The organism is Rhodococcus sp. P4_B6 (assembly GCF_056402215.1).
The window spans coordinates 1-57671 of sequence record NZ_JBFUHV010000011.1; the positions used below are offsets into that span (position 1 = coordinate 1).

47 protein-coding genes and 8 pseudogenes (1 of these 55 running past the window's edge) are annotated in these 57671 nt (G+C 64.6%); 21 read left to right on the forward strand and 34 right to left on the reverse strand.

Annotation, left to right across the window (positions count from 1 at the left end):
• Nucleotides 1–217: 217 nt before the first annotated feature.
• From AC1DWT_RS07490 to AC1DWT_RS07500, 3 genes are all read right to left on the reverse strand, one after another.
• Nucleotides 218–1345: an amidohydrolase family protein gene (locus AC1DWT_RS07490; protein ID WP_477920095.1), complete on the reverse strand. Its 1128-nt coding sequence runs from the start codon at nucleotides 1343–1345 to the stop codon at nucleotides 218–220.
• A 90-nt stretch (nucleotides 1346–1435) separates the two neighbouring features.
• Nucleotides 1436–2974 (reverse strand): APC family permease, encoded by a 1539-nt coding sequence (locus AC1DWT_RS07495; protein WP_477920096.1) that lies wholly within the window; start codon nucleotides 2972–2974, stop codon nucleotides 1436–1438.
• 64 nt (nucleotides 2975–3038) lie between these two features.
• On the reverse strand, nucleotides 3039–4151 hold the full coding sequence (locus AC1DWT_RS07500) for a type I glutamate--ammonia ligase (protein ID WP_477920097.1): 1113 nt from the start codon (nucleotides 4149–4151) through the stop codon (nucleotides 3039–3041).
• A gap of 417 nt (nucleotides 4152–4568) precedes the next feature.
• On the opposite strand from AC1DWT_RS07500, the gene AC1DWT_RS07505 reads away from it, so the two are divergent.
• A complete protein-coding gene (locus AC1DWT_RS07505) occupies nucleotides 4569–5549 on the forward strand; it encodes a MurR/RpiR family transcriptional regulator (protein WP_477920098.1) in 981 nt (326 codons plus the stop codon).
• A gap of 395 nt (nucleotides 5550–5944) precedes the next feature.
• Nucleotides 5945–6678, forward strand: a pseudogene (locus tag AC1DWT_RS07510) (transposase family protein); the annotation flags it as partial.
• Between the two features lie 383 nt (nucleotides 6679–7061).
• On the opposite strand, the gene AC1DWT_RS07515 reads toward AC1DWT_RS07510, so the two are convergent.
• The 7 genes and pseudogenes from AC1DWT_RS07515 to AC1DWT_RS07545 form a co-directional block, all read right to left on the reverse strand.
• On the reverse strand, nucleotides 7062–8954 hold the full coding sequence (locus AC1DWT_RS07515) for a gamma-glutamyltransferase family protein (RefSeq protein WP_477920099.1): 1893 nt from the start codon (nucleotides 8952–8954) through the stop codon (nucleotides 7062–7064).
• Between the two features lie 637 nt (nucleotides 8955–9591).
• Nucleotides 9592–9831, reverse strand: coding sequence for an alanine racemase C-terminal domain-containing protein (locus AC1DWT_RS07520; RefSeq protein ID WP_477920100.1), 240 nt, complete (start codon nucleotides 9829–9831; stop codon nucleotides 9592–9594).
• 65 nt (nucleotides 9832–9896) lie between these two features.
• Nucleotides 9897–10274 (reverse strand): hypothetical protein, encoded by a 378-nt coding sequence (locus tag AC1DWT_RS07525; protein WP_477920101.1) that lies wholly within the window; start codon nucleotides 10272–10274, stop codon nucleotides 9897–9899.
• A gap of 1273 nt (nucleotides 10275–11547) precedes the next feature.
• A complete protein-coding gene (locus AC1DWT_RS07530) occupies nucleotides 11548–12093 on the reverse strand; it encodes a DUF6262 family protein (RefSeq protein ID WP_477920102.1) in 546 nt (181 codons plus the stop codon).
• Complete coding sequence (locus AC1DWT_RS07535) at nucleotides 12090–14582, reverse strand: tyrosine-type recombinase/integrase (protein ID WP_477920103.1); 2493 nt, start codon at nucleotides 14580–14582, stop codon at nucleotides 12090–12092. The genes AC1DWT_RS07530 and AC1DWT_RS07535 overlap by 4 nt, the downstream gene beginning before the upstream one ends.
• Entirely contained in the window at nucleotides 14579–15751 is a 1173-nt protein-coding gene (locus AC1DWT_RS07540; RefSeq protein WP_477920104.1) for a tyrosine-type recombinase/integrase, read from the reverse strand. The genes AC1DWT_RS07535 and AC1DWT_RS07540 overlap by 4 nt, the downstream gene beginning before the upstream one ends.
• Before the next feature lie 133 nt (nucleotides 15752–15884).
• Nucleotides 15885–16100, reverse strand: a pseudogene (locus tag AC1DWT_RS07545) (integrase core domain-containing protein); the annotation flags it as partial.
• 65 nt (nucleotides 16101–16165) lie between these two features.
• On the opposite strand from AC1DWT_RS07545, the pseudogene AC1DWT_RS07550 reads away from it, so the two are divergent.
• Nucleotides 16166–17579, forward strand: a pseudogene (locus AC1DWT_RS07550) (IS30 family transposase).
• Here AC1DWT_RS07550 and AC1DWT_RS07555 read toward each other — a convergent pair.
• The 5 genes and pseudogenes from AC1DWT_RS07555 to AC1DWT_RS07575 all read right to left on the reverse strand — a co-directional run.
• Nucleotides 17476–18201: pseudogene (locus tag AC1DWT_RS07555) on the reverse strand (IS3 family transposase); the annotation flags it as partial. The pseudogenes AC1DWT_RS07550 and AC1DWT_RS07555 overlap by 104 nt on opposite strands.
• Before the next feature lie 17 nt (nucleotides 18202–18218).
• Nucleotides 18219–19268, reverse strand: a complete 1050-nt coding sequence (locus AC1DWT_RS07560; protein ID WP_477920105.1) for an IS110 family RNA-guided transposase — start codon at nucleotides 19266–19268, stop codon at nucleotides 18219–18221.
• Between the two features lie 214 nt (nucleotides 19269–19482).
• Nucleotides 19483–19790 (reverse strand): annotated as a pseudogene (locus AC1DWT_RS07565) (transposase); the annotation flags it as partial.
• 220 nt (nucleotides 19791–20010) lie between these two features.
• On the reverse strand, nucleotides 20011–21111 hold the full coding sequence (gene ald / locus AC1DWT_RS07570) for an alanine dehydrogenase (protein WP_477920106.1): 1101 nt from the start codon (nucleotides 21109–21111) through the stop codon (nucleotides 20011–20013).
• Between the two features lie 151 nt (nucleotides 21112–21262).
• Nucleotides 21263–22738: an NAD-dependent succinate-semialdehyde dehydrogenase gene (locus tag AC1DWT_RS07575; protein WP_477920107.1), complete on the reverse strand. Its 1476-nt coding sequence runs from the start codon at nucleotides 22736–22738 to the stop codon at nucleotides 21263–21265.
• 417 nt (nucleotides 22739–23155) lie between these two features.
• Between AC1DWT_RS07575 and AC1DWT_RS07580 the strand changes: the two genes are divergently transcribed.
• The 5 genes from AC1DWT_RS07580 (at nucleotide 23156) to AC1DWT_RS07600 (ending at nucleotide 29838) form a co-directional block, all read left to right on the forward strand.
• Entirely contained in the window at nucleotides 23156–24436 is a 1281-nt protein-coding gene (locus AC1DWT_RS07580) for an aminotransferase family protein (protein WP_477920109.1), read from the forward strand.
• Nucleotides 24429–25184, forward strand: coding sequence for an SDR family NAD(P)-dependent oxidoreductase (locus AC1DWT_RS07585; protein ID WP_477920197.1), 756 nt, complete (start codon nucleotides 24429–24431; stop codon nucleotides 25182–25184). Before AC1DWT_RS07580 ends, AC1DWT_RS07585 begins: the two co-directional genes overlap by 8 nt.
• A gap of 40 nt (nucleotides 25185–25224) precedes the next feature.
• Nucleotides 25225–26439: an aminotransferase-like domain-containing protein gene (locus AC1DWT_RS07590; RefSeq protein WP_477920110.1), complete on the forward strand. Its 1215-nt coding sequence runs from the start codon at nucleotides 25225–25227 to the stop codon at nucleotides 26437–26439.
• 581 nt (nucleotides 26440–27020) lie between these two features.
• Nucleotides 27021–28229 (forward strand): alanine racemase, encoded by a 1209-nt coding sequence (alr, locus tag AC1DWT_RS07595; RefSeq protein ID WP_477920111.1) that lies wholly within the window; start codon nucleotides 27021–27023, stop codon nucleotides 28227–28229.
• 148 nt (nucleotides 28230–28377) lie between these two features.
• Nucleotides 28378–29838, forward strand: a complete 1461-nt coding sequence (locus AC1DWT_RS07600) for an APC family permease (protein WP_477920112.1) — start codon at nucleotides 28378–28380, stop codon at nucleotides 29836–29838.
• Between the two features lie 164 nt (nucleotides 29839–30002).
• Here AC1DWT_RS07600 and AC1DWT_RS07605 read toward each other — a convergent pair whose 3' ends face one another.
• Nucleotides 30003–33458, reverse strand: a complete 3456-nt coding sequence (locus AC1DWT_RS07605) for a protein kinase domain-containing protein (protein WP_477920113.1) — start codon at nucleotides 33456–33458, stop codon at nucleotides 30003–30005.
• Nucleotides 33459–33893: 435 nt separating this feature from the next.
• Between AC1DWT_RS07605 and AC1DWT_RS07610 the strand changes: the two genes are divergently transcribed.
• Complete coding sequence (locus AC1DWT_RS07610) at nucleotides 33894–35357, forward strand: NAD(P)/FAD-dependent oxidoreductase (protein ID WP_477920114.1); 1464 nt, start codon at nucleotides 33894–33896, stop codon at nucleotides 35355–35357.
• Between the two features lie 397 nt (nucleotides 35358–35754).
• On the opposite strand, the gene AC1DWT_RS07615 is transcribed toward AC1DWT_RS07610, so the two are convergent.
• From AC1DWT_RS07615 to AC1DWT_RS07645, 7 genes are all read right to left on the reverse strand, one after another.
• Entirely contained in the window at nucleotides 35755–36171 is a 417-nt protein-coding gene (locus tag AC1DWT_RS07615) for a hypothetical protein (RefSeq protein ID WP_477920116.1), read from the reverse strand.
• A 243-nt stretch (nucleotides 36172–36414) separates the two neighbouring features.
• Nucleotides 36415–36759, reverse strand: coding sequence for a hypothetical protein (locus AC1DWT_RS07620; protein ID WP_477920118.1), 345 nt, complete (start codon nucleotides 36757–36759; stop codon nucleotides 36415–36417).
• Nucleotides 36760–36790: 31 nt separating this feature from the next.
• Nucleotides 36791–38092, reverse strand: coding sequence for an AAA family ATPase (locus AC1DWT_RS07625; RefSeq protein WP_477920199.1), 1302 nt, complete (start codon nucleotides 38090–38092; stop codon nucleotides 36791–36793).
• Between the two features lie 69 nt (nucleotides 38093–38161).
• The gene (locus tag AC1DWT_RS07630) at nucleotides 38162–39352 is read right to left on the reverse strand and encodes a hypothetical protein (RefSeq protein WP_477920119.1); all 1191 of its coding nucleotides are present in this window, start codon (nucleotides 39350–39352) and stop codon (nucleotides 38162–38164) included.
• Nucleotides 39349–39543, reverse strand: coding sequence for a hypothetical protein (locus AC1DWT_RS07635; RefSeq protein WP_477920121.1), 195 nt, complete (start codon nucleotides 39541–39543; stop codon nucleotides 39349–39351). Before AC1DWT_RS07635 ends, AC1DWT_RS07630 begins: the two co-directional genes overlap by 4 nt.
• On the reverse strand, nucleotides 39540–40793 hold the full coding sequence (locus AC1DWT_RS07640) for a vWA domain-containing protein (protein WP_477920122.1): 1254 nt from the start codon (nucleotides 40791–40793) through the stop codon (nucleotides 39540–39542). Before AC1DWT_RS07640 ends, AC1DWT_RS07635 begins: the two co-directional genes overlap by 4 nt.
• Nucleotides 40794–40913: 120 nt before the next feature.
• On the reverse strand, nucleotides 40914–41414 hold the full coding sequence (locus AC1DWT_RS07645) for a hypothetical protein (protein ID WP_477920123.1): 501 nt from the start codon (nucleotides 41412–41414) through the stop codon (nucleotides 40914–40916).
• A gap of 167 nt (nucleotides 41415–41581) precedes the next feature.
• On the opposite strand from AC1DWT_RS07645, the gene AC1DWT_RS07650 reads away from it, so the two are divergent.
• Together AC1DWT_RS07650 and AC1DWT_RS07655 are read left to right on the forward strand one after the other, a co-directional pair.
• On the forward strand, nucleotides 41582–41770 hold the full coding sequence (locus AC1DWT_RS07650) for a hypothetical protein (RefSeq protein ID WP_477920124.1): 189 nt from the start codon (nucleotides 41582–41584) through the stop codon (nucleotides 41768–41770).
• A 774-nt stretch (nucleotides 41771–42544) separates the two neighbouring features.
• Nucleotides 42545–42769 (forward strand): DUF3263 domain-containing protein, encoded by a 225-nt coding sequence (locus AC1DWT_RS07655; RefSeq protein WP_072951848.1) that lies wholly within the window; start codon nucleotides 42545–42547, stop codon nucleotides 42767–42769.
• An 827-nt stretch (nucleotides 42770–43596) separates the two neighbouring features.
• On the opposite strand, the gene AC1DWT_RS07660 is transcribed toward AC1DWT_RS07655, so the two are convergent.
• Nucleotides 43597–43782 carry a hypothetical protein gene (locus tag AC1DWT_RS07660; RefSeq protein ID WP_477920125.1) on the reverse strand — a complete coding sequence of 62 codons (186 nt, stop codon included), beginning with the start codon at nucleotides 43780–43782 and terminating at the stop codon, nucleotides 43597–43599.
• A gap of 62 nt (nucleotides 43783–43844) precedes the next feature.
• On the opposite strand from AC1DWT_RS07660, the gene AC1DWT_RS07665 reads away from it, so the two are divergent.
• The 3 genes from AC1DWT_RS07665 (at nucleotide 43845) to AC1DWT_RS07675 (ending at nucleotide 46063) form a co-directional block, all read left to right on the forward strand.
• Nucleotides 43845–44126: a hypothetical protein gene (locus AC1DWT_RS07665; protein ID WP_477920126.1), complete on the forward strand. Its 282-nt coding sequence runs from the start codon at nucleotides 43845–43847 to the stop codon at nucleotides 44124–44126.
• Complete coding sequence (locus tag AC1DWT_RS07670) at nucleotides 44114–45274, forward strand: globin domain-containing protein (RefSeq protein ID WP_477920127.1); 1161 nt, start codon at nucleotides 44114–44116, stop codon at nucleotides 45272–45274. Before AC1DWT_RS07665 ends, AC1DWT_RS07670 begins: the two co-directional genes overlap by 13 nt.
• 87 nt (nucleotides 45275–45361) lie before the next feature.
• The gene (locus AC1DWT_RS07675) at nucleotides 45362–46063 is read left to right on the forward strand and encodes a pyridoxamine 5'-phosphate oxidase family protein (RefSeq protein ID WP_477920128.1); all 702 of its coding nucleotides are present in this window, start codon (nucleotides 45362–45364) and stop codon (nucleotides 46061–46063) included.
• 507 nt (nucleotides 46064–46570) lie between these two features.
• Here AC1DWT_RS07675 and AC1DWT_RS07680 read toward each other — a convergent pair.
• From AC1DWT_RS07680 to AC1DWT_RS07700, 5 genes are read right to left on the reverse strand one after another with little or no spacing between them, the layout of a single operon-like run.
• Complete coding sequence (locus AC1DWT_RS07680) at nucleotides 46571–46810, reverse strand: gas vesicle protein GvpG (protein ID WP_074933626.1); 240 nt, start codon at nucleotides 46808–46810, stop codon at nucleotides 46571–46573.
• A gap of 4 nt (nucleotides 46811–46814) precedes the next feature.
• A complete protein-coding gene (locus AC1DWT_RS07685; RefSeq protein ID WP_477920129.1) occupies nucleotides 46815–47591 on the reverse strand; it encodes a GvpL/GvpF family gas vesicle protein in 777 nt (258 codons plus the stop codon).
• Nucleotides 47591–47974 carry a gas vesicle protein GvpJ gene (gvpJ, locus tag AC1DWT_RS07690; protein ID WP_072951758.1) on the reverse strand — a complete coding sequence of 128 codons (384 nt, stop codon included), beginning with the start codon at nucleotides 47972–47974 and terminating at the stop codon, nucleotides 47591–47593. Before gvpJ ends, AC1DWT_RS07685 begins: the two co-directional genes overlap by 1 nt.
• Entirely contained in the window at nucleotides 47971–49599 is a 1629-nt protein-coding gene (locus tag AC1DWT_RS07695) for an SRPBCC family protein (protein ID WP_477920130.1), read from the reverse strand. Before AC1DWT_RS07695 ends, gvpJ begins: the two co-directional genes overlap by 4 nt.
• A 6-nt stretch (nucleotides 49600–49605) precedes the next feature.
• Nucleotides 49606–50241 carry a hypothetical protein gene (locus AC1DWT_RS07700; protein ID WP_477920131.1) on the reverse strand — a complete coding sequence of 212 codons (636 nt, stop codon included), beginning with the start codon at nucleotides 50239–50241 and terminating at the stop codon, nucleotides 49606–49608.
• Between the two features lie 521 nt (nucleotides 50242–50762).
• Here AC1DWT_RS07700 and AC1DWT_RS07705 point away from each other — a divergent pair.
• Entirely contained in the window at nucleotides 50763–50930 is a 168-nt protein-coding gene (locus AC1DWT_RS07705) for a hypothetical protein (RefSeq protein WP_477920132.1), read from the forward strand.
• Nucleotides 50931–51118: 188 nt separating this feature from the next.
• Nucleotides 51119–51430, forward strand: coding sequence for a hypothetical protein (locus AC1DWT_RS07710; RefSeq protein ID WP_276144486.1), 312 nt, complete (start codon nucleotides 51119–51121; stop codon nucleotides 51428–51430).
• A 64-nt stretch (nucleotides 51431–51494) separates the two neighbouring features.
• Here the strand turns inward: AC1DWT_RS07710 and AC1DWT_RS07715 are convergent, their stop codons facing one another.
• Nucleotides 51495–51758, reverse strand: coding sequence for a hypothetical protein (locus AC1DWT_RS07715; RefSeq protein ID WP_477920133.1), 264 nt, complete (start codon nucleotides 51756–51758; stop codon nucleotides 51495–51497).
• A gap of 369 nt (nucleotides 51759–52127) precedes the next feature.
• On the opposite strand from AC1DWT_RS07715, the gene AC1DWT_RS07720 reads away from it, so the two are divergent.
• The 5 genes and pseudogenes from AC1DWT_RS07720 to AC1DWT_RS07740 all read left to right on the forward strand — a co-directional run.
• Nucleotides 52128–52835 carry a DUF4352 domain-containing protein gene (locus AC1DWT_RS07720; RefSeq protein WP_477920134.1) on the forward strand — a complete coding sequence of 236 codons (708 nt, stop codon included), beginning with the start codon at nucleotides 52128–52130 and terminating at the stop codon, nucleotides 52833–52835.
• Nucleotides 52836–53102: 267 nt separating this feature from the next.
• Nucleotides 53103–53315, forward strand: coding sequence for a hypothetical protein (locus AC1DWT_RS07725; RefSeq protein ID WP_477920135.1), 213 nt, complete (start codon nucleotides 53103–53105; stop codon nucleotides 53313–53315).
• A 575-nt stretch (nucleotides 53316–53890) separates the two neighbouring features.
• The gene (locus AC1DWT_RS07730; protein ID WP_477920136.1) at nucleotides 53891–54430 is read left to right on the forward strand and encodes an HdeD family acid-resistance protein; all 540 of its coding nucleotides are present in this window, start codon (nucleotides 53891–53893) and stop codon (nucleotides 54428–54430) included.
• A 142-nt stretch (nucleotides 54431–54572) separates the two neighbouring features.
• Nucleotides 54573–54917: pseudogene (locus AC1DWT_RS07735) on the forward strand (ANTAR domain-containing protein); the annotation flags it as partial.
• A gap of 371 nt (nucleotides 54918–55288) precedes the next feature.
• Nucleotides 55289–55393 (forward strand): annotated as a pseudogene (locus AC1DWT_RS07740) (DDE-type integrase/transposase/recombinase); the annotation flags it as partial.
• Between the two features lie 99 nt (nucleotides 55394–55492).
• Here AC1DWT_RS07740 and AC1DWT_RS07745 read toward each other — a convergent pair.
• From AC1DWT_RS07745 to AC1DWT_RS07760, 4 genes and pseudogenes are all read right to left on the reverse strand, one after another.
• Nucleotides 55493–56287, reverse strand: a complete 795-nt coding sequence (locus AC1DWT_RS07745) for a 2-keto-4-pentenoate hydratase (RefSeq protein ID WP_477920137.1) — start codon at nucleotides 56285–56287, stop codon at nucleotides 55493–55495.
• Nucleotides 56284–56535 carry a hypothetical protein gene (locus AC1DWT_RS07750; protein ID WP_477920139.1) on the reverse strand — a complete coding sequence of 84 codons (252 nt, stop codon included), beginning with the start codon at nucleotides 56533–56535 and terminating at the stop codon, nucleotides 56284–56286. Before AC1DWT_RS07750 ends, AC1DWT_RS07745 begins: the two co-directional genes overlap by 4 nt.
• Nucleotides 56532–56957: a hypothetical protein gene (locus tag AC1DWT_RS07755; RefSeq protein ID WP_477920140.1), complete on the reverse strand. Its 426-nt coding sequence runs from the start codon at nucleotides 56955–56957 to the stop codon at nucleotides 56532–56534. The genes AC1DWT_RS07750 and AC1DWT_RS07755 overlap by 4 nt, the downstream gene beginning before the upstream one ends.
• A pseudogene (locus AC1DWT_RS07760) lies at nucleotides 56957–57671 on the reverse strand (2-keto-4-pentenoate hydratase); it runs 45 nt beyond the window's last position. The gene AC1DWT_RS07755 and the pseudogene AC1DWT_RS07760 overlap by 1 nt, the downstream one beginning before the upstream one ends.

The window sequence follows — 57671 nt, forward strand, 5'->3', positions numbered from 1 at the left end:
GGGTGCGTCCTTCGTCACCTGAGAGACAGGGATGCTGGTGCAACTCGGTTCGCAATAGTCGCGCAGCAGGCATCTCCGATGCGAGTAACGCGAATGCGTCGTCGCACAGAGTTGTGTCTGTTTCGGTCGATACGTGGTCACGAACCTGGTCAAGCATGAGAGGAGTGCACCCATTCTTTCAGTGAGGACAGCGAGACTTGGTCAGATTTCGCATAAATCATTGGGCCGGCTTGAGCCCGTAGACGCGTTCCGCGTTTCCTGAGGCGATCATTGTCGCGAAGCGCTCTGCGTCAGCTGTGCTTACCCAGTCGTCCGCGATCCATTCGTCGAGGAACCGACCGAGTTCACGCCGCCATTGTTGAGCGCTGACAGCATAGTGTTCGGCAAGACCATACGCGTCTGAGGAGTAAAGGATCTTGCCGAAAGGCGCGATCTCCATGACGTGGCGGATTGCGGTACCACTGCTTGGTCCGAGATAGTGCGACACCAAGCCAACGTCGCAGTAGACGTGGGGAAAAAGTTGCGTGAGAATCGCCGCTTCGCGCACAAACGGGTAGCAGTGGAGAAGCATGAACTGCGCCCCGGTATTTCGGGTGGCAGTAAGGAATTTCGTCATTCGTGACGGGTCGGCCCGAAATAGTTGGACGTCCCCATCCCCGTATCCGGTATGCATCTGGATCGGGAGGCGTGTTTCGATTCCCTCCCACAACAGAAACTGCAACAAGACGGGTTCATCTATTCGGTAGCTACCCGAGGCCTCGCTGCGCCGCAACCACTCCCCCGCGGCGTAGCGGACCTCGGATTCTGTGGGCGGTTGTGGGGAGATGTCGAAGCCGTAGCGGTAGGCGATAATTGATTTCAGGCCCACGGCCCTGCGTGATTGTGTGTGCAAAGCCTCGCGGAAGTGTTCAGCGAAGCCCTCTGCTGTGCTGGTCGGGGCGACCTCTTCGGCGACGCGTTCGAGTCGCAGAATTTCATCGGCCGGCGTGCCGGTGATAGTTGTCATCTCTGCTGGTCCGCCGACGGGCGAGGCGGTGAATCCGGTATCAACCAGATACCGCGCTGTGCCAGTGGACGCCATGAGGCGGCGGTGCACCTGTTCATGCCCGAGTTCTCTTCGGCGGACGAGGTATTCGTCGAGTGGGGCGTTACGCTCGACTCCCAGCAGTGGCGCGCAAATTTTACGGACGGCCAGGCCGAATGGTGAGTCGAGGCTGTCGGTTCCTGCCGGGCCAGGCCAGTCCGATTCGGTTCCGAGGAGCCTGAACTCGTCGTCTGCCAGGTTTGTGGGCATTAGCCCGTGGCAGTGGTGGTCGATTAGTTGCAGCTCAGTGGTAATGCTCATGCGATCTGTCCTCGTTCGGTCCTTGTTTTCATGTGGCGGTAACCCGTTTACCGCCAGTATGTTCCGCGTTGTCACCGATGTCGATCGAACCTAGGAACCCGTGCGCTGAGGAATCCCTCCATCCGGGCTCTGCTCGGGCGAGCGCCCTTGCGGGTCGATTGGTAGTTCCGGTTCCAGTCCGAGTTCTTCGGCAAGAGAAACCCGCATGCGCTCGGCGGCCTTTCTAGCCACGACCGAGATTATGAGACCCACTGTTGCCCAGATTATTCCGAAGTTTGCGGGCAGGTTCCACGGGTTGCTTTGGTCCTTGATGTTGTACCACAGGACCACGGCGATGAACGCGATGCCGAGCGCTGGCAGCAGTACTCCAAGTAGAAGTGATCCTGCTCGATCGAGCGCCCGGAATCGTGCGCGGGTGACGAATGCAATGGCTGCGACTTCCGCGAGGAGGTAGGCCAGCATCAGGGCCACTGCACCGGCCGTGGCGAAGAGGATGTAGGCGTCAAGGGACGGGATGCCCGTGCCCAACGTGGGCCAACCGGTCGCCCAGACGGCCATGTTGGTGACTGCAACGACCGCCAAAACGAGCCACATTGCGGTGCGGGGTGTTCCACCGGGTCCATCGAGCCTGGCAAGGCGCTGTGGGCCGAAGCCGTCGCGAGCGAAGGCGAACAGGAGTCGCCCGGCGCTCGTCACCGAGGCGAGCAGGCAGGCGAATGCCGAAATGATCGCTGTGAAGATCAGGATCAGGCCGAAGGTGGTGCCGATGTAGCGCACCCCGAGGTCGCCGAGCGTGTTGCCTGAACTGGCGAAGGCTGCGATGCCCTCGGCGTCGGTTCCGAAGCCGATGGTCTGGGCGAACATGACGACGACGAACATCACACCGGTGAGCATCAGAGTGCCGGCGAGGGCGCGGGGGATGTTGCGGCGAGGGTTGTCGGTTTCTTCGCCGAGGGACGCGCACGCTTCGAACCCTGCCCAGGACAGGAACGCTGCGACAATTGCGGGGACGACCTGCGCGAATCCGACACCGCCGGAGAATGTGAAGACCGACCAGTCGATCCCAGTGTTTTCCGCCCCGCCTTTACCGAAGATGACGGCGACGAGAACGAGCATGAAGACGATGCCTAGGCCTTCGATGGCCATCAGGATGCGCCCGATGAGCTTGGTGTCCCGTCCGGCGAGGGCACCGGCGAGGATGAGTTCGACGAGGAGCACGGCGGACCAGGAGACCTGGGGTGGATGATCGCTACCACTGTAGAGGAAGGTAAGGAAGACGTTGGTGTAGTTCGATACCAGCGCTGCGATTCCGATGCTGAAGCCCAGGTATGCGCCGAGCATCGCAAAGCCGGCGAAGAATCCACTTCGGGGTCCGATGGTGACCCCGACCAGGGCGTAGACACTTCCGGCGTGATTGAGGTGCCGGGTAAGGCGGACGAATCCGTAGCCGATGAGTGAGATGCCGATCAGGCCAATCAGGAAGACGAGCGGAATACCCTTGCCGACGCCGGCTGCTACCCCTTGCCCGTTGCCGGACATGGCAAGCGTTGGCCCGACGGTCGCGAGCGAAAGGGCTGCGGCAACCCACAAGGGGAGGCGTGATTTCTGTTCGGGTTGGTCGTGCGTCATAGTTCATCCTCGATGAGAAGAGGCCCTGGTGGCGGGCCGTGGGATTGTCTCCCCCCGGGCTCGGTCAGAATGACCAGCAGTAGCGCACGCGTTCGGTGAGTTGCTCGAGATCAAGGTGGGCGAGTGCGTCGTGTTCATGACGCCGAACCGCCAGTGTGGTTTCGACAATCGAGTCTCCGAGGATCGATCGTGCGAGTTTCGAATGATCCAAGCGGTCGAGCCGGTGTTGCTGACTCTCGGAAAGTGAGGCGACTGTTCCTGGCGCGAGTGAGGCAGGGTCTACCGTGACTTCCGCGGGAAGTTCGGCGATATTCTGAATGCCATCAAATGCGAGGCCAAGCATGGCCGCGACGGACAGATACGGGTTCGACGACGGGTCAACGCATTTGAGCTCGATGTTCGCGCCGTGCGGGTTGGCGGGTGTCGCTGCGCATAGGCGCACCGCTGCCTCGCGATTCTCGAGGCCCCAGCATGCGTGCGCTCCGGACCAACGTCCGGGTTGCAATCGGTGGCTCGATAGAACGGACCCGGCGAAGATCGCCATCAGGTCGGGGAGCCCTGTGACGATTCCCGCGAGCGCTGCCGCTCCGTCCGATGTCAACCCATGCACTTCCGTGCCACCGGAGAGCAATGGTTGCCCATTGCGTGTCAGGGACATGTGCAGGTGTGCCCCATTTCCTGCACCTTCGGGTGTGGGCAACGGCGAGAAGGACACGCGTAACCCGTAGCGGCGCGCGACCCTGCCGATAACGATGCGTGCAAGTACGACATTGTCGGCTGCAGTGAGCGGATCGGCCGGCGGGAAGGAAATCTCGAACTGTCCGGCACCCGCCTCGGCATGGATCTGTTCGGTCATCAGGCCGACGTCGTTGAGGGCATGGGAGAGGTCGACGAGCATGTCGCTTTGCTCGAGCAGAGCGCGCAGACCATACGACTGCCACGAGTGTGGGTCGAGTTCGTCGTCCTCGGGGAACAACATGAACTCGAGTTCGGTTCCCACAAGTGCGTCGATACCAGAATCCGCGGCGGTGGCCTGCAGTTCTCGTAGGCGGCCGCGCGCACAGCAGTCCAAGGGCGCGCCGAACTGGTCGAACAACTCACCTGGTGCCCAGGCGACGGAATGGTCGAGAACCTTCAGCGCAGTCAGGTCGGCACGTACCCGCAGATCGCCAACCACTCCGAACTTGTCGGTGAGGGCGACGGCGTTGTCGATGCAGAAGACGGTCCACGTGGGCCCTGCTCCGATGCCAGACCGATGAAACGACAATGCGCGTGAGGCAGGAACGGCCTTTGCGTGCGCATATCCAGCTGCGTTGACGATCGACCCGATGACGAGTGCAGTACCGCTCCGCTCGAGCAGCGACATGCATTCGCGCTGGTCCTCATCGGCGAGTATCGGCATGGGATAGATGACGGGCATAGGGGTCCTCCAGAAGCGATCGGGACTGTGAACCGACCACCAAACGTGTAGTTTTTGTTTCACAGGAGCCGATATCGGCCTGCCGTGAAATACAAGTTACATCGATCACATCGATTGTGGAAGAGTTCAGGGGTGTCGACTTCGCGAAGCTGTGCCCGACAGCAGCCACCTGCAATGATGTTTTCGATGAATGCGAATCCGATACCTCCGGAGACGATCGCTCAGCGAGCACACGACCAGCTCAAGTCACTACGACTGGCAGAGCGACGAGTGGCCCGTGCATTGTTGGCCGATTACCCGAGCGCGGGACTGGGTACCGTTGCTGACCTCGCACGCAGTGCGTCAGTCAGCCCACCGACTGTTGTCCGCTTCGCTCAGAACCTGGGATTCGGTGGCTTCTCAGATCTGCAAGCGGAGCTGCGCGCCGAATTGACGCGTGATTCAAGCAGCCCGTTGTCGCGAGCCCGATGGCAGTCCGAGCCAGGATCCAATGCCGAGCTGCTCACCCAGAGGGCCGAGCAACTGTCGGAGATCGTGCTGACATCTCTCGCCGCCATTCCGGCCGCGGACCTCGATGCGGCGATCGATCTGATCGCGGACAGTTCGCGGTGGCTCTATCTCATAGGCGGCCGGTTCACCGGTGTGCTCGCCGAGTACCTCGCCCGCCACTTGGAGCAGATACGACCACGGGTGTGTCTGCTGCGGGACCCTTGGGGCGCCGATTTCGGCCGGATACTCGACACCAGCAAACGAGACGTCTTTGTACTTTGCGACGTGCAGCGTTACGAACAGAGCACGGTAAACCTCGCTTCGGAGGTAGAACGCCGTGGTGCAACATCCGTTCTGATCACCGACATCGAACAGTCACCTGCCAGTGCGCATTGCGACCTGGTTTTGCGCACCGCGGTGTCTTCACCATCGCCCTTCGACAGCCTGGCCAGTGCCTTCTTCCTAGCCGAGCTGCTCATGGTCCCGGTCATGGAGAAGCTCGGTGACACAGCGAAGGCCAGGATGGTGGTATGGGAGGGCAACAGAGGCCGCGAGCTCGTGCAGCCTGAATACGTCGAACTCGATCGACCCGAGACGCAGCCCCCTGGGCGGCCGAACGGCGCCATCCGCCGGCGCCCAGACGGTCACTCGGCCGTGAGTCGTTAGACGGTGCTCTCCAATAGAACTCGAACTGCCGGCCGGACTTCTCTGACGCCTCTCCCCTTGAGAGCCAGATAATCGTTTCAGCACAGGCCGAGCCAGCGGCAGTCCGGCCGCCGTTCACGAACTTCGGATCGAATGAGTCCACGTGGACCTTGGACGACCTGCCGCGTGCACACCATTACCGACATAAACTTATGGTTCGCTCGCACGACCGATCCTGATCTACCAAACTCTCGACCGGAGTGTGAACCAACACGCCCTCGCGATTAAGACTTAGCCTACCCTTAGCCTGGGTCCACCGACGCAGTGTGGGCGGGTGAGTTGGAACGGCGAGATGCCCTTGCGTGCTGTGGACTTCTCACAGAACCAGTTCGATCGATGCGAAGGGCATCTCTAGGGTGCAACTATCCGATACCCGGCCGGTAACCGCCGCGGCGTTGACCGCAATCTCCTCGCCTCGGTCGACCTGATTCCGGCGTTGGGGTTGGCCCAGGAAAGTGGGCTCGCTGACCTGGCAGACGAGCATGTGTCGGTGCCGACCGATAAGGGCTCGACTGCGGGCCGGAAGGTGTCCGCACTGGTGGCCGGGATGGTCTCCGGCGCCGGCACATCGACGACATGGCAGCGTTGCGGCACGGCGCCATGCCGACGGTCTTCGACCGCCCGTATGCCCCGTCGACGCTGGGCTCATTCTTGCGGTCGTTCACCTCCGGGCACGTCCGCCAACTCGACGCCGTAGCCACCCGCTTCCTGTGCGGCTTGGCCGAACGGACACCGCTGGTCGATGGCCCCGAACCAGCTGGGCGCGTATTCGTCGATCTCGATGCTCCCCCAAGCACTTCGTGCAGGGCGGTACCCCCACGATCGTGCCGGTGCACGGGCACGCCAAGCAGGGATCCGGTTACGGATATACGGGGGTCCGGGGGGTGAACGCGCTGATCGCCACCGCCACCAATGAGGGACGGGCACCGGTGATCGTCGGGCAGCGTCTGCGCCGCGGCGGAGCCGGTTCCCCGCGCGGGGCAGCGCGGATGGTCACCGACGCCGACGCCGCCGCCTGCACCCGCCGACACCGGGTGGGGTGTTGATGCGGGCCGATTCGGCGTTCTACGGACACAAGATGATGTCGGCGATCCCGCATGACGAGAACGCCGTCGGTTCGCCACGGTGATCCGTATCCGCGCCCACGAGAACCAAGACGAGCTCTCCTACGCGCATCGGGAGCGAGTCGACACCGCGGCGTCCGCCGCCCGCTGCGCAACTCGTCGAGCGAGGTTCAGACCGACAGCCGAGATCGAACCCGAAGACACTGCCGACTACCCCACCCACGTCCTACCGCCTGTACGCCGCCACGATCGGATGCCGAGGTGATCCACTCAGGTTCCAGCAAATGAACCAAGGTCATGACCTCGGTGGGCAGGACCGCCGACACTCAACGTCTGCTCTGGGTCGATCACCGACACCCACTGATCCAAACGACAACCACCGGATACCGCTACGGCCTCGGTCGCCGAGTTACCAACCTGCGGCCAGCCCGTCCTTGCGGTGATCCGACGCCGCCCGATAGACGCCGTTGAGGGGGCCGTCCCCAGCGGTCTGAGCTGGCCAATCACCCGCCTTCTCCGCCGTGTAGGCGATGGCCTGGAAGCCCCCCATGGAGGAAGATCCCGGCTTGGTCAGCTTGTGCCCCATACTGCGCAACTGGTCACCCGCGAGGTTGAACAGCTCTAGTTCCAGAGTGACTTCGTCAGTCCATTGGTTGTGATAGAACCGAGCAGCATCGCTAGCTGCCTGGGGGTTGTACCCAAGCGAGATCATCGAGAATGCCTCCATCGCCTGCGCCTGTGCCTGTTGATGGCCACCCATGTTGCCGAACGCAACAGCAGGTGGTCCGTCCTTATGGGTTATGAACCCCGGAATCAGGGTGTGGAATGGACGCTTGCGGCCTTCCACGGCGTTCGGAGAAGCAGGATCAAGATTGAACAGCGCTCCCCGATTGTGCAGAGGGAAACCGAAATTGGGTACTGTAAGTCCGGACCCAAATGAATCGTAGATGCTGTAGATGAAAGACGTCATATTGCCGAAACGGTCTGCGGTGGCAAGATAGACCGTATCGCCTGGGTTGGCGCCGCGCACTTCGGGGGGAGTGGCCTTGTCGAGATTGATGCGCTTACACAGATCGCGGGCAAAGTCAGCTGACAGCAGCTTCTGCATCGGCGGCTTGTTGAACTTCGGATCGCCGTTGTATCGATGCAGCTCACTGTATGCGAGCTTCTTGGCCTCGATCGCTATGTGAAAGTACTGAGGGTCGTGAGGGCCGATCTCGACGAGGTCTTTGCCGAGTGCCTGTGGTACTTGTCCAAGAATGTTGAGCATCAGCAGCATGCCGAATCCTTGGTTGGGCGGCGGAAGTTGGTGAACGTCAAAGTCCTGATGAGGGCTGCTGATGGTGTCCACCCACTCGCCGCGATACCCGGAGAGATCCTCTGCCGTGAGGGAGCCTCCGAGGCTTTGACTCTTTGCGAGAATCGCTTGTGCGATCTCGCCTGTGTAGAAGGCATCGCGACCGCCGCTCTGTATGGCTCGATAGGCACGGGCCAGATCTGGGTTGCGGACGACGCTGTAAAGCGGCGGCGCGGAACCGTCGCGCAGGAATGTCTTCGTCGAATCCGGGTCCTTCGCTAGGACCTCAGCCCTATCCGCCCATTGTGATCGAATAAGCTCGGTCACTCCGAAGCCTTCCTCGGCGATCTCCACGGCTGGCGCGAGAGCGACGTCGAATCCCCTGCTGCCGAAGCGCTTGAGTAATTGATCCCAACCATCGACGGCCCCGGGCACCGTAACGGTGTCGATCCCTACGAGGGGGAAACCCGTATTGGGGGTGAAGCCCCGCTGGCGGAAATAGTCCACCGACCACGCCTGCGGCGACCATCCGGCACTGGTGAGGCCGTATAGTTTACGACTCTTGGCGTCGTAGTGGATGGCGAAGGAATCACCGCCGATACCCGCACTGTTGGGCTCCACCACACCGAGTACCGCTGCGGTCGCGATCGCGGCATCGGCCGAATTTCCGCCTTCCTGGAGGATCTTCAAGCCTGCCTGGGCTGCCAGCGGCTGGCTAGTGGCCACCACCCCCCGTCGGGCCACGATCTCGGAACGTGATTGGCCCGACCACCCCGTCATCCGGCTGCCGCGGACGGCAGTTATGGATGCTCCTGGGCCTGGCTGCTCAGCCGTGGGAATACCGAGCGGCCCGCCCCGTATTGTGTCAGCCTCAGGCACAATCGGTTTCGTCGTATCTGCATTGGGCGTCGGCTTCGTGTCTTCGCCTGCGCATCCCGCCGCGAGAGCCGCGGTGCCGAGGAAGGCTGATGTGCCGACGATCATTTGCCGGCGTGAAAAATTCATGAAGAAAGAATATCAATGGATACCGGCGACGCATTTGACAGAATGTTGCATAAGATGTTCAAAACGACCAACAAAACAACGGTTGAATGCGGGGAAGCGAACTGGCCAAGGCTGCATTGGCTTGCCTCGACGTCCGCCGACGACCCAGCAATCCATCAGAGGCGTCGTCTACTAACACTTTCCGGGGCGCATGTTGAGCCGCACCGGTGACTCCGCATTGAGCACCAGCTGATGTTGGTCACTCTTTTGTGGGATGATCAACGACGCGCGACAGCCTTATTCTGTCGGGGAATCAGTACCTAGGACTGCACAGAGTGACGGACCCCGACTCGGACAGGTCGCAGGTCACTTGTAGTCCGTCGAGTCCGGCCTCCTCGGCGGTCCGGGGGCTCGGCGGTCGCCGATCTAGGTCACGTCGGCGGCCAGATCGTCCATCAGTTCGATGAAGTCATCGTATGCGGTGCGACACGCGGACGAACAGTGGCCAACAGTGGCGGCGAGATGCGGCGAGAATTGCGTCGAGTGTCGCCGGCTGGGTCAGCGCGCAGGACGGGATGCGGCATTCACGTCGAAGCCAAGTAGCGGCGCAGCACGCGAATGTCGCTGTTGCAAAGGATCTCGTCGGTGATGGTGTCCGTCAAACACGCCAGATCCTCCGCCGTGATGACGTGGGTTCCCTGTGGCCGATGAGCGTGACTTCGTCACCGACGTTCACCGGTTCGTTCCCGCAGTCGATCTGCATTTGGTCAATGGCGATAGTGCCGATTATCGGAGGTCGTCGACCACCGATAAACACTCCCCCTCTGTTGGGCAAGCATCGTGGACGCATTTGCTGACCGTCGTGCACGGGCATCGAGCGGAATTTCCACACTTTCATCCAAGCTTCGTTCGAACAAGTCCTAGCAGAACAGGCTGCCGGGGTGCGAAGTGAGCAGGCTTTCGTTACGGCAGCTTGCCGGCATCCGCTCGATTTCCGAGATCGAGTGATTGAGCAGGACCATGCTGCCCAGATTCGGTATCCACACCACGTCGACGTCCATGTCGAGCGGGTTGATGTTCGAGGAGCCTTCGCATTTTGGCGGGCGGAGACGCCTCAATCGTCGCCGCTTCGACCATCGGCAGGACGATGTAGACCCGGCGCCTGCAGGCGGGTGATGATTTCGCGAATTCATCCACCTGTCCCAGCAGCGGCAGGATGCTTGGCGCCGGGCCGCTGTCTGATTTTGCCGCGATGAATCCGAGCGGCAGCGCACGGTCGAGATCGTGCAGCTTTATGGCCAGTTCATGGGCGGTCGGGCACAGTGCCGATGATGACGGCATGGCGTTCGTTGCAGATCATCCGCGGGTACAAACGGACGAACAGGTGCAAGGGCAGAATACTTTGCTTCCTAGACAAAACCCTCCACGGGCCAGACGATGATCAATTGCCGCGAAAACAGCGCGCTGGTCTGGGTCGCGAAAGCGATGCTTATCAGCAATCCCAGATGAATCAGCCAGCCAGCGAGCAGGCGGCTCAGCCCGACCAGCAGGCCGTGGCGCTGTGATAGACCTGCACCAGGCTGTAGACCGGCAGTGAACCGCGCACCGTGAGTGCACCTGGCGTTCGATGCCGAGTCTGCGAGCCTGTTCTTCCAGAGACCCGCGAATCGGGCCAATGGAACTAACTCTTCACCGACTCCTGGAGACGAAAACCGCAGGCCACCTATTCCGCCCGGCCACCCCCGGCCCGACCCAAAAGACCCAGTGGAACAATCCGACACACAGGTACTCGCGGGGCGGCAGAGCTTGAGGTCCACTCGAACGTGGCGGTGGGTGGGATCCAATTGGCGATGCTGTCTCTGACATCGACGGGTAGGAACGGCAGCATCATGGCTGCGCGGTGGACGTGTCCGAATTCTAATCGCCAACTCCAGATCGGTGACATGATCGGGAACTCGACCTGGCGACGATTCCTCCTCCCCTGGCATGTTGGTCACCGGCGCGTGTATGTGATGAAGCCGATTGCGGTGGCCCGCTGTCGGGAACGCTGGACACGCGCTTTCAGAGCCACTACTCGGATGGCGCGGCGCTGGCTACCAATTGCATCCCGTCCAGCAGTGGTATCCATCCCCCACCGTTGACGGTGAAATGCGAGTTCGTTCCGGCGGTCGCAGTGTCAGCGCGCCCGCAGGATGTCGCGCGGATGCGCACCAGCCATTGGGAGTTCGACCGCTGCTATGCCGATACCGCCGCGGAGTCCCGGATGTGTTCGCCGGGAAGGGCCCAGCCAACCTAACCTGCGTCATTCGGGCGATGGCCCCGACCGGGCCGAAAATGCAAGCCTGGTCGGGATGCACATCGCGGTGCCACTACTTTGAGGTTGCCCCTTGAAGGTGGACACCGGATTTCATGCGGCGACTGACAGCGTAGACGACGCGATCAGTCGTTGTTCGAACTCCACCGGGGTGAGGTATCCGAGGGCGGAGTGACGGCGATTCTCTGGGGGTCCCGGCCTGAAGTGGCTGTCGGCGCCCAGCGTTCCCGCTGGTCGTATGGCTGATCGTTGAAGAATATGGTGCGCAACAGGTGTAGTGCAAGGGCTTCGGGCGGCGTGTCAGCCGTTTTGCCGTGAGGCGTTGAGTTTTGTCATGAGTTCGCGGTTGGCGGCGCGGGCGGCGGCGAGGTCTTGATCGCGTTCTTCGAGTTGCAGCCGGAGGTCGATGATTTGTTGTTCGAGGGTGACGATGCGTGTGTGGAGCTCGTCGATGTCGGTGGGTGCGCCGAGTCCGCTTGCTCGCCAGATCTGTTCGCCGAGTTGGTCGGACAGGCGTGTCTCGAGTTGTTGGGTGCGGGCGGCCATGCGGGTGCAGCGTTGCTGGGCTGCGAGCAGGTCGGCCTGCAGCGAGGCGCGGGTGACCGCGGGTCCGGTGCCGGGTTTGTCGGGTGGTTGGGTTTCGGCGGCGTGGATGCGTTCGAGTAGGTCGCGGTGGCGGTATATGAATGTGCGGTCGACTCCGGCGCGGCGGGCGATGTTGGTGACGCCGAGTTCGTCGCCGGCGGCGACCGCGGCGTCGAGGGCGTTGAGGACGCGTTGGCGTCGTCTGGTGGAGTCGGCTCGGCGTCCGTCGATCATCGCGCTGGTGGTGGTGTTGGTGCTCATGTGGTTCGCTCCGGTCGCAGGTCGGGCAGGGTTTGGTGGGTGCGGGGCATGCCGAGCATGGTGGAGCGGTGGCGATGCACGACGGTGACGGCGTGCTCGATCTGCTCTCGCTGTTCTGCGGTGAGTTCGTCGAAACCGGCATCGATGCGGGCGATCAGGCGGCGGATGCGTCGGATTTCTTCGTCCGAGGGCATCGCTTCGGCGCGTGCCCAGTGGTCGAGTTCTGTGGTGGCGAGCAGGCGTTCGCGGGTGCGCAGCAGGTCGTCCAGGTAGGCGTGCAGGTCGGGAAGGTAGGACACGTCGGTGCGGAAGTGGTCGCAGCCGGCGCAGCGGAACCGAAACGGGCAGGCGCCGCCGCCGGCTTTGACGTTGGACGGTTCGGCGCAGACCCCGAACGGGACGGCGACCTCGCCGACGGCGCGGCGAGCATGCTCGGAGTCCAGTAGCGCCTGGGCTTGCCGCCAGATGCGGTTGCCGTGCCGATCGAACTGCATCGCGGTGACCCGGTCGACGGCCTCGCGGCGCCGGGTCTCGCCGACGCGGTAGTAGCCGCCGGTCGTTTCGAGTTTGCGGTGCGACATCAGCTCGCGCAGCACTTCGACGGACACGCCGGCATCGGCGTGGCGTTGGGCGAAGCTGTGTCGGTAGGCGTAGAGCACGACCTTGCTTTTGTCGTATTCGACGCCGTCAGCGGTGCGCAGCACCGGCATCCGGTCGACCCAGGTGCGGTGGGCGAACGCGAGGGAAAACCCGGTGATCGCGCGCCCCCCTCCGGGATTGCGGCGGTCGGTGGGCAGCAGCGTCAGCTCGCCCACCGGTGTGTCCGGGTAGCGTGCCCGCACCCGCTTCTGCTGGGCGACGATCACGGCCGCGGTCGGCTCGCCGATCGGCAGCCGGCGGTCGGGTCGGTTGGCTTTGTGGTTGTCGTAGATCAGCACGGCCATTCCGAGGTCGTCGCGGGTCAGGCAGTCGAAGTCCAGTGTGCAGATCTCTTCGGGGCGGCGGCCGGTGTCGATGGCCAGCTCGATGGCGGTGCGCATCTCCGGCGAGGTCAGCCGATCCAGCTGTGCGCAGAGCTGGGCCATGATCTCCGGCGGCAGATCCCGATTCGGTTCGCCGGGTTCGGGTTCGGCGGGGACGTCGGCGACGGTGATCGTGAAGTCCTCGCCCAGGCCGGCGGCCAGCCCGCCGGGGCGGGTCAGCCCCATGGTCCGGATCCGGGTCAGCACGGCGCGGACCTCGCGGCAGGCCCGGATGCGGGCGTCGCCGCTGATCTGCCCGACCGATTCTCGGTAGGCCAGCCGGTGCAGGAACGCCTCCATCTCGGCGCGGCCCAACGCCGCCGGGTGATCGCCGCGGTCCTCGCGCATCCGCAGCGACTCCGACAGCCGTGCCAGGCAGCCGATGTGGTGGCGCACCGCCAGGCCGGCGCTGGTGCGGCGACCCGACCGGACGCGTCGTTTCGGCAGGTCGTCGGCGGCCCATCGTTTGGCGGACTCCCGCAGCCATGACTGGCTGATGCCGGTGAACGACAGGGTGCCGCTTTGCCCGAACACCCTCAGATCCCAGTCATCTTTGGCGACTTCGGTTTCCGGGGTCGACAGGGCCCGGCGGGCATGACCGATCAGGCAGTGGGCCAGCCCGGCGAATTCCAGGTCGCGGTCGTCGTCGGGAAGGTAGTCGGTCAGCGAGCTCAGCCGCCGGCGGCGGACATCGTTGCAGAGCGCCCGCAGCACCGCCTCGCGGGTCTTGACGGCGTTGATCCGGCAGCGCTGCTGCAGGCCCACCAGCAGTTCGGCGACGACCAGCGGCGGCAGTCCACGCAGACTGACCTCGCCGCCGCGCCCGATCGCCGGTGAGATGGCCCGCCACCCGGCTTCGTCCAGGTCCGGGTCGTGTGTCCGGGCGGTGCGCAGCCGCTGCTGGTGCGCACCGCAGTAGAGCCCGTCGGGGTGGCGGCGCTGCCGGGTGCAGGCGTCGACCGCGCACAAAGCCAGCGGCGAAAGCGGTTTCGCCTGCCGGTGGGTAAGAAACTGCTCGACCCCGACGCCCGGCAACGCGCGCCGCTGTTCCTCGTGAACCGAGCACAGCCCCGACCGCGCCGACATCGCGTCCCGCGCGCAACCGCCGACCAGGCAGGCATCCGGCCCGCGACCCGACCGCCGGTGACCACGCGCCGGTAGTGCGCCGATCTCATGCTCACCGAGCCCGTGTTCGGCCAGCCGGCGACGGCACGAGGCGCAGATCCTCGACCCTGCCGGCGCGGTCGCCGAGCAGTCCGCGGCCCGGCAGACGGGCCGGCCCAGCAGCGGATGCTCCGGCGCGAACGACAGCACTCGCCGCGCCGGGTCCCATCCGGCCTCGGTCAGAAAGACCGGGTCGATCACCGCGGCGATTGCCGCGACAAGCCGGTCGATCCTGGTGTCGGCAAACACGTGCGCCCCGCCGATGGTGACCGCGGCCGCCCCCGCCGCCTCGACGGTGCTCACCGGTCGGTCCCAGCCAGCTCGCGGGGGCTGTGGACCCGGTCGACGGCCTCACGCAGCCGAGCCGGGTCGGGGTGCACGTAGACCTGCGACGACCTCATCGAGGCGTGCCCGAGCAGAGCCGCGATCTCGTCGAGGCTGCTGCCCGCATCGGCCAGGTTACTGCCGAACACGTGCCGCAGCCGATGCGGAGTCACATGCTCGATCCCGGCCCGCCGCGAGCACGCGGTGATCACCTCGTTGATCGCGTCCGGGCGCATCGGAGCGCCGATCGGCTCCCGAAACAGGTTGACCAGCAAGAAATCCGACTCGGCTGCCCGCGGCACCGCACACCGCTCGAACGCGTAGCCGTCGACAGCCTGCACCCCCAGAAAGTCCAGCGGCACCACCCGCTGTCGGCGAGACTTGGCCCACGCCCCGTTCGGATTGTCCCGGCGCACCACATGCAGATGCGCCCGCGGTATCCCGCAGCCCAGCAGACGCGAGTCGACCAGTAGATGCACATCCGAGCGCCGCAACCCGACCAGTTCACCGCGGCGCAAACCGGCCCGCGCCATCAGCAGCACGATCAACCGGTCCCGCGCCGACCGGCAGGCCCGCAGCAGCGCCACGATCTCGGCGTCGCCGGCCCGGTCCACCACCGTCTCCGGCTCGTGCAGCCGGTGCCGCGCCCGCAACCGCCAGGCCAGCCGATGATCCTCACCGCGGGCCTGCGCCGGAACGTCACGGTCGTCGGCCAGCTCGTAGATCAACGACATCAGCTCGCCCGGTGCCTGCCCGGCCGCCACCGCGTGTGCGACGAATCCCCGCACCGCGGTCAGCACGGCGTTGATCCGCCGAGGCCCGCGCACCGGCTCCGCACCGGGGCCGGCCAGCACCTGCCCACCCGCCACCACCTCGACGCCACTGACCTGCGGTCCGGCGTGCCGTAGCCACGTGATGAACAACCCCAGCGCCGCCACCCCGTCATGCCAGTGCCGGCCGGTGCGAGCGCACCACCGCAGGAACAACGCGATCCCGCCCGCATACGACCTGGTGGTCAATTCCGAGCCGTCGCGGCCGAACCGGACATGCCGCAAGAACGCGTCCGCCTCGTCCACCACGGCCAGGTCCTCGTCGAGCACCGTCCAATACCGCACCCCGGACGGCAACCTCACCGGAAACGCCCGCATCCTGATCTCCTCTCGTGGCAGGCATCTGTAGGACTACCAGCCACGAGCACCACAACCCGGGAGATCTGTTGCAAACCGGTCCGTGTCGCGGGACCTATGCAACGTCACACAACAACCCGGCTGACCCCAGAGAACGGCGACGTCGATTGAAGTACGAGAGCCACTCGAACAGCTCCAGCCGTGCCTGCGACTTCGACGTCCAACTCCGTCCGTGCAGCCACTCCCTCTTGAGTCCTTGGAAGAACGRCTCGGCGAGAGCATTATCGTAACTCGAGCCGACCCGTCCCCGACTCTGCTGGATCCCATGACGGCGKCATACATCGACGAAAGCTGCTGCGGTGTACTGGGCGGGCTCAACCGGTCGATGCAACACCTCGATCACGGAGGTGTGCGATGGGATGGGGCAGCAAGCAGATGTTTCGGGCGCCGGTGGGTGCCAGGCGGCAGTGGGCGGCGGACAGGGCATTGCGACCTCCGATGCGTTCACCGGGCCGGCCGGAGCCCTCTCGTGCGGTGCAGCGGGACTTCTGGCGGCGGATCGCATCGGGAGTGACGACGGTCGAGGCCGCGGAGGCCGTCGGCGTGTCGTGGCCGGTCGGGTGCCGTTGGTTCCGCCACGCTGGCGGCATGCCGCCGATCAGCCTGGACGAGCCCACGGGCCGCTACCTGTCGTTCGCCGAGCGTGAGGAGATCGCACTGCTGCGCGCCCAGGATGTCGGCGTGCGCGACATCGCTCGTCGGATCGGACGTGACCCGGGAACGATCTCACGCGAACTGCGCCGCAACGCAGCGACCCGGGGCGGCAAGCCGGTCTACCGGGCACTGGTGGCGCAGTGGAAAGCGCAACAGGCCGCGAAGCGCCCGAAGACGGCGAAGCTCGTGGACAACGACAGGTTGCGAAAATACGTGCAGGAGCGGCTCTCCGGCAGCGTCCGCCGACCCGACGGCACGATCGTCCGCGGGCCGCAGACGCCCGCGTGGAAGGGACTGAACAAGCCGCATCGGCAGGACAGGCCATGGGCGACGGTGTGGAGCCGAAGAACAGATCTCGCACCGGCTCAGGATCGACTTCCCCGATGATGAGTCCATGCGCATCAGCCATGAGGCGATCTACCAATCGTTGTTCATCGAGGGCCGTGGCGCGCTCAAACGGGAGCTGGTCGCGTGCCTGCACACCGGGCGGGCGCTGCGGGTCCCCCGAGCGCGGTCGCAGAACAAACCGCAAGGGCATGTCACCGAGGACGTCGTGATCAGCGAACGCCCCGCCGAAGCCGCCAATCGCGCCGTCCCGGGGCACTGGGAGGGGGATCTGATCATCGGAACCGGCCGGTCCGCAATCGGCACGCTCGTCGAGCGCAGCAGCCGATCGACGATTCTCGTGCACCTGCCTCGGCTGGAGGGTTGGGGCGAGAAGCCACCCGTGAAGAATGGTCCTTCCCTCGGCGGCTATGGCGCCGTCGCGATGAACGCCGCGCTGACGACATCGATGACCACCCTCCCCGAGCAGCTCCGCAAGACCCTCACCTGGGACCGCGGGAAGGAACTCTCCGGTCATGCCCAGTTCGCCCTCGATACCGGCACGAAAGTGTTCTTCGCCGACCCGCACTCACCCTGGCAACGACCGACGAACGAGAACACGAACGGCCTGCTGCGCCAGTACTTCCCGAAGGGAACCGATCTGTCCAGGTGGTCCGCCGAGGACCTCGAAGCCGTCGCCCTGGCGATCAATAACCGGCCCCGCAAGATCCACGACTGGCGAACCCCGGCCGAGGTCTTCGCCGAGCAGCTATGCTCACTGCAACAGCCAGGTGTTGCGACGACCGATTGAATCCGCCCTGTGWTCCGCGGTCACTGTGGAAGATGACGCCACCGACGTCACCACCKCGGGTGCGCACYGCCATCTCGATCGCGTCCGTGACGAGATCGGTGCGCATGTGGTCGGCGATGGACCAGCCCACCACCCGGCGTGAGCAGATGTCGATCACCGTGGCCAAGAACAACCACGAGGATCCCACSGGGATGTAGGTGATGTCCCCACACCATTTGGTATCGACAGCCGTAGCGGTGAAGTCTCGCATCACCAGATCCGGCACCGACGGAGCCGACTTGTCCGCGATRGTCGTGCGCTTGCTGCGGCGCAGGTGCCGGCCGACCACGTGGTGGATTCGCATCAGCCGGGTCACCCGTTTGCGGTTGATCTTGCGTCCGCGGGAGCGGAGWTCGGCGTGAACGCGCGGGGCGCCGTAGGCGCTGCGGTGCTCGGCATGGATGGCGCGGATCTCGGCGACTGTCGCAGCCTCCTCCGCCGCGTGCTCGGCGCGAGCATCCTCGGTGGCCAGGTGCCGGTAGTAACCGGAGCGGGAGGTTCCCAGCACCCGGCACAGCCGCTGCACGCCGAACTCGGCGCGATGGTCGGAGATGAAGTCCCAGCGGCGGGTCTTCACTTCACCTCTTTGATGCTTCTATGTCAAGCCGCCGCCGAAAGCGATGATTCCGASGCGTTTCCGGTCGCGGACTCGTGGRCGCGCAGGACCTGAAACACCCGGTCGGAAACACGTCGGCGGAGCAGGCGCACTGCTTCCCGCTTCGTCTTCCCGGCTGCCTGCAACTTGGYCACGTAGTCCTTGCCCGGCCCGCCGCGRGCGACCTGCGTAGTGGCGATCGCGTGCAGCGCGGCGTTCACGGCACGGTTGCCACCGCGATTGAGGCGGACCCGCTCGTGGGCCGACCAGACCGGGATCGGGGCGGTGCCGTTGAACTTCGCGTAGGCATCTTTCGAGTGGAACCGTCGAGCGTCGGCTGTCTCGCCGATGATGACCGCGGCGGAGAGGACTCCGCASCCGGGTATCGCGAGCAGCGACGGCGCGATCCGCCGAACGCGGTCACGGATCTGGCGCTCGAGATCGTTGACCTGCTCGGTCAGCTGCCGGCACCGGTCGAGGAGTTCGCCCGCGATCTGGGCGACCACACCGGTGAACGCGGTCAACCGTTCGGCGAGCTCGTCCATGACGCGATACCGCCGGATCCCCCGCACGGGAATCACCAATTCGGGGTCCAGTTCGTGCAGGTGCCAGCGAAGCCTGTTGATGAGTTTCGTTCTCTCGCAGACCAAGTTGCGTCGGTGATCGGACAGGAGCTTGACCTCCCTGGTGGATTCGTCCAGTYGGGCGATCGGCAGATTCTCCTCACGCAGCGCGGCCATCGCCACGGCGTGGGCGTCGATGGGGTCGGATTTTCCCGGCTGGCGGGCGCTGCGCCGGYGCAGGGCCATCAACTGGGTCTTGACCCGGACCACCGCGTGGCCCCGGGACAGCAGATCCGATTCGAGCCGCCGAGTCACRTGGCGGCAGTCCTCGAGCGCGAACTGCACCTGCGGCCACTGGGCGGCCCACTCGATCGCCGACAGATGMCCCTCGGTGGTGGCCTTGACGGTCCGCTGCCCGACCTGWCGGCCGATGTCGTCGACCGCGACGAGGGTGTGGGTGGATTTGTGGGCGTCGACTCCGATCACGATCAACTGGCGACTCCAATCCGGTTGACGGGCTGTAGGCGTCGGATCGGTGCGTTCGCGGGCAGGCCTCAATCGGGCATCAGCGGCAGGCTTCTATCAAGCCACACGAACGACCCTCCGGGCCCGGTGGGACCGCACATCAAGACAAGCCACCAGGCCGTGGACCGGGGCAGCAAAATACCGAGCGAATCCCACCGGACCTCTCCAGGATGACATTGACGCGAAATACGCGGCTGCCCGGCGCAGGATGTCGCGTTCGRGCTGCCATTCCTTCTCGGCACCGCGTAACCGGGCGTTCTCTGCCCGCAGCCGCGCGAGCTCGTCCGCTTGGGTTTCCCCACCGGCGGTGCTGCGGGCCTCCTGGCGTCCATTGCGGGCGGTGTCCTTGCGGACCCACGTCCGTAGCGTTTCGCCACTGATGCCCAGGTCCGCGGCGACCGCCGCGTATGTGCGCTGGCCGTCGGCCGCGCGGTACAGCGCGATCGCGTCTTTCCGGAATTTCTCCGTGTACAGAGACTGGCGTCCCACTTCGACATCCCTCCTGGCTCTACTAGAACCATTGTCAGGGGTGTCCACTCCAAGGGGGCAGCCTCACTTCGGGTGTTCGCGGTCCAATACTCTTGCGGACACATCCGCAAAGGTGGGCCATCCGCCGACAATCGTCGGTTCACCGGCGGATGGCCCACGGAAGACAGATCCCCCAACAGAACGGCGCGCGCCATATTGGGCTGTGGGCGATCTGCCTGTCTTACAGGGTCGCCGCGGCGTAGCCGTGAGCGCCGGCGACCTCTTCGGAAAGAAGCTTGCCGTCATGAGTGGACAACCCCTCGGCCAGACCCGGCACGGTCGCAGTGGCCTCTTCCCAGCCCTTGTCCGCCAGCGCCACCACATACGGCAGCGTCGCATTCGTCAACGCGTAGGTCGACGTGCGGGGCACCGCACCGGGCATGTTCGCCACGCAATAGAACACGGAATCGTGCACGTGATAGGTCGGCTCGGCATGAGTGGTGGGCTTCGAGTCCTCGAAGCATCCCCCCTGGTCGATCGCGATGTCGACCAGCACCGACCCCGGCTTCATACGCGAGACCAGGCTGTTGGACACCAACTTCGGGGCCTTCGCCCCCGGCACCAGCACCGCGCCGATTACCAGGTCCGCCTCCAGGACAGCCTGCTCGAGCTCGAAACTATTGGACGTGATGGTCTTGACCTGCCCCTGGTACTGGGCGTCGATCTCTCGCAGCCGAGCGATCGACAGATCCAAGACAGTGACATCGGCCTGCATACCGTATGCGACGGCGATCGCGTTCTTCCCGGAGACGCCGGCACCGATCACGACGACTTTCGCCGGCCGCACCCCGGGCACACCACCCATCAGCACTCCGCGGCCGCCGCCCTGACGCATCAGGTGATACGCACCGGCCTGTGGGGCCAGACGCCCCGCGACCTCACTCATCGGGGCCAGCAACGGCAGCGAACCATCGGTGCCGACGACGGTCTCGTAGGCGATGGACGTGGTCTTCGATGCCAGCAGGGCATCGGTGCATTCCTTCGACGCGGCCAGGTGCAGGTAGGTGAACAGCACCTGATCCTTACGCAGACGTGAGTACTCCTCGGCGATGGGCTCCTTGACCTTCAGCAGCAGGTCCGCGGCCTCCCAGACCTGGTCTGCGGTCGAGAAGATTTGCGCACCTGCGGCTTTGAAATCCTCGTCCGCGAACGACGAGCCGACACCGGCACCGGATTCGATAACCACCTCGTGCCCACGCCGCGCCAACTCGTGCACACCAGCCGGGGTGATCGCCACCCGGTACTCGTGGTTCTTGATCTCGCGGGGAATACCGATCTTCATGAGAGCTCCATTGGTTCTGATTGATCCGATCATGGTTCGATGAGCGGAGGTAGTTGATGCCGCCGGGAATTCGAGATCCGACGACGGTTTCGAGAGGTAATCACCTCAGCAAGTGCTGAGTCCGTTTCCGCGGCCGTGCACTGTCTAGATATCAGTGACGAGCGATCGCTGCATACCGGATATCGGTGTACTCGTCGATGCCCTCGGCTCCGCCCTCGCGACCGAGGCCGGAGGATTTCACGCCTCCGAACGGTGCCGCGGCATTGGAGACTATGCCCTGATTGACGCCAACCATACCGACATCGAGACGGTCGATGAGCCGTAGCGAGCGGTCCAGGTTCTCGGTGAAAATGTAGCTGGCCAAACCAAATTCGGTCGAGTTCGCCAGCGCAACAGCGTCGTCCTCCTCGGAGAACTGGACAATGGGCGCTACGGGACCGAAGATCTCGTTGTGCAGCACCGGAGAATCGTGCGGAACATCGCTCAGTACGGTTGGCGTGTAGTAGAAGCCGGGTAGCTCGATCCGCGCGCCGCCGCTGCGCAGCGATGCACCACCTTCGACTGCAGCGTCGACAAGCTTCGCCACCGACTGCAGTTGCCCCTCATCGATCAAGGGCCCAACATCGAGGTTCTCGATCGCGGGGCCGATCCGCAAACTCTCGAGACGGGCGATGAAGGCTGTCGTGAACTCTTCGGCGATTCCGCGTTGCACATAGAACCTGTTCGCGCCGATGCAGGACTGGCCATTGTTGCGCATCTTCGCGAGTACTGCTCCGTTGACCGCTTTATCGAGATCGGCATCGTCGAAGACCAGGAACGGTGCGTTGCCGCCGAGTTCCATCGACGACCGAGTGATGTTGACGGAGGCAAGTTCGAGCAGTCGTCGGCCGACACCGGTCGATCCGGTGAACGAGACCTTCCGTATACGAGGGTCACGGATCAGAGTTTCAGATACTTGCGCGGCGGATGAGCTCGGAATGACGTTGAGTACGCCCGGGGGAAGTCCCGCTCCCTCGAGAATCTGCGCGAATAGCAGCGAGGTCAATGGTGTTAGCGAGGCCGGCTTGAGGATCATCGTGCAGCCCGCTGCGATTGCAGGTGCAACTTTCCGAGCGGCCATGGCCAAGGGAAAGTTCCATGGGGTGATCAACAGGCACGGCCCTACCGGAGCTGCTGTGGTGAGCAGGCGACTGGCGCCGTTGGGGGCGGTCGAGTACCGGCCACCGAGGCGGGGTGCTTCTTCGGCGAACCAGCGCAGGAAATCGGCGCCGTAGTCGACCTCGCCTCGTGCTTCGTCGAGCGTCTTTCCCATCTCCATCGCGATTAACGCCGCGAAGTCTTCGCGGGCGTCGAGGATCGCCTCGTAGGCTCGCATARGCAGATCGGCCCTGTATCGGGGGGTGGTTTGAGCCCACTCGGATTGGGCGTCGACGGCGGCGTGGAGAGCGTCGGTGATATCGCGAGCCCCGGCGTCGGCGACCTCGGCAAACGCGGTCGCATCGGACGGGTTCACCACAGAGATCGTGCCTTCTTCGCCCTCCCGCCATTGACCTCCGATATACAAGCGAGTCGGAACATCGGCGGTAGCGACCCGAAGGTGCGTCGGCAACGAAGTTACGTCACTCATCAAAACTCCTGTCTTAGAAGCAGTCCGCTTCTTGCGTCGGTCGGCGAGGAGCCTCGCCGCTCGCTGCGAACTCGGCCACATGGAGAAGTCTGCGCGTGCAATGACGGATTCACGACCCACTAACTGTGCAGAAAGTGGTGGGCGGTATTAGACACCTTGAAACATTGGGGGTTCTCGTCGAATAGATAGTCGGCGGCGCCGTGCGGCGCTCAACGTTCAGAGCTCCGGCCCCCTTGGGGAAGAATAGTCTGCTGCAGATACCAGCGGTCCGTACCTGCGCTCTTTCGTTTCGCCAGAGCGATGACTTCAAAACTGTGGCATGACCGCAGCGCGTCTTACATCAACCTGTGCGTAGACGCAGCTTCGCACGACCGCAAGTGTGGAAGTACAGCAATTTCAGCGAATGATGGAGCATCGATGACTGCCTTACCCGCCTTCTGGCATCCGTTCTCGGACATGTCCAAAGTCATTGGACGCGAGGTCGAACTCGAACGTGGCGAGGGTGTCTGGCTCACCGATTCCAACGGACGCCGGTACCTTGACTCTACAGCCGGACTGTGGTTTGCCAATGTCGGCCACGGCCGTGCCGAGATTGCCGACGCTGCGGCAGCCCAAATGAAGCGGCTCGCCGCCTACTCGACGTTCGACGTGTACTCGAATGCGCCCGCGAACGCCCTGGCCGAGCGCCTCGCGGATCTGTCCCCCCTGGGGGAGACGGCCGTGTTCCTGACCAGCGGTGGCTCGGACTCCGTCGATAGCGCTGCCAAGATCGCGCGTCGCTACTGGCAGGTGCGTGGCGAATATGAACGCACCATCATCATTGCCCGCACTGAGGCATACCACGGTATGCATGCATTCGGCACAAGCCTGGCCGGAATCGAGGCAAACGCCGCCGGATGGGGCACTCTGGTCAACGACGTATTGCATATTCCGAACGACGACGTTTCTGCACTTGCGAAGGTTCTCGACCAGTATGAGGGTCGTGTTGCGGCGTTCATCGGCGAACCGGTAATTGGAGCAGGCGGTGTCATCCCACCCGAGGACGGCTACTGGAAGCAGGTTTCCGACCTCTGCCGAGAGCGCGACATCCTCCTCATCGCGGACGAGGTAGTCACCGGATACGGTCGCCTGGGTACCTGGTTCGCGTCTGAATACTATGACATCGAGCCCGACATGATCACGTCAGCAAAAGGCATCACCTCCGGGTATCTGCCCCTCGGTGCGGTGCTCGTCGGGCGCAGGGTGCGGGACGTGCTGTGGTCGCCGCAGGCGGGCATGTTCCGTCATGGCTACACCTATTCTGGGCACCCCGCCTGCGCCCAAGCGGCTTTGACCAATCTGGATATCCTCGAGCGCGAAAGCCTCCTCGGCAACGTGCGTGATCTCGCCCCCAAGCTGGCTGCGCACTTGGATGGAATCGCAGCACACCCGCTTGTTCGGCAGACACGATCGGTCGGCTTGCTTGGCGCTGTCGAATTGAACGTCGATGTACTCCCCTCGCGCCCGCGGGCTGTCGAGATGGCTGTTGAGCATCTCCGCGATCAAGGCATTCTCGTCCGAGGCCTTGTCGGCCACAGCCTTCAGATCTCCCCGCCATTCGTCATCACCGATGACGAACTGAAGATTCTTTTCGACGGCATCTCACACACCCTTGATGCCCTTTCCGCCTCGACTCCTCAGGAGGTTGCAAATGTCTGACCGTCTCGCCGGTAAGGCCGTCATCGTCACCGGAGCCACGTCCGGGATCGGACACACGATCGCCACGCGCATGCATGCCGAGGGTGCGCAGGTTCTCGTGACTGGCCGGAACGAACTGCGGGGAAAAGAACTCGCCGACGCACTCGGAAACGGCGCCCTTTTCCACGCAGCCGATATCACCGACCCCGATGCCGCGGAAGAGTTAACGAAGGCTTGCATCGACGCGTTCGGCAAATTGGACGTCCTCGTCAACAACGCGGCGCTTGATCACACCGGCGATCTTGTGACAACTCCGATGAGGGAGATACGAGAAACTTTCGAAATCAACACATTCGCCAATCTTCGGCTGCTGCAGGCAGCTGCACAATCGATGGGCAACCGCGGCGGATCCATCGTCAACATCACGTCTCGTCTGGCCACCATCGGAGTTCCGACGATGGCCATCTACAGTGCGTCGAAGGGCGCGATCCGGGCCTTGACGCGGGCCGCCGCGGTCGAACTCGCTCCGCGCAACATCCGGGTCAACGATGTGGCACCGGGGATGACGAAAACCCCCCTTTACGACACGTGGCTCGCCGGCCTTCCTGACCCCGCGCAGGCCGAACACGACGTCGTATCCCAGATCCCGCTGGGCCGACTCGCATTTCCCGACGACGTTGCGGCCGCCGTGACATATCTGGCTTCAGACGAATCTCGCTATGTCACCGGAACGACCATCCCTGTTGACGGCGGCTACACCGCCAAGTGATTAGACCCTTGACACTGCATACCGAATCGGAGAATCGGAAATGACCGGAATTGTACAGACCACACTGCCGTGGGCGCAGCGACGCGACTCTCTCGTCGGGTCGGTGATCGACTCAAGCACCTCCCTGCTTCAGCGGCAGACGCACGACATCGTACGCTTTGCAATGGGAAGTCCTGCAGCAGAGGCTATCCCGGTCGCACTTCTCAGCGACATCAGCAGTCGCATCAGCTCCACGCACGGTGCGGATGTCTTCGACTACGCTGCGACCGAAGGTCACCCCCTCCTCCGCGCTTCCCTCCTCGACTTCTTGGACACCACTGAGGAAGCAACCACGAGTGAACGGTTGATGATCACCTCCGGTGGTATGCAGGGCCTCGATCTCGTTGGCAAGTTGTTCGTCGACCCCGGCGACTTGGTGATTGTCGAAGCTCCCACATACACCAACGGTACTGCGACCATGCTCTCCTACGGTGCAGAAATCCGCGAGGTTCCGGTCGATGAGAACGGAATGGTCGTAGAGCTGCTCCCCGAGATCGTTCGCCAGGCAGGACGCACGCCAAAGGCGATCTACGTCATCCCCAACTTCCAGAACCCGTCCGGGACGACRCTATCCCTCGAACGCCGGCAGAAGCTGCTCGAATTGGCACGCGAATGGCAGTCGATCATCATCGACGACGATCCATACGGTTTGCTCCGATTCGAGGGTGGACACGTTCCAAGCCTGCGTGCGCTCTCCGACGGCGACCCCCTTGTGTTCTCTGTCCGAACCTTCTCGAAGGTCCTTGCGCCTGGACTGCGCGTGGGCTGGGTCGACGCCCACCCCGACATCGTCGAGAAGATGATCGCCGCAAAACAGGCAATGGATACCTGTACGAACCTCCCGGGCCAGCTCGTCGCCAGCGAGTTTCTCGCGGGTGGCCATCTCCCCTCGCATCTCGATTCACTGCGCACCCTCTACCGAACCCGCAAGCACGCGATGCAATCCCAGTTGCAGGAGCATCTCGCCGGGATCGCGCGCTGGACCGACCCTGAGGGCGGATTCTTCCTGTGGCTCACTCTCGACGGCGATGTCGACACCAACAGATTGTTCGAGGTCGCGCTCGCCGAGGGCGTGGCGTTCATCCCCGGCAGCGCCCTGTCCGCGAGCGGAGGATTCACCAACGCCCTACGGCTGTGCTTCGCTTCGACATCCCCCGAACGCACTGCGATTGGCATCCGTAGACTCGCGAACAGCATCGAGACGCTTACTCGTTGATCCGTGCCCTGGGCGCGCTTCGGCCACGACCAGTCGAGGAACAACAGAGCCGTCGCCAACGCGGCGTCGACTGTTGCTCCTCGACTGGTCTCCCTGTCTATTCGACAGCGCCCCAAAGACGTGCACTCTAGTAGAGTCTCCCGCGAAAGGTTGCGCTCCCATCGAACCACGCCCGATCATGGCCAGGTTCCTCGACTGCCCATACCGCGCATCTCGCGGATGATTCGCTTCCCAGCGCGGGGCCGACCGTTCGGACAGCACTGCCCCGCAGCCAATGGTGGATCAAGCCAGGGTAGGTGCCAAAAAGCACCTTCGCTGACGACTGATCGTCGACGTTGAACCGCATCTTGGGGCATCGGATATACGTTGCCCAGTCTCGCTGATGCGAATCAGCCGATCAGATCGTGCTGGAGAACATCACGACCGTCCGGCACCCCGATCCTCGCTCTGACCGAGTCGGGAATGGCAGTCGAGAAGACGGTTCGATATCGCCTCCACTGTCAGGACGTTGCAGCATCTCTGACCCTACTTACCACACGAATCCGGTCGCAGAGACGCTCGGGTAGGAAGATTTTGAACTGATGCAGAGCGATTGGCCCACTCACTTTTCCGAGCCGACCCTTGAGCGCAATGCCGAGGGATCGACGTCCTCGCACGACTTCTTCCAATCGCTTTCAACGAAAGACCACAGATCCCGTCCGACTACAGTCGTGGTGGACCGGGGAGCCATCCGCCACAACATCCGAGCTCTCAGCCCGCCCGGCACCGCAGTTCTCGCAATGGTCAAGGGAAATGGATACGGTCACGGCGCTGAGGAGGTCGCACTCTCCGCCCTTGCCGCGGGCGCGACATGGCTCGGTGTGTCGATGGTCGAGGAAGGCTTGACCCTTCGGCGGGCAGGAATCACTGCCCCCGTCCTCGTCACGACTGAGTATCCTGCCGGCTCCGAGATCATCGCGCTCAAGGCAGGGTTGACACCGGCGGTCTATTCGGTCGACGGAGCGCGGCGGCTAGTGCAAGCTGCCTCCACTTTGAATGTCGAACCAGCTGCGCACGTGAAGGTGGACACGGGTCTAAATCGGGTCGGGGCCAACCCGTCCCACGTTGTCGAGATAGTCGAACAACTCACACGGAATGGGATACGGATCGGGGCGATCTGGACACACCTGGCGGTGTCGGACGAGCTTGACAACTCGTTCACGCTCGAGCAGCTCGATCGCCTGCGGGCAGTACTCGTCGAAGTAACTTCGCGCGGCCACTCGATGCCGCTGATCCATGTCGCCAACACTGCCGCGATCATGGCTTGGCCCGAAACACATTTCGGCATGGTTCGAGCCGGAATCGGCATTTTCGGTGTCAGCCCGAGCGACCGGCTTCCCGGGGCCTCGGGATTGCGTCCGACTCTGACCTGGCGCAGCGCGGTCACGTACGTAAAACGCGTTCCCGCAGGGCATGGGGTGTCGTACGGATTGACTTTCCGTCCATCCGAGGACACCACGATTGCTACCGTTCCGGTCGGCTTCGCCGACGGATATCCCCGCAATCTTTCAAATCGGGGTTCGGTCCTGATCAACGGTCGTAGGCACCGGATCGCAGGAACAATTGCGATGGATCAGCTCATGGTCGACTGCGGAAACCACGACGTCCACCCGGGCGACGAGGTGATGCTCCTGGGCCCACAGGGATGCGAGGACGTTACCGTCGCTGAGCTCGCGTCACTGGCCGGAACGATTCCGGACGAGATCTTCTGTGGAATCAATATCCGTATTCCGCGTTCCTACATCAACTGATGAGACACCGATCTTGCGCACTTTGTTGGACATCTTTGCGCACCTAACCACCACATTCGGGCTACTGACCGTGCTGTGACCGCGCGCACAATGAAATGCGAAGCGCTCATAGCCGTTCATTTTTCGCCCGACCGATCTCGGAGTTGCCATGGTCCCGTTCTCAGAACCATCCCCAAGTCTCAAATCGCAGCTACTCCGGAAGAAGGTAGCGGTTTCACCACCAGAAGACGGATCCTCGCTCAACCGCAGTCTGGGTACTTTCCAGCTAGCGATGATCGGCGTTGGTTGTACGATCGGTACCGGCATTTTCTTCTCGCTGTCCACCGCAGTTCCTAAAGCCGGTCCAGCAGTAATCATTTCGTTTGTCATCGCAAGCGTCGCCGCAGGGCTCGCTGCACTGTGTTACGCCGAACTTGCTTCGTCGATGCCGGTTTCAGGCTCAGCGTACTCATACGCCTATGCAGTACTCGGCGAGCTTGTGGCCGTGGGCGTAGCCGCATGCCTGATGCTTGAGTACGGCGTCGCAACCGCCGCCTCAGCCGTGGGATGGAGCGGATACCTCAACCAACTGCTCTTCGATATCACCGGACTGAACATGCCGTACTGGGCGCTCCACGCGCCCGGTGTCTCGGATGGCGCGGGGAACACCGGCATCATCAATTTACCGGCCGCGATCTTGGTCGTTATGTGTACGGTCCTGCTCCTGCGCGGTGTGACCGAATCGATGTTGGTCAACACAATCATGGTCATCCTGAAGCTGGCTGTGCTCGGATTCTTYGCCGTGGTGGCCTTCACCGCGTTCAATACCGACAACTTCGCCGATTTCGCACCGATGGGCGCGGTAGGAGTCGGTGCCGGCAGCGCGACGATCTTCTTTACATTCGTCGGAATCGACGCTCTATCCACCGCTGGTGAAGAAGTTAAGGATCCACAAAGAACTGTGCCCCGCGCGATCATTTTCGCGCTGACGATCGTCCTTGTTATCTACATGCTCGTCGCAGTCGCCGCCGTCGGTGCTCAACACTGGACCGAATTTCACGGCCAGGAAGCCGGCCTGTCGACGATCCTGCAAAACGTCACCGGACAGAAGTGGCCGGGCATGGTCCTCGCTGCTGGAGCCGTCATCTCGATTTTCTCGGTGACCCTCGTGACCCTCTACGGCCAGACACGCATTCTGTTCTCGATGGGTCGCGACGCGATTGTGTCGCCTCGATTCGCCCAGGTGAATGCCAAATCTCATGCACCCGTCTTCAATACGTTGGCGGTTGCTGCGGTGGTCGCCCCTGCGGCCGCGTTCGTTCCACTCGACGCACTCGCTGACGTGACCAGCGTCGGCACTATGGTCGCATTCATCGTGGTAGCGATCTCATTGATGACTGCCCGGCGCACCATGACTCTCCGGTCAGGTTTCCGCGTCCCACTGTATCCATTCACACCGATTGCGACGGTGGTCGCCTGCGCCTACGTGCTGACCGGCCTCAGCTCGACCACCTGGGTCATCTTCGGCATCTGGGTTCTGATCGCCTTCACGTATTACCTCGGGTGGGGACGTAAGCAGACCGCAGTTCGACGGGACGTTCCCGCCGAAGATGACGCGATCGTAAGCTAGCTCCACGGCAGGACCGGAGTTCACTACTTCTGCAGGTGTAATTCTCGGTCCGCACGTGTCTTGTGGTCCGGCGCCGACTCCGGCGTCGGACCACATCGATGCATCCAGGGGTCGGGCAAACCCACCTGAGGGGCAGGATTGAGGGAGAGCGAAGTGGCGCAGACCTACTCCTTCGCCGCCCGTAGCACCAAGTCGAGGAACTCGGCATCGCGCTGACTGGTAACCGTCGTCCACGACCCACGTGCGATGCTCTCCCGCAAGGACGCCACGACCTCCGTGCCCCCGGGACCCATATCAAGCAGATACCTCACCATTCGGCGGCCAGCGCATTCGACGACAACCGATTTCAGCACTGACATCGCGTCCGTCGCCCGGCCTGCGGAGATCAGGCACATTACCAACAAGCGTCGCGCACGAAGCAACGACCTGTTGCGGCCTAGCCCACTCAGTACCTCTACCCACTCCTCCGCCCACTGACAGGCGACAACGGTCTGGTCTGGCACATGCGCCCTTAGGAGCAGGAGAATGGCGGTTTCATCATCCAATTGCGCTGTAATGGAATTGATCCCATCAACTCCGGGTAGCCGCGCTCGGTGTGCCGAAGGGATAAATGAAGTCGGCACAGGAAGTTCGAGCCTTACACGTTCGTTCATGACCGCCGCCCGCAGCCGTGGCAACGCCAGCAATGCTGCGATCCGTTCGCCCTCATCGAGATGACTCGCAGCACCCGCATCGTCTCCGTGAAGAGCCCTGATTCTGGCCCCTAGGGTGTAGTGGCGCAGCATAAAATCAGGCGAACCGCCCAACGTGTCCACATCGAAGGTCTCATCGAGGAGCTTCTCAGCGGCCGCGAGATCGTTCTGCTCGTATCGCAACTCTCCGATAAGCGCTCGTGTGAGGCGCGCCGGTTGTGAGTGAATGCTTCCGGACTCTCTGACGAGTGAAAGCGCGCTCTCATACCTGCTTATGGCGTTGCTTAGATCGAGCTGTTCGCTGTACGCCAGACCTGCGTAGCAAAGCCCGTAGGCGACGGTGTATGGGCCGCTGGTTCGACGATGATAGCTTGTAGCCCAATCCTGTACGCGTACCGCCTCGGCGAATTCGAAAGTAAACAATTTGACGATGGTTGCGACCATCGCGGCCGCCGATACGACGAATGCATCGGAAAGCTCGGGCCGAGTCAGGCATTCGTCGATTAGGGCCTCAACCCCCTCCATGCGATCGGCCGAAATCTCGATCGCACTCTGCAGTACATCGCCCTCGATGCGTAGTCTGACGGCCTCGGTGTCGCCGAACTGCCCGGTGTGAACAAGCCGCCGTGCCCGGTTCAGGGCACTCTGGGCTTCCTCTGGGCGTTGAAGTTCACTGGTGGCCCAGCCGATGGCGAGTTGCAACCTGGGGCTGGATTCGACGGAATCGAGCGCTAGTTTGGCGGTGAGGCCCAGCAGCGTAGCCATCTGCGACTGGTCAAGAAGATACGCTCGGTCGCTCTCGAGCAGATCGACGGCCCATCTCGGCTCATCTGCCGCAAGAGCATGATCGATGGCCTCGGCTAACAGGTGGCGCGCCCCGAACCATTCAAATGCTCGGCGATGAAGCTCGACGGTCCTTTCCGGTTCGTCTCGGACGAGTCGGCGATGAAGCAAACGCGCGAACAGGTGATGGTATCGGAACCAATCTTCCTCATCGTCGATTCTCGTGAGGAACAGGTCACGCGCGGCGATCTGTTCGAGTCTCGCACTCCCGTCGGGGACGTCGGCCAACACTGATGCCAGATCACCACAAATCCGTTCTGGGATCGATGTAACGAGCAAAAAGTCCAGCACATCGGGTTCGAGTGCGCCAAGGACATTCTCGGCCAGGTATTCACTGATCGTTTCATGATTGCCTGATAGGTGCCGGAGGAGATCTGCCGGTTCGGTAACTCCACGCAGCGAGAGAGTCACCAGCTGCAGAGCAGCGACCCAACCGTCGGTAGAGTCCCTGAGCGCAGTGATGTCGTCGGTATCGAGAGCGATGGAAGTGCGATCAGTGAGAAACTCGCGAGACTCTTCAAGATCGAAACTTAGATCATTCGAGTCAATTTCGTAGAGTTCGTCCTTAACTCGCATCCGACTGACGGGCAGACCGCCGACGTTGCGACTGGTAACGATCAGAACGAGGTGATGGCAACCGTTGTCCAGCAGAAATTCCACCGCGGCTCGTGTGTGCGGATCGCTAATGCGATGCCAATCGTCGATGACGACGGCGAGTTCGTAGCTTCCCTCGTGGATTTGGTTGATGAGGGAGGTCAACACGTATCGCGTGGCCGCCCGTCCGTGTTCCTCGAGGACCTGCCCCAGACCATCCGCGAGTCTAGGCTGTGATCGACGAATGGCTTCGATGAGATGCGTGAGGAACCAGGCGGCATTGTTATCGTCCTGGTCCACCGTGAACCATGCGACTGTGGTTCCCTCGCCGACCAGTACCTCACGCCACTGTGCAGCGAGAGTGCTCTTTCCGAACCCTGCTGGGGCRTGAATTAGCGTCAATTGTCGCCGGGGAGCCGAGCGGAGCGCATCGAGGAGACGCTGTCGTGGTACCGGATCGCGGGTGTGGGTGGGGGGACGGAACTTCGTGACGGGAACTGGTGGGGCAGTGTCGGGGGGACGATGGTGTGCTGCCGGGTCAGCGGCGGACGATCGCATCGGTATGGCGGCGGTGTCGTCAAGCTCTCCGGCCGACTTACTGCTTTGCACTCTCATTTCGTCGACGCTCAGTCCGAGATTTCGTTGGATTTCTTGCAACTGGTGTCCGAAGTCGGCGGCGGTCTCGGGTCGTTCGGCTGCCGTCTTCGCCATTGCTTTCTCGAGCGCCTCGCACACATCATCGGGGACTCCGACGGCGCGGAGATCCGGAATCGGTTGAGTGGTGATTCGGATGAACTGGGAGATCAGTTGCTCATCTCTTCGCCGCTCGAATGGTGCGTGCCCGGCAAGCAGACAAAATACCGTGGCAGCAAGGCTGTAGACGTCAGATTTGGCATCAGGCGGAGCACCTTCGAGTACTTCCGGAGCGGTGAATGTCGGCGATCCGGTGATGATGTTCGACGAGGTCTCGAACTCACCCGAGATCCGTGCGATTCCGAAGTCGGTCAACTGTGGCTCGCCAAATACGGTGATGAGGATGTTGGCGGGCTTGACGTCGCGGTGCAGTGTCCCCGACTGGTGCGCTGATTCCAGGGCACCGGCCACTTTGACGCCGATCTTCAGTACCTCGGACAGCTGTAGCGGTCCGGTTTGCCGAAGCTGGAAATCGAGAGACCCTCGAGGGTGGAATGGCATCACGAGGAACGGGCGGCCGCTGTCCGTCACCCCAACGTCGTAGATGTCGACAATATTGGGATGCCCTGACAACCGTCCCATGGCGCGTTGCTCGCGCACGAAACGCGACAGATTGTCCGTATCCAGAACAGATGAAAGAGCCTTGATTGCCACGGTGCGGTCGAGGGTCCGCTGCACGCAGCGGTACACGACGCCGAAACCCCCACGGCCTATCTCCACCGCACCCTCGAAGCCAGCGGCCACCAAGTCAGTCGGCGTTGTCGTACCGTGACTGATCGCCCACGGTTCGTTGTCCATCCGTTGTGCACCACCTCGGAATGATCCACTCAGGATATCGCCATACCCCATCAACGAGCGACTACAGCGAAGCAGGTCCGTTCGCGCCGTTTCGCACGACTGGGTGYGTTAGCCGTTTCAATAGGACCAAGTTGTCTTTTTCCTACCTGACCGGCGGGGTGTCGACGATCACCAACCGCCACACCGCGTGCGCCACCGCCCTGATTCAAGACTCACCGGCATCCGCAAGAGAACGAGGCGAACCACTATCGCAACCTGGCCGGGATTCCGCCCGGTGCTTGAGAACTTCCCTCGCGGCGTAAGGCCGCCGGTATCAAAGAAAGCCCTTACCGAATGCACCAGCGAAGAGCGTTTATCCGTCTGACACACTGGATCGGGTCTTTGCGACATTTGAACAATTGCCGATCTACCGCAACTTTTCGTAGTGTCCACGCCATGAACTTCCTCTCCCCAACCAGATCAATTTCGAGCCGCACCGACACCGTCTCGAACAGCCCCGAATTGACACCGCTACCGGACGGCAACATTCTCAATGGCGGCGTCTCCCACTGGTTCCARCAGACAGGCATTCCCACTCAGCGTCCTCCTCTCGGCGGCAACCGAGAGGTCGACGTCGCTATCGTCGGTGCCGGCATGACCGGGCTGTGGACGGCGTACTACCTGAAGAAGGCAGACCCTAGTCTGCGGATCGCGATCATCGAACGGCGATTCGCCGGATACGGCGCGTCGGGCCGCAACGGAGGATGGCTCAGCGGAGAGCCCGCGGGGCTCTTCCGTCATTACGTTCGCGACGGCGGAGCAGACGCGACGAAGGCGTTGCAGCGAAGAATGTTTCAAACGGTCGACGAGGTCCTTTCAGTGATGGAATCGGAGGATATCGACGCCGATGCCGTCAAGGATGGGCTGATGTATGTCGCCACCAACCCAGCGCAGGAATCACGGTTACGCGCTCGATTCGATGGGCTCTTGAAGCAAGGATGGACTGACGACGACCTCGAGTGGCTGAACGCAGCGGAGGTATCGAAGCGAGTGCACGTTGCCGGCGCGGTTAGTGGCTACCGCACGCCCCACTGTGCGCGTATCGACCCCGCCAAGCTCATGGTGGGGCTGGCTAAGGCTGTCGAGAAGCTTGGTGTGGCTATTTACGAGGGTACGACCGCGATTGACCTCCAACCGAAGAAGGTACTTACCGACCGAGGTGTGGTGCGCGCTGATGTCGTCGTCCGCGCTCTGGAGGGATACACAGGCTCCTTACGCGGGGAGAAGCGCACGCTCATACCGATGAACAGCAGCATGGTTGTGACCGAACCGCTGACCACGGAGGTTTGGGCTGAGATCGGATGGAACGGTGCTCACCTTCTCGGAGACAGCGGGCACAGCTACTGCTACATGCAGCGCACCGCGGACGGCCGTCTGACTATCGGCGGCCGCGGCGTGCCCTACAACTTTGCCTCCCGGTTCGACCCGGCCGGCCGAACTGCGACCAAGGCGATCCTCCAACTGCGTCAGCACATGAGGACGCTGTTCCCTGCGACGCGTGACGTCCAACTCCACCACAGCTGGTCCGGGGTCCTCGGAGTGCCCCGTGACTGGAGCAGCTCGATCAGCTACGAAAAGCGCGGCGGCCTCGTCCTGGCAGGGGGCTATTCCGGTCACGGTGTCTCCGGCACTAACCTGGCCGCGCGAACCGTCCGCGACCTCGTGCTGGGGGCGGACAGCGAGCTGACGTCCTTGCCATGGGTGAACCACCACAGCGGGCGCTGGGAGCCGGAGCCGATTCGTTGGATCGGCGCGTCGAGCCTGTACACCGCGTACCGCTACGCAGATCGGGCCGAAGCGCGGACTGGGCGACCGTCCAAGATCGGACATCTGGCCGATCTTGTCAGTGGTCGGCATTGACCTCTGACCTGCGCGGACCGGTGGCGCTCCTGTGGCATGCTGGAGAAGTGAGCCTAACCGTCCTGCAACTTACGGAGATCGAGTCTCTGCAGACTCGGTTTCTCGCGCCCGGACGGCGTATACGTCCCCGCGGCGGTCACGATCAACGCATGGCCATCGGCTTCTTCTCCTGCGGGCAATGTCTCCCATACCGGTGCGGGTGGTGTTGACGCCGGCTCGGTCACCGATGCATTCAGCAGATCCGCGGCAGCGGCGGGTGCCGGCGGTGCCACCGAAGCTATTTGCGCTGGAGCTATTTCCGCCGGTGCGATCTCGGTGGCATCGTCGCCAGGCTCCGGGGCGGGTGCTGGCTCGTGCAGGTCGAACAGTGCAATCTGCTCCCACGGACGGGTCACGTTTACTGCTCCACGATCCGGCCCTCGACGTCCGCCGGCGGTACGTGGTGGCGGTCGAACAACTCCTGCAGGGCCACGTCCACCACGCTGGTCACCGAGAAGTTGCGGTTCTTCACCAGCCAGTTCAACCGCGCCTCCGTCGAGGCCAGAACCCGGGTATTGAGTTGCACTTTGGTCGGACCCCTCCGCGGTTCCAGCTTCGCTACCGCCCCCACGGTCGGTCCCATCGCGTCGGAATCTCCTCCTGCGCTGAGAACTTCATCCGGCGATCGCACTGCACGCCCGTTCCCCGCCCCGGTCGGACGCTGGCGAGCGCCCTTCCGCTTTCCGGCCTGCACCATGCCTCGCTCCTCTGCTGCACTCCGGGACGGCCACTGACCAACCCGCCTACGTCCGCGTATCTCCGGGACCTTCGGCATTCATGCTAGAGAAGGACTCGCTGAATCACACGCATCTTTACTCGCGTGTCTGCACGCATTTTGACACGCAGGTCGACACGCGGAATCAAACGCTGGTCGGCACGCAGAGCGACACGCATGAATCAGAGCGGTCGACGCGTGTGATGGCCACACGGGAATCGGGAAGTACCGGTCCCCGGCGCACCCGGTGCCGGGGACTGCCGGCCGAACGAGTCCGTGGGACCGCCGGGCCGTCAGTTCCCTTTAGTCCGCGCCGTACAGTTCGGCGGTGTAGTGGACCGCTCCCCTTCGCTGCGCTTCGTCCCAGTCGACGCCCACCGCATCGGCCAGATGGTGCAGATCACCGAGGAAGTCCCCGAAGACCGTCATGGCCTCCTCCCGGTCGGTATTGCAGATGCGGGCGTAGCTGATCAGCCCATCCCCTGCCCGTAACGCGCGGACACCGTTGTCGTGGACCTGAGAACCCTCGTCGTAGTCGTAGGTGAAGTTCGGACGGGTCCTCCCCGCGAATGCGGCTGCCAGCTGGGCTGGCGAGTCGACGCCGGGCAGCCGGGCTGCGCGGAACTCGGTCATGATGTCATCGGACATTTTCTGAATCCCTTTTCGTTGTGATGGGTTGCTACACAGCGGGAGTGCGGTGCAGCGCGGCCAACAGTGCGGTATTGGTGGCGTGCGCGGTCGAGGGTTCGGTGTAGGCGAGTACGGCGGCGCTCGCGTCATCGATGACGACGCTCATGTGGGCGCGGTGGCGGGAGAGCATCACGCAGGCGCGGCCCGGATCGAGGCTGAATGGCTCGGCGGTGCGGTATCCGGCCAGCGGATGCAGTACCACCACAGCGGCACGCTCGAGCCCTTGCAAGGAATTCGCGGTGCCGACCAGCACGTCCGGGTGATCGGACAGCAGGGCGCGGATCGCTGCCGCCTGCGTCACGTGGGGAACCACTACCGCGATATCGGCGGCGCTGATCGGTCGCTGGTCCTGGGCGGTGACCAGCTCCGCGTCGAGCAATTCGCGCGCCCGCTGTGCGCACGCGGTCACCAGCGCCGGATCGGACGGGCCGCCGCAGACGGTGACGAGGCGGTGCGCCAGCTCGGGCAGCACGACTCCGCCTGCGTCGGTCAGGTGCTCCGGGGGTCGGCGGGAGGTGAACGGCAGGTCGGGGTAGAACAACGGCCCGATCAGGGCGGTGGTGCCGGGTCCGAGTCGCCAGGTGTGGCGCAGCCGGACCACGCCCACCGCGTCGCCGTGTGCGGCTTGCAGCGCGATCGGTCCCGGCAGGTTCGGGGCGGTGTCGCTGCCGTCCCATCGAGACACGTCGCCGGTCACGACCGGATCGATCTGACCGGGATCGCCGACACAGACCACCTGCCGGGCCATGGCGCCGAGTGCGCCCAGATCGGCGTAGGTGCATTGCCAGGATTCGTCGACCACGAGCACGTCCGCCGCCACGCGGCCGGGGTCCGAGAACAGCCATCGGGCGGTCGTGCCGATCAGGATCGCGCCCACCTCACCGGGCCACCGCACCTTCTGCCCCGACACCGCTGGCGTCTGCCCGCTGTCGGGTTTCGGCGGTTTCGCTTTCCACATCAGTGCCGCGCGATCGGTGAGGGTTCCCAGGCGCCGCGCGATCTCCACTGCCTGCTGCCGGGTCTGGGCCGCGATGCCGACACGCAGGTCCGCGCGGTGCGCCAATGCTGCCGCGAGAAGGGCGACCAGTCGGGTCTTGCCTGCACCGGGTGGCGACGGGACGACAACCGCGGGATCACCCGACCACACCGAGAACAGCACACGGGCGGTGATCGGGTCGGACATGATCTGCGATCCCGGCCACGGTGTGAGTGGTGGCGCGCTCGGCCTGGGTGCCGGTGCGTTCGCCGGTGCCGGGTTGGGGTTTTCGGGGCGGGGGGCGAGGATGCGCATGACGGTGCGACCTTTCACGAAAGGTGTTGTAATGCAGAATGTTTAGGGATTGGGTGCAGGTTGCCGGGGCTAGTCCTCTGCGCCTGCGATCAGCACGTCGAGGGGAACCTCACGCCGCGTAGCGACCGGTGTGTGGCCGGTGGAGAGCCAGGAACGGCGGGCACGGTAGAGCCGCCAGTATCGGCCCCGCCCCGCGCGCATCGTCTGCGGGGACGGCGACCTCGGCATCACGCACACCCGTGCTCCCGGCGCGGGGGCGTGTGCGCCGACCGGGCCGAGACCGAGGACCAGCTTTCCCTCCACGACCTGTGCCGAGGTGACCTCGGCAGAGAACTGCTCGAAGGGTGTGTCCGCTGGGCTGCCCATCCAGCCGGTGACCTCGGATCCGAGACGCAACCGTGAATCGAGCCGCTCGCAGGTCACCGACAGCGATACGCTCCGCCGACGCGACCGCATCGGCGGCGGGGTCACCGATGCCACCCCGACCGCCACGTGCCCGGTATGGACTGCGCGTTGCCGCCAGAGTGGATCATCGAGCAGGGCGGCAGCTTTCAGGTCGGCGGCATCGCATCGGGTGCGCAGTCCCATGGCGGCGCTGGCGGTGTTGTCCGGGCGCGACCAATCGTGTCCGGCTGTCGCTGCCGACAGCGCGCGGTCCCACGAGTAACGGTCGTCCTCGTGGATCGGCGCAAGGAGTGGCAGCAGCGGTCCGCCGCCGATCGTCGCGGCCCACTCGTGCAAGCCGCTGACGCTGTCATCGCAGATGCCGAACCAGTGCCGCCACGTGGTCGCCGACCGTTCGGCCTGAGGGGTGGTGCCGAGGACGTACCGCGCCGACGACGCGGTCACCAGATTCACCACCGCCGAGGTGCCGGGATGGTCTGCCCGATCCGCCCACCACGCCACCATGGCCGCCGCGCCGGCCACCTGCGGGTCCGGGTGGTGTGCGTGCGCCCGCGCCAGCGTCAGCAGGGCAGGCACGGTGCCGGTGTCGTCGGTGAGCAACGGTGCCGGGTCGCAGCGCCCCACGAGGGTGCCGCCGTGTGCGGCCAGCAGTGCCAGGGCATCGATGTCGCGGGCCCGTTCCTCGCGGCCGCCGAACCCGGCCACTGCCACGGTGACGCTGCCAGCACGGGCGACCGCGCGCACCGCCAGCGCCGCCGTGGACGGCACGAATGTGGTGTGCGTGAGCCGAGCGACCGGCGACCGGGTTTCGGCGGCATAGAGCCGCTGAGCGAGGTCGAACCATTCCACGCTCATGCCGCGCCCCGCTGCTCGCCGGTCTCCTGCACCGGATTCGCGGCACAGCGCCAACCGGCGCGCAGTGCCGCCGCCGCCGCATCGGTCGCCGTACCGGCCACCACCGCCGCGACCTGGTGGGCGGTGATCCCGGTACCGGCCAACACCCGGTCGGCGTAGCGGACGAGGTCGCCGCCGTCTGCCGCGCTCATGCGCGTGCTCCCGCGCCGACCGGCACGGACACCGTCGACGCCCACGACGGTGTACGCCCCGTCGCTGTGTCGCTGCCGATCACCGCGCACACCAGATGCGACCGCGACGGGCGATCCGGCCAGGGCGTGTCCCCGTCCGTCAGGACGATCACCACATGCGGCTGCGGGCGCGCAGCGTTGGCCGCCTCGATACCCACCCGCATGTCGGTGCCGCCGCCGCCGATCAGTGTCACGTCCGCGATGGACCGAACTGGCTGCGCCGTGGTGCTCGACGCATCACAGGCCAGAATCCGCACCCGATCACGTGCCACACCGCCAGCCCGCAGCACCCCGGCGACCTCACTCATCGCCGCATCCAGATCGTCTGCCGACATCGATCCCGACGTGTCGACCACAATCGAGACCGTGATCGACGGGCCGCGCATCGCCGGAGCGACGATGCCCGGGATCCCGCGCCGCGAGGGTCGCGAATACGTGTAGTTCGTCCGCCCCGCCTGATCCGCCACAACGCGCCGGATCACCGCACGCAACAGCCGATCCCATGCCACCGTCGGCGGTGCCAGTACCTCACCGGCCCACCGTGCCAACCCGGCCGGGGCGCTCCCCCGCCCCTTTCCCGAAGACTCACGAACGGCCTGCGCGACATACCGCCGCACCAGGTCAGCCTCCGCGCCGTCGAGACCTTCGGTGACCTCACTCCCCGCCGCACCCAACTCGCCGGGCACAGCAGGGCACCCCGCACCGGACCCGCACCCCGGATCACCATCGCCGTCTGCGTTCGGAGATGAAGGGGCAGACGGATCGACCAGGTTCGTGTAGTAGTCCTCCGCAATGCCTCCCGATGCGCACCCGAGCGACTCCGGGGTGATCACCCCTTCGGGCAGTCCGACACCGGCCGCGAGAAGGTCATCGTTGATTTCCGCATCGGCGGCGTAGTTCCACGCCAGATGCTGGACCGGCTTCGGCAAGAATTCTGCGCGCGCGGCATGTGCCCGCAGCAAGTGCCCAACCTCGTGCAACAGGACCGCACCCGCCACCGGCACCGGCCACGCGTCCGCACCGACCAGCAACGCCGGATCGAGATACACCCGCCACTGCGCATCCACCGCGAACGTGCCCAGCCCCGGCGCAGCCACCGGCTGCGCCGCGAACAACGCCCGCATGAAGTACGGCATCTGTTCGGCAGAGACCAACCGGGCCAACCGAAACGCGCGCAACTCGTCCGGGTCGAGTACCCGCACCGCGCTCACGCCGCCTCACCGACCAGACCCGCAGCCACCAACATTGGGGAGAACCGTTTCGCCGCAGCCGGAACCACAGCCTTGGCGGGCCGCGCCTTCGCCAACGTCCGCGCCGCAGCACCCGCCACATCAGGTGCACCCGCTTCCGCCGCCGCGATCAGCGGCCCCCACGCGCTGCGCCACAACGCCGGACCGGCCGTCGACCGTCATGGCGGCAACCAGGGCTCCCGAGCCGGTGACGACGGGTGTCGGCTTGACCGCCGGGACCATGGTTCCTCCCACTCCGGTCGACATGTTGCGCCAATGCACGGTGCAGGAGCAGTAGCCGACGAACTCGGTGATACCCCGCCGCTCCGGGTCGGTGCGCACCGTCACCTGCGTGTAGACGAGGCTGGGGAATCCCGTGGGCAGCGTGGTGATCCCGACGACTGGCACCGGAAGGGCGGTGTCGGCGGGCGCTGCGGTCGCGCGGCCGCAGGCTGTAGCAGCACGACTGTCGTCGCCCGGCGCTGATACCTCCACCGGGGCGCCCACACCCGCACTCCGGGGCGGATGGTTCGCTGTGCGCAGTATGGCGCTGGAGATCAAGGCATCTCCAATTTCATGATCATCTCCGTCGAGGATGGTCATGCCCTCATCGAGTCCTTGGTGGACAGCCCGAGAGCATTCCCACTCCGGGTCCAGCTGAAGTTCCTCACACCAGCGACCTGAACCGTCGTGTCCGCGGCACGACGCCGCAATGGCCTTCCACGGGTGACACATGCGGGCGTGGTGACCCACCAGAACGGAACCTCTGGATGCGTGTCCGCCGGACGCGGATCCAGGCGGGCGAGGCGCTCGTCGGGTGGTCGCCCGGCCAGGGATCGCACCGCGTCGGCGACATCGGCCGGACCACCCCGACGGTCCGGCCGGTGGTCGAGGGTGCGGTACACGCATCCTCCACCGCCGACCTCGGCCGCATCCGCAGGTCAGGCGGGCGCCAGTGAGTGTGAATCCCTCGTGGGCGAATTAATCTGGTCGGTTGTTTAATTTCACAGACTGGGAAATCCGGATTTATGTGAAACGCGGCCGACTGGTCCGTCCGATAAAGGAAATAAGCGCGAAACAACGTTCGCGTGGATACCCGACCACAGCAGAAGGAGTGAAATCTGCATGGGTTCTGCAGGAATTGATTTCAACGTCGCTCTCGAGGCGTTCCTCCATTGGCTTCAGTTGAGCTTCGGCATCGGCGGCGGCATCGGCTGACCGCCCGAAGCGTCCGGAACACCGCACCGTAGGACGGGAAGCGGTGGTGCTCGGCTCGCCAAAAGGTGAGCCGAGCACCACGCTGAACTGCGCAAACTGCAATGTCTGCCAGGCCCGGCGGCACGCCGGTGTCGAACCACCCGTCGGGGAGCGGTCGGACCGGCCCGAGCGGTTCATGCTGGTGTGAGGCCCGGTTTCCGTCGACGGTTCGGAGCGCTCATCCGGACGGTCGCACACGTCCGGGACGGGTCCGAGAAAATTGTTCGCGCGGCGCCGAAATATTCTCGTGGAGCCGAAATTTCTACCGCCTGAGCGCTCATTGCCTGAATTGCGAGGGTGACACTATTCGAGGTGGTCGGAAATGATGCGGTGCACAATTCGCGGGCTTCGTGGCAAGCGCGGTACGTCACTGAACCCCGGGCGCATCACACCTCCCCACCAATGCACAACACACGAGCACACGAGCACACGAGCACACGAGCACACGAACGACGAGACGGGAAAGGGGTGGCCAGATGAGTGCTGCACCGATGAGCCGGATGGTGTCCTTCGAGCTGCGCTGGTACAGCCACGGCGGCGGCCCGGAAGAGACCATCCTGGCGGACTTCGGGATGAGCCCCACCGAATTCTTTCGGGAACTGCACACTAACCTCGAACTCGACCCGCCGACGCCACTGCAACCGAAACTGGTCGAGACGATGAAGGCCGTTGCTCGCCGACGTCTGTGGGCAGGCTCCTGACCACACCGGCACCGATCAACCCGGCCCCGCCGCGGCGGCTGGGCACCCGGAAGCGTTCCCCGCCGGAGGGTCTCCCGTCGGTGACCGCAGGGCCCCGGGTTCGCAACCGCGCGGTGTCCGGGCACGYGGGAAACGCGACATCAGCGCATCACGACCGCGAAGAGCGCGAACCGTTGTGGATCAATTATTTTCGTAGCACTGGTGCTGGAAAGGGCTCATGGGATTCCGGCCCCGCGGGCGGCGGGTCCGGGAGCGGTGCCCGCGCGGTAGCTCCGTTGCTGTCGGAGCTTCGTTGGGCGGGACACCTGCCAGGTGTGCACCCCCGCGCGGTATCCCCCCGAGCCGGGTCGGCGGCGGAGACGTCATCGTCAGTGTCGTGGTGGTCTGGGCGGCGAGGTCCGAGCTTTGGGGGGTGTGTCCGTCGCTTACCTCGGTGGTGCTCGATGTTCCTGGAGGGAGTCGATCTCGGCGGAGACCTCGTCGAGGCGGCGTCTGGCCTTCGCAAGCAGGGCCCTCGAGTTCGAGAATGCCGACTTCCAGGCACCCCTGGTCAACGACCGGTCGGTGACCTCCCGATCGACCGGCGACGGCTTGCCCGCGCAAGAGGCTGCGGAGTCGTCCTTGCTTGTCCGCAGAACTCGACGCCGAATGGAACAAGCACGCTCGAGCAGCGGAATCCCTTGTGGACCCTGTCGTTACAGCGCTCGAGCGTCGTGTAGTCAGCCGTCACAACGGGGTAGCGTCGCGTTGCGTTGCAGGCGTTCCGCTTCCGCCCCCCTTCACGCTCCTGTGACCGAAACGTTATAATTTGGTTATGAGTTCGAATCTCAGGGTGTCCATCGGAGCGAGTGCGGTGCGGCGCGTACCCGGACGAAGAGAGCACCGGCGCAGCGAAGTCCCGCTCGCGGGCCGTCGGCACCGCCGGATCCCACCCGGAGGAACTCGCCGCGGAAACCGTCGGCACCCTGCTCGCCGAGCATTCCGGCGACGACCACCCGCTGGCCGTCGCCCACCAGGATCACCAGCAGGCCGGCGTGGTGCGGCGGCGGCCCGGCACCAACTCCACCACGCGCAGGTGGTACCCGCGGAGACGGCGGCGCTGCGGCTACTCGAGGAGACCGGTGTACTCGGAGACCACACGACCCGCGTCCGCATCGACCTCGACGGCTCCGGACTCACCATCACGGTGCTGGACCGGTCCACCGCCACGGTGCTGTCCCGGACCCGCACCGACGAGATCCGCGGCGATCTCATCGACGGGCTCATCCGCGACCACCAACTCGACCTGCACCACGTCGACGAACCCACCGACCCGTTCTCCCACTATCAAAGGCGGCGATTGTCGTGGACTCTCTGACGACTTCATTGGTCAGATCAAGCTTCAAATCCGTCGGAGCGTCCCCAGGGGGCGAGAACGCTTTCGCGCGAGCCTTCTATGCCGTCCTGTTCGCCTCCAACCCCGAGATCCGCCAACACTTTCCGGCCGCCATGGACGACCAGCGCGACCGACTCATGCACGCCATCGGATACGTCATCGACCAGCTGGACACACCGGACGAGGTCCTGCCGTTGCTCGCGCAACTCGGACGTGATCACCGCAAGTACGGCGTCACCGATGACCACTACAACGCCGTCGCAGACGCACTCATCGCGGCGCTGGCCAACCTGACCGGGACCGAACTGTGGACCGACGAGACCGAGCGCGCATGGCGCGACGCGATCGCCCTGATCGTCGCCACCATGACCGACGCGGCGAACGCCGAGCAGGGGCCGCCCACCTGGGTCGGCACCGTGATCAACCACCACCGAGTCCTCGACGACCTTGCCATCGTTCGTCTCCAACTCGACCAGACCATGCCGTATGTCCCTGGTCAGTATGTGAGTGTGCAGGTACCCACTCGCCCCCGGATGTGGCGTTACCTCTCCTTCGCCACCCCTCCGCACCCCGACCGGATCGTCGAATTCCATGTCCGCCGCGTCTCCGGTGGCTGGGTGAGCCCTGCGATCACAACAGACACCCGCATCGGCGACACCTGGCTGATCGGCTCCCCGCTCGGCGGCCTCGGCGTGTCACGGCGGCCGGGTCGACGTCGCCTGATGATCGCCGAAGGGACCGGAATCGCGCCGCTGCGGGCGCAATTGCTGGATATGCCCCGACTCGACGACACTCCCCGGACCCATGTGTTCGTCGGCGGGACGTACCCCTGCGACCTCTACGACCTCGATATCCTGTGGGGGCTGTCTCGGACCTGCCCGTGGCTCACCGTCGTCCCGGTCATCGAAAACAGCGACAACCCGTGGTGGGTCTCGGGAAACACCCAGAATCCGGCCGGGATGCACGATCTGCTCACCGGCCAGCTCGGACGCGTCGTCGCCACGTACGGGGACTGGACCGATCACGACATCCAGGTCGTCGGCTCACCGTCCATGGTTCGCGCCACGAAGTACCAGCTGATGGCCGCGGGCGTCGATTCCGCCGACATCTGCCACGATCCCTTGTACTGAGAGGTGGATCGGGCACTGCGGAAGTTACTGAACAGTCACGTAGGGTGAGCGCCGACCGAGTTGCCCTCGATTCCCGTCAGGAGCGTCATGAGTGCCCGCCCCCCGATCGGCAGCGTCGGCGAACGAATTCTCCAATGGAAGTTCGGAACACAGGAGCGCGCCACCCGGTTCTACTCCGACCAGATGCTCGATCACCTCAATCCGGCGATGATCGAGTTCGTGGGCCGTCAGGAGATCGCGTTCGTGGCGACCGCCGACGCCGACGGCGAGTGCGACAACAGCCTGCGCACCGGCGAACAAGGATTCATGCACGTCATCGACCCGCGAACGCTGGCGTATCCGGAGTACCGCGGAAACGGGGTGATGGCGAGCCTCGGCAACATCGCCGAAAACCCGCACGTCGGGATCCTCCTCGTGGACTTCGTTCGTGACCTCGTCGGCCTGCACATCAACGGCTCCGCTCGGATCGTGGAGGACGAGGACCTGCGGGCCGCGGTGCCCGACCTGCCCGCCGATCACGGCGGTGGCCGTCTGTCCGAACGGTGGGTGGTGATCACGGTGCAGGAGGCATACATCCACTGCCGCAAGCACATTCCCCGCATGGTTCCGGCGCCCCGGCACCGCTGCCGGGGAACCTACAATGCCCCACGCAAGGGTGGTGACTACTTCGACGCGAAATCGACTCCACGCCAGGACGAGTCGGCGAGCACCACGGTCGGCGTGCAGCGGTCGGCCACCCCTGCGGAGTCGACGATCCGTGACGCGACAGCCGACGCCGGCGACCACTGAACACGGATTTTCACCTCGTCCTGGAGAACTGGGCGATAGCCCCGTGCAGCGCCCAGGCTGTGCGCGGGCACAGGCAGTTCCGCACCCCCGTCGATCAGGTCACCCGGTACACGCTCGACGCCCCGGTTCCAATCCTCGCAACTACGCCCGGCGCACCCCGCTGACCACCTGTTGAGCGGCCGCTCGGTCATTGTTGCGGAGGCGGTACGCGCGTAACGTCGACGGTGCGGATCGAGAGAGTAATCGGATTGCGGTGAAGAGCTCGAGAAGCAGAGATCCGGCCGAGAATGCGAGAGCATTCCCGGCCGAACCCCTGTCCGGGGCACTCCCGGAACCCATACGTTCGGACCCCGACATCGGTGACGTACCCGCGACCCCTCGATCTGCGCCGGTTGCAGCGGCAGCGCGGCGCTGTGGGGTGGGGCCCGGATACACTCGCCTCTCCACCCGAGTCCCCGACCGGTGCGGCCGGGCAAGGTCCGGCTCTGTGGCGTGTGCCGGACTCGCTCAGGGGATGGCTCCGCCACCGCCCGTCATCTGGTCGAGGATCGCCTGCTGTGCCTGCATTTCCTCCTCCTCGGTGATCTCACCGCGTTCCCGGGCCTCCTCGAGTTCCTCGAGCGCCCGGCGGGCGCGCGCCGGATCGTGCAACTCCTGCTCGACCTGCCGCTGGATCAACTCCGCCAGCGAGATCACCCCCTTGACCGGTTGCAGCGGCAAGGTGACGATGAACGAGAACAGACCCATCCCTTCAGCCCTGCCCCTCCGGCTTCGGGGCGACCACGAAGTCGTACGCCGCCTGCGGTCCGAGCAGGCGCATCTCCACCCGCCCGTCCCAGTCCTGGGCCAGCTCGCCGAGCACCTGTTCGAGCTCGTCCTGACGCTCGACGTCGGCGAGGATCGCCACCTGCACGGCCTCCTCCTCGTGCGTGGGCTCGCGCACGTTCACCGAAGCGGCGAGGTCGTCGAGCGCCTCGACGGCCCTGCGGGTGTCCTGTTCGCGTTTGGCGGCGATTGCGTTGCTCACCAGTTCCCCCAGGGCCATCCGTGCATCGCGACTGGCGTCCTCCGACTTGTCGCGGATCTCCTCGCGCAGCGCCGCCGCCTGCTCGTCCTCGTCGAGGATCTCCCGCAGGATCGCCTGCTCCATGTAACGGCCCTTCACGATGTACTGGGCCTTGCCCTCCAATTGCTCCAGAGCAGTACCGAACTCGTCCGCGTGCGCCGAGAGCAGTTCCTCCTGCACGGCGGCGGCGTCGCTGAGCACCGCACCGAACCGCAGCGGCAGCACCGGCGCCACCCCGGCCACCCCATCCAGCAGGTCCGCATGCGCCCGCAGGTCCCCGGGTGCGCCGAGCGCCCGGTCCACCGACAGTCCGCTCACCAGGGCGGCAATGTCACCATGCGTGAGCACCTCGACGGTGCTGTCCGCGACCCCGGTCGCATCCTCGGCGACCTCGACGTCGGCCGGGACGATGCCGTAGACATACACACCGGTCGTCTGCTTCGTCTGCTCCGAGGTGGCCATCACCGGTCACCTCGAGTCGATTTGCGCGACACTCGTTCCCGCTCCGGTTCTTCCTCTTCCTCCCCACCCCCGAAAAGGCCGCCGAGCTTGTCCCCGGCCGATTCGAGCGCACCCTTCGTCTTGTGCTTGGCAGCGCCCTCGGTTGCGCCCGAGACGATCTCGGACAGCCCCTTCGGTTCGCTGCCGATCTCGAGCCGGTTCACCGCCTCCGCGAACCGCAGATAGGTGTCCACGCTCGCGACGACGACCCGGGCGTCGATGGTCAGCAGTTCGATGCCGACCAGCGAGACCCGCACGTACGCGTCGATCACGAGGCCCTTGTCGAGGATGGTGTCGATGACGTCGGCGAGACTACTCGAGCTTGGTCCACCTGCCGTGGTCATGCGCGTGCTCCCGTCCGCCGCCGCGGTGTTGCCTTCTGCGCGGCAGTTTTCTTCGCGGGGGCCTTCTTCGCAGGGGTCTTCTTAGCTGCGGCCCTTTTCACGGGAGCCTTCTTCGCGGGGGCCTTCTTCGCAGGGGCCTTCTTAGCTGCAGCCCTTTTCACGGGAGCCTTCTTCGCGGGGGCCTTCTTCGCAGGGGCCTTCTTAGCTGCGGCCCTTTTCGCAGGGGTCTTCGTTGCAGCGGCCTCCTGGGGACGACGCCGGCGCGGCTCGGGACGACGCCGGCGCGGCTTGGGCTCCTCCTCAGGCTCTTCCTCCTCCGTCTCCTCCTCAGCGGTGTCCTCCTCGGGTTCCTCCTCCGTCTCGTCCTCAGCGGTCTCGTCCTCGGGTTCTTCGTCCTCGTACTCGCCGGACTCGTCCTCCGGCTCCTCCTCCGGCTCCTCCTCCGGTTCCTCGTCCTCGTACTCGCCGGACTCGTCCTCCGGCTCCTCCTCCGGTTCTTCGTCCTCGTACTCGCCGGACTCGTCCTCGGGTTCCTCGACCTCGTACTCGCCGGACTCGTCCTCCGGCTCCTCCTCCGGTTCTTCGTCCTCGTACTCGCCGGACTCCTCTTCCGGCTCCTCCTCCGGCTCCTCGTCCTCGTACTCGCCGGACTCCTCTTCCGGCTCCTCCTCCGGTTCTTCCTCCTCGTACTCGCCGGACTCGTCTTGGTCCTGCGGCTCTTCGTCGTCGGCCGGTTCCTCGTTGTTGTCCTCGGACTCCTCGGGTTCAACGACCTTGCCGTCCCGAATTTCCCCGCGCCACCCCTCGATCCGGTCGGGATGGAGAACGGACTGGGTCATGACGTGGCGTCCGAAGTGCTTCAACTCCAAGCGCGCTCGCCGTCCCTGTGCACGCCACAGGTTTCCGGTCCTCTCGAACAAACCCTTCGGGTGGTACTCGAGGATCAGAACGATGCGGGTGAGATCGGGAGTCACCTCGTGGAACGTCACCGCACCGTCGATGTACCCCTTGGCGCCCTTCGAGCGCCACACGATCCGTTCATCCGGGACCTGCTCGATGATCGACGCTTCCCAGGTTCGGTGCGACAGGAAGATCTGCGCCTTCCACTCCAGCTTTTCGTCCGCTTCCTGCTCGACTCGTTCGACCTTCTTCATGAACGACGGAAAGTCGGCGAACTGGGTCCACTGGTTGTACGCCAGCTGGACCGGGACACCGACATCGATCGTTTCGACGATGTTGGTCAACTTGAGCTTCTTGCCCTTACCGCCACCACCGCCACCAGTGACCGCGTCCTTCACATCCGACGCCGTCTCCTTCACCTTGTCGGTCAGCCCGGAGAACAGCGACTTGCCGTCGCCCTTCCCGTCACCGTCACCGTCACCGTTGCCGTTGCCGTTGCCGGTGACCGCGGACAGCAGGCTGCCGCCGCCGCCCTCGGCGTAGTCGGTCAGCCGGCCGGCCGCACCCTGCACCTTGTCGGACACGGTAGAGACCGCCTTGTCGGTCACGGTGCCGAGCAGGCCCTGCGCCGCCTTCTTCAGCGGTGAGACCGATGCGGCTTCACCGGACGCACCGGAGACGTTCTCGCGCAGCTTCTTCGCCGCACTGTCAAGATTCGAGGTCATCGCTGATCACTTCCGGGTACGTCGTACGGGTACGGAATCGGTCGTCGCCTTCGCGCGCGTCCTGCGGGCCCGGGACAGCTCGTCCTCGTCCTCGTCGTCATCCTTCGACCGCGACCGCGACCGCGACCGGGACCGGGTGGGCCGGGAACCACCGCCAGCGGAGGACCGGCGGCGCGGGGTCGGCCGCCTCCGGGCGCGGGGCGTCTGTTCGGAATCGTCGTCACCGGTCTCGTCACCGGTCTCGTCGTCGCCCTCGTCTTCCGCGTACTCCTCGTCCTTATAGTCGTCCTCGGGTTCCTCGTCGCGGGCCCGCTTCGACTTCTCCTCCTTGCCGGCGCCGCCGAGGAGACCCTCACCCGACTGCAGCCGGGTGTTGAGCGAGTCGATGCGCTGGCTGGCCGCGGTCACCGCGGCCGCCTTCGCGGCATTCATCAATTCCTTGCGGACCGTTGCACCGAGCTTGGCGACCTCGGGGGAATCGGCGAGCAGCTTGCGGCCCTCGTTGAGAACACCCAGCGACCCGCCGGGAAACCGTCTGCTGGCCCCGTACCCGGCGAGCATCAGCGCCAGCTTCATCTTGTGCGTGCGGCCCAACATGTACCCGGCACCCACGGCCATGGCCATCTGGCCCTTGCTTGTCATCGCCCAACCCCTTCGTCGAGTGGATGTGGTGGTGCACCTCGGCGCCGACGTCGGTCTGTGAGCGGATCCTGCGCGGTGGGGGGCGCATTCCGCCGACTACCCCGGGGCAGGGCCACTCAATCGGCCGCCCCACGCAACACCGCAGTTCGGCCGCGAAACGGTCCCGACCGGTCGGTGGCTCCTGCGGACGACGACTTTCCACTAAGCACACCGAGGCCACGGAGCTGCCACGCATTCCGGGGCCTGCGGGAATCCGGCGTAGCCAGCCCGGATCCGGGTACCCGCTCACTACGTTGTCCCGGGCCCGCGCACACCGGCCGGGGCAGCCAGCCCCGGCTCCGGTCGCCAACCCCTTCGGCCGCGGGGCGCCCAACGTCGTACGCGCCGAGGCCGAGTGTTCGCCCACCCCGCCCCGGCCGCGTGCGGCCCTCCCGCAAACCCATGAACCACTCCCACACACACCTCTCACACGAGGAACAGGTCGACCTCATCAGGCCTGATGACCTGCGTACCGTGAATAGATGAAGACGAAATCACCTCCGAACGAGCTCGCCCGCCGGTTGGCCGAGCGGGAAGAAGTGGAAGTCGGCATTCTCGAACTCGAGGGCCTGCTGGCGAAGGCCAGACGCCGCCTCGACGAGGTGTCCGCCGAGATCAACTCCCTCCAGCATCGAGCACCACAGAGGTAAGCGACGATCACACCCCTGCTGCGTACTCACAGATTCGACCCATTCCGCCGTTTCACCTGCTGTTTATCGGGGCAATCCTGAAATGTTCACAAGAACGGGTCCCCGAATCGGCGCCCAGCGGTGCTGTAGGGCTGTTCCGCCACCCGTTCGCTGCAAGAGTCGGGGACTCTCAGAACGAGGTGAGCATCATGAAGAAGAAGATCGCGGTACGCACCGCCATCGCGTCGGCAGTCATCGCGCCCGCGATGATCTTCGCGGGCGGTACCGCCGCCGCGGTACCGGCGCTGAGCGCCGGGGCGTCCGGTGAAGTGGTGGTGACGGTACCCGCAGGCGAGAACTGGACCTGCTTCGGATTCGACTCGGGCTTCAACTTCAAGACTGGTGCGTTCGGACCCGGGGTTGCGGGAAAGCTCAGCGGTTTCGCGAAGGGAAACGCGACCGTCTTCTGCTTCGGCGGCACGGCGCCGTTCTTCTTCACCGGCAGCGTGGCGGTGACGTAACCCAGCTCGGTCTGGTCCCCGGGAGGCACGGTCTCTGGCTGGTTCTTCCACGGCCAGGGCCGGCCTACCCGGTGGATCCTTGCGTGTTCGGGTCCGCGGTGAGGTCGTCGGTGTCGGCGAACACCAGGCGCCCGTCGTCGAGGGCGATAGCCCACCGGTGCACCGGCGCCCAGGCGTGCCCACGCTCCTCGGTGTCGGTCAGCTCGGCGTAATCCTCGATGATCCGACCGGTCTGCGCCGACTCGGACGGCCGGCGCACCAGCACCCGCGCGCCCGCGCCGAGTGGACCGGGTTCGGGTCTCGGACTGTGATCCTTCTTCTCGGGCATCGGTCTGAGCCTTCCGCTCGGCTGCGCGTCTGGATCATAAGCACCTCACGGACGAAACCTCATGCGAGGCGCTGCCAGAGGGCCTAGTGATCGACAACGATCCGACCGGGCTCTGGTGCTTGCGCCTCGGTCAACGGCGCTGCCCATTGCCCGCTCGGCGGTTTGCCGGAGCATCCCGCGGCGGCGGGAGGTCGTCGACGGGCACCAGTTCACCGCATTCCCGAGGGACCCACAGGCACCCCATTCAGAAAACTTTCCAGGGCAAATCCTCCGCGGCAATCGAGACTGTCGGTAACACAACAACAAAACCGGTCGATATGTGATCTACATCACCCTCAATGGGTGAAGACAGATCGCCGAAGGACCGTCATGCCTGACACAACCCCACCCTCCCCGCAAGATCCCGAACACCGCGACACCCCTCCGTACGGACCACCCGGCGGAAACATCCCACCGGGTTACCCCCAAAGCGGCCCGCCCGGCTACTACCCACCGGGCTACTACCAACAACCCCCACCCCCGAAGAAACACAGGAAATGGCCCTGGATCCTGATCGGTGTCTTCGTCCTATTCTTCGGCGGCTGCATCGCAATCATCGCCAGCAGCATCGGCGGAAACGACGAACCCACCGTGACATCGGGGAACGGCAGCGGCGGTCAGGCCGCGGACACCGGTCTCACCTTCCAGGGCAAGACCGACGGGGACACCGCCGCCAACGCAGGCGACTCGGTGACCGTCGACAACGTGACCACCACGACCACGCCCCTCGCCGATGAGACCGACCCCTTCAGCTCCGTCCTGTGCACCACGGTCACCATCAACAACGCCGGCGACGATCCCGCCGACTTCGCCGAGTTCGACTGGAAGCTGCAGGACCCGGCCGGCGCCATACGCAACACCTGGATCACCGGGCGACCGAACGTCCTCAGCTACGGCAATGTCGCGCCGGGCGGCACCGCGACCGGAGACGTGTGCTTCGACAACCGCGCCGGCTCCCCACCCGGCCAGTACGTCGTCCTCTACGACCCCTCGTTCGACTTCTCCTCCGACAGGGTCGGCTGGATCAATCAGCGTTAGCAGGACCGGGTTGATCGACCTACCGGCCCATCAGCCCCGGTACGGGATCCGATGTCTGTGCGGCCTGCCGGCTGGACCACCGGCAACCAGACCCTCGGACGGCCACTCACCCTTTCGGCAGTGGAGGGCCCAGGCGGCCGCTTCGCCGCCTGTGGGCCAGCGGATGCGATGAACGTGTGACCAACCGCGTCGCGCCCGTGCCGTCCGACCCGGCGACACCCAACCGCCCTCACGGAACCATCCTCTTTCGAAACCAGGCAAATCCCCATGAGCACGACCCGTCTCGGCGCAGCGGCCGCAGCGATCGGCATCGGAGCAGCAGTGCTGTCCGGTTGCGCGTCCAGCGAGCCCACCACTCGATTGCGGTTCTGCTGTGCCGCAACCCGGCTGGCCACCATAGGCGGCGCGCAGCGCGGCCGCATCGGTGGAGAGAAGACGTCTGCACCCGTCGCGGCAGGTCCTGAAGGGCAACTCTTTTGATGGACGGGATGCCTTCGGACTCTACGTACCAATTAATGGCGCAGTATTCACATTTGGGACAAATACCCCTTTCCGCCTTGGCGGGCCTGGTTCACCAACATCTCCGCGAGCGTGGATGATCGATTTTCCAGTTGGAGCTATTCCCATATTGACTGGACGAGAGATTCAGGGAAGTGCGTCTACAAACATGCCCCTGAACTGGTCATTTGTTCAGTTAACCCCCGGGTCTCGCCGATCCCGGTGGGTGGCTCGATTTTCTCGATTTCGACGGATTTGTGAAACACATTTTCGGTTGCAGCCGATAAAGAGAATAGGTCGGGACAACAATTGGTGAAGAGGTGAGTGTCAATGGGTTCCGCCGGAATCGACTTCAACGTGGCGTTCGGTGCGTTTTTGCACTGGCTCAGCGTCATGTTCGGCCTCAACGGTGGCGTCGGACTCTGATCCGAGGGCGCCGCGATCGACTCCTCGCCGTCGTCGGTGAGGGGTCGATCCTGTGTTCCCGGGCAAGCCTCCGGTGGGTGCCGTCTCACCCGACGTCAGCATCCGGACATCGACAGCACTGAAGGAACATCGTGGCTACTGACACTCTGCCCGCCGACCTCGCCAGCACCGTCCGGTGGATGACGTTGCCGCGCGGAATCCTGGCGGTCCTGTTCGGCGCCGGCGCGCTGGTCTGGCCCGGCATCACCGTGTGGGGCCTGACCGTGGTCTTCGGCGTCTACGCGATCACCGACGGTGTTACCTCCGTCGTCTCGGCGATGCAGTGTCGCCGTGACGGGCCGTGGACGTGGTGGGTTGCCGGTGGCGTGGCCGCCGTCGTGGCCGGCGCGGTGGCCCTGGCCTGGCCTGGCATCACCGCGCTCGTGTTGCTCTACGTGATCGCCTGCTACGCCATCGTTTCCGGGTTGTTCGGAGCTGTCGGCGCGCTCGAGGTCCGCACTCTGACGGGTCGACGGTGGATGCTCGCGGCCTGCCTTCTCGCGGTCCTGTGCGGCGTTTTCCTGGTGCTCGCGCCGGGTGCCGGCATCTTGGGCATAGTGGCGGTGGTCGGCGGATACGCCATCGTGGTCGGCGCGGTGCTGATCGTCGGAGCAGTGCAACTCCACAGCTGAAAGACCCCACCCAGGTTGACTACGCAGCGCGCGGGACCGTCGCCTACTTCGGTCGCAAGGCGCGGTGGTGGGCGGTGACCAGTAGATGGTCGAACCGGGCACGTAGGCCGGCATCGGGTTCGAGCTCGCCGAATCCGATGACGATCTGTTGGGCGCCGTGATCGGCACGACCGGGTTCTACATCGACATCACCGACTCGCACCGCAGCGACATGAAGGACTCGGTCGACGAAACGGTCGCCGCCCCCGAGCAGTCCCGCGCGGTGATCGAGCAGGCCAAGGGCGCGCTGATGCTGGTCTACGGCATTCCCTCCGACCGTGCGTTCGACATCCTCACCTCGCGCTCGCAGGAAACGAACACCCGGCTCCGCACGATCGCCGAATGAATCGTCCTCGGCTTCACCGATCTCGAACCCGACACCGGCCTGCGCACCCGATTCGATCATCTGCTGCTCACCGCCCATCAGCGAGGCCCACGACCTCGGTAGTGGACGGTCCCGCGGGCTGTTGTGGTCAACCCGCGGGACCTGGACCGGCGACCCGACCGGTCGAGCGCCGACCCTGACTCTCCAATTGCCCCGATACCCGCACAGGGAACCCCGCTTTCCGGTCCCCGGGGACCGCCTGCACCGGGAGATGCGGTGGCTGCTGGACGCATAGGGCAGCCAGGTGCCCCATCGACGTGGTGGAGTCATCCCGCGATGCCCCTTCGGCGGGACCCTACGAGGCGTCAGATCGGTGTTCGATCACGTTCAGGGCGACCTCGTTGATCGGGGTGTTGGTGTGTTGGACCGGCGAATGAGGATCGCGAACGCCTCGTCGGCGCCGATCGAAAACCGGTGCATCTATGGGAAGTTATAGGATCGATGGCGAAGAACGCTACTTGTGGCGGGCGGTCGACCAGCACGGCAATGTGCTCGACATGCTGGTGCAGTCCCGCCGCAATRCCAAGGCGGCCACGCGTTGCCACTCAAGTTCATGGCGGAATAGCGCCCCGGCCACAGATCGCAAGGGGTCTCTTGCAGTATGCGACGAGGCGTTTCGCATCGCCCCATCGCTGTCATCACTCGCCAGCGACTGCGACGGACCCTAAGTGGGTGAATTCGGCGACGATCTGCTTGCCGGGTTCGACGAAGACGGCGTCGGTCATGCCGCCGGTCAGCACGATCCAGCCGGCTTCGAGTGCGAGCCCGCGCTCGGCCAGGGCGTTCGCGGCGAGCGCGAGAGCTTCGGCCGGATGGCCCTGCACTGCGGCGCCCGTCGCCGAGTCCACGACCGTGCCGTCCACTGACAGCACGCAGGCCTCGAGTGCGAGGTCGAGGTCGCGCGGGTCCCGTTCGACGCCACCGATCACGAAGCGGGACGATGACGCGTTGTCGGCGAGAACATCGGGCAGGGTGAACTTGAAGTCGATGAAGCGACTGTCGATCACCTCGATGCCCGCGTAGACGGAACGGACGGCCGCCATCGCGGTGGCGGCGGTGACCCCGGGACCTTCGAGACGTTCGCCGAGTACGAAGACGATCTCGGGTTCCACCCGCGGATGAATCAGCTCGCCGGTAGGGATCGGGGCGCCGGCCTCGAGCACCATGCCGTCGGTCAGCCACGCGGTGAGAGGCGATGTGATGCCCATCCGCTGCTGCTTCGCACGGGAGGTGAGCCCCAGTTTCACGCCGATGATCTTCTCGCCCTGTGTCACCTTGCGGGCGATCAGCGCGGCCTGCACCTGGTAGGCGGTGTCCACGTCGAGTTCGGGCCAGTCTTCGGTGATGGGGTGGCGGTCGGTTCTGGTCTCCTCGGCGCGGAGGAGGACCTCGGCGGCGGTGTCGACGTTCCACGCGGTGGTGTCGGTGCTCATACGGTGAATGCTTCCTTCTGGTTGGCGCGTTGTCCGGCGAGTTCGATCGCGACGTCGATGATCATGTCTTCCTGCCCGCCGGCGTAGCCGGCTTCGCCGACGCGGGCGAGGATCTCGTGGGCGGGGACGCCGTAACGTCCCGCGGCTCGTTCGGCGTGGAAGAGGAACGAGTTGCACACCCCGCACTTGCCCTGAATGATCGAATTCCGATCCGCCACGGGCAGTCTGGGGATGAACGGCTTCGTCACTTCCGCGGCGACGCGAGGACGGCGTCGGTGTCCACCCTGGTTGCGACACCGAGGCGTTCGAACGCGACGACGAGGATCTCCGTGGGCGAGTGTCCTGCGACTGCACCCAGAGCGCACGAGGTGCCATCGATCTGCCGGGCGCCCGCCTTCACCCCGGCGATGGAGTTCGCGACACCGAGCGACAGATTTGGTGCGCGTGCACCCCGACCTGCGCGTCGGAGTGAGTTCGGCCACGAGGACGGCGACGCGGTCGGCCACTCCGTCGGGCAGCAACGCGCCGGCGGAGTCCACGACGTAGACGCACTGGCATCGTCCATGATCCGGGCCTGTCTCACGAGGTTCGCCGACTCGGTGGTGTGTTGGAGTTTGACGAGGAGGTCGGTGCCGATGTTGCCCGGACCGGCGATCGCTGCTGTAGCCACTACTTCTCCTTCGATTCCGCGAAATCGGCGGTCACACTGCCGAGTCCGGCGAACGTTGCGGTCACGGAGTCACCGCCGGCGACGGGGACGGCCGCGGTCACCGATCCCCGCATGATCACCGACCCGGCCTCCAGGGTGATGCCGAGCGGGCCGACGGTGTTCGCCAGCCACACCAGGGCGCTGAGCGGAGACCCGAGCGCTGCGCCGCCGGCGCCCGTGCCCACCACCCTGTCCGCCCTGGTGGACAACGCAACCCATGGTGCGCAGGGACAACCCCGACTGCGTGAGCTGCGACAGCCTCACCGGCGTCGACCCGAGGACGACACCACCGGACGACGCATTGTCGGCGATGGTGTCGGCGAGCGTGATCTTCCAGTCCCGGATCCGCGAATCGATGATCTCGAGCGTCGGGAGTGCGTAGTCCACCGCGGACAGGGCATCCGCGGCGGTGACTCCGGGACCGGTCAGCGGCTTCTTCAACACGAACGCGATCTCGGGTTCCACCTTGGGGCTGATGAAGCGGTCCACCGGAATCGGCAGCGATTCCAGATAGAACATGTCGTCGGTCAGGTGGCCGTAGTCCGGCTGGTCGACACCGAGCTGACGCTGCATCACCGCCGACGTAAGTCCCACCTTGTGCCCCCGGATCCGGCGACCCTCGCCGACCCAGTGGCGCACCTGATGCAGCTGTACCGCATACGCCTCGTCGAGCGT

Bases quoted from the DNA above. Each gene is read 5' to 3' on its own strand.
- AC1DWT_RS07700 (WP_477920131.1), bottom strand. From the start codon at position 50,241: ATGACAAGCAAGGGCCAGATGGCCATGGCCGTGGGTGCCGGGTACATG.
- AC1DWT_RS07645 (WP_477920123.1), bottom strand. From the start codon at position 41,414: ATGACCATCCTCGACGGAGATGATCATGAAATTGGAGATGCCTTGATC.
- AC1DWT_RS07655 (WP_072951848.1), top strand. From the start codon at position 42,545: ATGAGTGCTGCACCGATGAGCCGGATGGTGTCCTTCGAGCTGCGCTGG.
- AC1DWT_RS07520 (WP_477920100.1), bottom strand. From the start codon at position 9,831: ATGAAAGTGTGGAAATTCCGCTCGATGCCCGTGCACGACGGTCAGCAA.
- AC1DWT_RS07525 (WP_477920101.1), bottom strand. From the start codon at position 10,274: ATGCCGTCATCATCGGCACTGTGCCCGACCGCCCATGAACTGGCCATA.
- ald (WP_477920106.1), bottom strand. From the start codon at position 21,111: ATGAAGATCGGTATTCCCCGCGAGATCAAGAACCACGAGTACCGGGTG.
- AC1DWT_RS07705 (WP_477920132.1), top strand. From the start codon at position 50,763: ATGAAGACGAAATCACCTCCGAACGAGCTCGCCCGCCGGTTGGCCGAG.
- AC1DWT_RS07715 (WP_477920133.1), bottom strand. From the start codon at position 51,758: ATGCCCGAGAAGAAGGATCACAGTCCGAGACCCGAACCCGGTCCACTC.
- AC1DWT_RS07495 (WP_477920096.1), bottom strand. From the start codon at position 2,974: ATGACGCACGACCAACCCGAACAGAAATCACGCCTCCCCTTGTGGGTT.
- AC1DWT_RS07615 (WP_477920116.1), bottom strand. From the start codon at position 36,171: ATGCCGAAGGTCCCGGAGATACGCGGACGTAGGCGGGTTGGTCAGTGG.
- AC1DWT_RS07725 (WP_477920135.1), top strand. From the start codon at position 53,103: ATGAGCACGACCCGTCTCGGCGCAGCGGCCGCAGCGATCGGCATCGGA.
- AC1DWT_RS07720 (WP_477920134.1), top strand. From the start codon at position 52,128: ATGCCTGACACAACCCCACCCTCCCCGCAAGATCCCGAACACCGCGAC.
- AC1DWT_RS07650 (WP_477920124.1), top strand. From the start codon at position 41,582: ATGCGTGTCCGCCGGACGCGGATCCAGGCGGGCGAGGCGCTCGTCGGG.
- AC1DWT_RS07695 (WP_477920130.1), bottom strand. From the start codon at position 49,599: ATGACCTCGAATCTTGACAGTGCGGCGAAGAAGCTGCGCGAGAACGTC.
- AC1DWT_RS07745 (WP_477920137.1), bottom strand. From the start codon at position 56,287: ATGAGCACCGACACCACCGCGTGGAACGTCGACACCGCCGCCGAGGTC.
- AC1DWT_RS07710 (WP_276144486.1), top strand. From the start codon at position 51,119: ATGAAGAAGAAGATCGCGGTACGCACCGCCATCGCGTCGGCAGTCATC.
- AC1DWT_RS07635 (WP_477920121.1), bottom strand. From the start codon at position 39,543: ATGAGCGCGGCAGACGGCGGCGACCTCGTCCGCTACGCCGACCGGGTG.
- AC1DWT_RS07585 (WP_477920197.1), top strand. From the start codon at position 24,429: ATGTCTGACCGTCTCGCCGGTAAGGCCGTCATCGTCACCGGAGCCACG.
- AC1DWT_RS07620 (WP_477920118.1), bottom strand. From the start codon at position 36,759: ATGTCCGATGACATCATGACCGAGTTCCGCGCAGCCCGGCTGCCCGGC.
- AC1DWT_RS07675 (WP_477920128.1), top strand. From the start codon at position 45,362: ATGAGTGCCCGCCCCCCGATCGGCAGCGTCGGCGAACGAATTCTCCAA.
- AC1DWT_RS07630 (WP_477920119.1), bottom strand. From the start codon at position 39,352: ATGAGCGTGGAATGGTTCGACCTCGCTCAGCGGCTCTATGCCGCCGAA.
- AC1DWT_RS07580 (WP_477920109.1), top strand. From the start codon at position 23,156: ATGACTGCCTTACCCGCCTTCTGGCATCCGTTCTCGGACATGTCCAAA.
- AC1DWT_RS07515 (WP_477920099.1), bottom strand. From the start codon at position 8,954: ATGAATTTTTCACGCCGGCAAATGATCGTCGGCACATCAGCCTTCCTC.
- AC1DWT_RS07540 (WP_477920104.1), bottom strand. From the start codon at position 15,751: ATGCGGGCGTTTCCGGTGAGGTTGCCGTCCGGGGTGCGGTATTGGACG.
- AC1DWT_RS07530 (WP_477920102.1), bottom strand. From the start codon at position 12,093: ATGAGCACCAACACCACCACCAGCGCGATGATCGACGGACGCCGAGCC.
- AC1DWT_RS07685 (WP_477920129.1), bottom strand. From the start codon at position 47,591: ATGGCCACCTCGGAGCAGACGAAGCAGACGACCGGTGTGTATGTCTAC.
- AC1DWT_RS07625 (WP_477920199.1), bottom strand. From the start codon at position 38,092: ATGCGCATCCTCGCCCCCCGCCCCGAAAACCCCAACCCGGCACCGGCG.
- AC1DWT_RS07505 (WP_477920098.1), top strand. From the start codon at position 4,569: ATGATGTTTTCGATGAATGCGAATCCGATACCTCCGGAGACGATCGCT.
- gvpJ (WP_072951758.1), bottom strand. From the start codon at position 47,974: ATGACCACGGCAGGTGGACCAAGCTCGAGTAGTCTCGCCGACGTCATC.
- AC1DWT_RS07680 (WP_074933626.1), bottom strand. From the start codon at position 46,810: ATGGGTCTGTTCTCGTTCATCGTCACCTTGCCGCTGCAACCGGTCAAG.
- alr (WP_477920111.1), top strand. From the start codon at position 27,021: ATGCAGAGCGATTGGCCCACTCACTTTTCCGAGCCGACCCTTGAGCGC.
- AC1DWT_RS07490 (WP_477920095.1), bottom strand. From the start codon at position 1,345: ATGAGCATTACCACTGAGCTGCAACTAATCGACCACCACTGCCACGGG.